This window comes from Mesorhizobium amorphae CCNWGS0123, from assembly GCF_001686985.1.
GTDB classification, from domain to species: domain Bacteria; phylum Pseudomonadota; class Alphaproteobacteria; order Rhizobiales; family Rhizobiaceae; genus Mesorhizobium; species Mesorhizobium amorphae.
On sequence record NZ_CP015319.1, the window covers coordinates 1 to 56,768 of the forward strand.

A 56,768-nucleotide genomic window follows, 5' to 3' on the forward strand; every position below is an offset into this window, starting at 1 on the left:
ACGTTTTTGACACGGAGCCGCCTTCGGCAAGGGATCCGCTTATCTCTCATCAGCGCGTCCTTGCGACCCCTCACATCGCCGCGTGGACCGAAGAAATGCGCGTACGTCACACTCGCAGCATTGTGCAAAATCTGCAGCGGCTCCTGGCCGGCAAACCCGGCAATCTGTCGAACCCAGAAATTCTCACGATGGCGGGGAGGATCGTGCCTTGAAAATCACCGATGTCGCCTCACGACTCTATCACATCCCGCCAACGGTCTCCTGGGAGGACGCCACACACCGCGTCGCGAACCTCGAATTCATCATCACGCGCGTGACCACAGACGCTGGAATCGTTGGTGAGGGTTTTGCTTACACGACGGGGATCGGCGGAAGCGCCATCCTCGCCCTGATCGATGATTATTGCCGAACGATGCTCGTCGGACAAGATCCGCGACAGATCGAACGACTTTGGTCGTTCCTCTATGGCCAATTGCATCGTAGCGGCACCGGGGGCATCAACACCCTCGCATTGGGCGCGATCGACATCGCGCTCTGGGATATTGCGGCCAAGTGGTACGACGTTCCACTATTCCGTCTGCTCGGCGCGCGGCGTGACAATATCCCCACCTATGGCAGTGGCATAGACCTCTTGCTCGACAGTGACGCTCTACTCAACCAGGTCGAAGGATTCCTGGCAGCGGGCCACAAGGCGGTGAAGATCAAAATCGGTCGGGAAAACGCGGAAGAAGATCTCGATCGTATTACAGCCGTGAAGAAACTGATCGGCTGCACGCGACGACTGTTCGTCGATGCCAACCAGCGCTGGAATGTTGCTGACTGCATGAACCGACTGCAGCAACTCGCGGCGTTCGATCTCGGTTGGATCGAAGAGCCTCTCCACGCCGAAGATGTTCGCGGGCACGCCGACCTACGCGGCTTCGTGGCGCTGCCCATTGCGGTCGGCGAGAGCCTATATACGCGGCATCAGTTTGCCGAATATCTTCAGGCCAACGCCGTCGACGTCGTCCAGGCGGATGTGTGCCGCGTCGGAGGTATCAGCGAGTGGCTGAAGATCGCCAATCTGTCCGCGTCCTTCCACCGCACCATGGCCCCCCACTACATGTCCGAACTGTCCGTCGCGGTGATGTGTGCGATCGACAACGCGGACATCCTCGAATGCGTGCACGGCGGAAGCTTCTCCGAGATGGGCGTGCTTCAGACGGCGCTTCGCCTCGAGAACGGAGTGGCCTTCCCATTTGAGGCACCCGGACATGGGGTGGTGTTCGATCACGAAAAGCTCGAACCCTTCGCTGTCGATCCTGCCGAACTGCGGAAGCGGAATCTGCAGAGTGCAAAGTGAATGCGGCTTCATCACGCGCACACGGTGTTCGATTGCAACAACCAGCTTGGCGAAGGATGCAGTTGGAGCGCATCGGACCAGAGCCTATGGTGGACTGATATCGAAGCAAAGAGCGTATTCCGCTGGGATGACAAACGGAGGGTTGCAGCAGTGCGGCAACTTCCCAATCGTGCTGCGTTCGTCTTTCCACGCGCGCGTGGCGGCTTCGTGCTCGGCTTTCCTAAATCTATTGTTATCACGGATCCTACCTTCACCGACTTCTCACAAGTGGCCGAGATTGAGCCGCATCTCGCGCAAACCCGCGTCAACGACGCCGCGATCGATCCCTACGGAGGGATCGTCCTGGGCACATATAATGAACGCAGCCGTGAGCCAGTCGGAAGCGTCTATCGCCTCGCGCCCGATGGCGAGGTCGTCACGCTCTTCGGTGGCGTAGCCGCGGCCAACGGACTGGCTTTTTCGCCCGATGGTCGGATCATGTACTTCACCGACACCACGGATGGCACCATCCGGCGTTTCGACTTGGCCCCGCAATTTGCGAGTCTTACGGAGATAGGCCCACTGGCAGGCGCGAACGTCGCCCCGGGATCTCCTGATGGCGCCATCGTGGACATTGAAGGGGGCTACTGGAGCGCCAGGCTTCGAGGCGGCTGTGTCGTTCGTATCGATCGAAACGGTCACCTCACGGATCGTGTCGACATGCCGAGTATGGCGCCTACCTGTGTGGCACTTGGCGGCGAAGATCTGAGAACGCTGTTCATAACTTCACGACGAATCAGGCAACCGCCTGGTGAGCTTCTTCGATTTCCCGAGTCCGGCAACCTCTTCCGCGTTGAGGTTGATCAGGCTGGCCGACTGCCTTTCGATTGCAGAGTCTAGTTCTGGGCTGGTTGCAGTCGAGTGTTCGACTGCCGCGCAACGACTCCAAGAAGCGGTGTGTCCTTGCACGGATCTAGTCGCGTGGCCCTCAATGCGCCATCATGCATGAAACCTCCGGCACTGCCGCCGCACGCGGAATGAAACGGGCTTCGTAGCGGTGAAGGGAGGGACAATGTCATGCGCGCCGAGAGATCGTCGGTGGCGGACATCGAGCTTCGAGGCCACCTAGCGAAAGCTGCCTTGTTCTAAGACCGCCAAGACGCAGCGAACATTTCGAAGATTTAGCCCTACCCTAGTACGACACTCGTGATTGAGCTGGAGTTTGACTTTGCGGTTCCCCAAGTCACTGGGAGGTTCGCCGCCCACCAGCTTCCTGTCTGCGCCGCAACGCAGCCAGGATGACACGTGGTGATAGCGCCGATCGTTCGCTTCGAGGCAACGGCAAGAGAGGCAGCTACCTGAGCGGTGGAAACGCTTCGAGTTGCGAGGGGCAAACAATGTTTCGACTTTGGACTACTGAATATTCCCCAGTAGCGTAGTCATTGCGGCAGTCATGGCGCTAGCATAGCTATCGGGATCCTTCACCTCGAACAGGAAGCGATTTGACTCCGCACCGGCGTTCGTCCACGTCGTCACGCCGTTCGCATCGCACTTGATGTCGACGGGGCGGAAGCCAAAAACCGCATCGTCTGCATTGGACCCCGCGATAATCTTGCCCACCTTGTCCACGGCTTGGGACACTACGTGGAAGAAGCCGGCGGTGCACCACATGGCGCGATTGGCATGGAGGGTGTAGTAGCTCAACATATCACCCCGCGGCGCCAACAGCGGTTGCAGATAGCGCGAATCCGTTCTCGCCTCGAGGGAGTAGGTGAAGTAGCTTTGCAGGACGGACGACAACTTCGGCAGAACTTCGCTCTGCTTGAAACTGTAATAGGTGCCAAACCGCTGGCCCTTTTCCTCGAGTGGGTCATCCAATACCGTTTCGTGACACGGCATCCAGTAGATCGGGCATGGGATGTCGAAGGTGGCGGCGTAAGCGGCCGCATTGAGCATAACGTTGTACTCCATATCTCCCTGCTTCGCGGTATCGGGATGGCCCGTGCCCGCGTTGAGGTAGATCCCGGCACACTTGTTACGGAAAAGATCCGGATCAAGCTTGGCCGCAATGGCGAGATCGCGGCAGGAGCCGACGATACTGATGTAGGCTGGCCCTTCGCTATCGCGGAGATAGTCGAGGAGGAACTCCGCGCCCGCGCGGTCGCGCCTGGGTAGGGCAGCAAGCGATGCTCGGTCATGTGTGTAGGGAACAGAAGAGCCGACCGCCATGTGGGTCGGCAACCCCGTAAGATAGCTTAGCTGCGCAATGCCGGTGATATCCGGACTACGGCCCGGACGGTTATCGGGCGGGAAGTCGACTAGCACGCCGCCGAGTTCGAGTTGGCCCGATGCGGCAAGAGCATAGACGCAAGCAAGGTCCCAGTGATCATCCGGATCGAGATAGGGACGAAACAGGTCGGTCTGGTGAAGCAATCTTATGGTCATGGGCTCCTCGTGTTTGTTCAGTAGCACCCGACATTGCGACCATGTCGGCTAGCAGCAAAGGCACACTGAAGCATTTCTTGCAAGAATGCAATAATCTAATATTGCCAGCCTACGCTCCCATATGATACGGCTTGAGGAGGCAGTAAGGTTTCGTCGACAAAGCGCTGGCGCGCGAAGCGCGCGTCGAACGCCGATGTTGTCCACGCTGTGTTCCGTGGTCTCTTAAGTCCACTTGAAGCGGAGCCGCTAACCGGGCGCTCGTTCGAAATCGAAGATTCGGGATGAAATCGTCGCATCTGCCCCGAGGTCAAGATGCAGACTGCTTTGCTGCAGTAGAGGAGATACCAGTTGGCTCAGGTCACCATCACGAACATCGTTAAGCGCTATGGAACCGCCCAGGTCGTCCATGGCGTGAATGTCGATATCGCTGACGGCGAGTTCGTCATCCTCGTCGGCCCGTCCGGGTGTGGCAAATCCACCTTGTTGCGCATGATCGCCGGTCTTGAAGCGATCTCGGGCGGCGAGATCAGCATTGGCGACCGGGTGGTCAACGACATTCTGCCAAAAGATCGTGACATAGCGATGGTGTTCCAGAACTATGCGCTTTATCCGCACAAGAACGTTGCCGACAATATGGGCTTCTCGCTCAAGATCAGGGGCAGGCCGAAGGCCGAGATCGACGCCAAGGTGAAGAAGGCGGCCGAGATTCTCGATCTGAGCAAGCTGCTCGACCGGTTTCCGAAACAGCTGTCTGGCGGGCAGCGCCAGCGCGTGGCCATGGGGCGCGCCATCGTACGAGACCCGCAGGTCTTCCTGTTCGATGAGCCTTTATCGAACCTGGACGCCAAACTGCGTGTTGCGATGCGCGTCGAGATCAAGGAATTGCATCTGCGCCTCGGCACGACGATCGTCTATGTCACGCATGACCAGATCGAGGCGATGACCATGGCCGACAAGATCGTGGTGATGCGGGACGGCAAGGTGGAACAGATTGGAGCACCGCTCGATCTCTACGACAATCCGGGCAATGTCTTCGTCGCCGGTTTCATCGGCTCGCCGGCCATGAACTTCATCAAGGGCAAGATCGAATCGAAGGAAGGCAGGCAGATCTTTGTTTCGGACACCGGATCCGTGTTGCCGGTCGAGGGGGGCAAGGCGCAGGACGGGCAGCCGGTTATCTACGGCATACGTCCCGAACATATCGATATTGCGCCCGACGGCCTGCCGGCAATTGTTTCCGTGCTGGAGCCGACCGGTTCCGAGACGCAGATCTTCGCCAGGCTTGGCGAAGACGCCATTGACGCCGTCGTCAAGGACAGGCTCACCATACATCCCGGTGGAGAAGTAAGGCTGAGGATTGATAAGCGCCGTGTCCACATCTTCGACAGGCAAAGCGGCGCACGCGTTTGACGGTTACAGATCAACCCCAAACTGGTCAGTCCGGTCGGACGCGCGAACGGGCGGTATGTTGTCGGGCGAAGGATTCCGGCACAACAGCGGAATGTCGAATGATTATGCCTAGCGGCCCGCGCCGCCTCAAGCTCGTTCAATCGGACTTCGAAAACGTTGAGGTGCACGTGGAAGAAGCAGCACGCGAGACGCTCGGTATGGATGTCAAGCGATCCGAGCGTCGCCGCCATCGGCTGCAACTACCCTCGACTAATCGCGTTCGCCTGCAGGGCGGCGAGCAGGCCGAGGGGGGCACTGCCCCTCGCTCGCGTGGGGACGCCGGGCCACGACACCATTTTCGAAACTCGCGTCGAACACCGGTCTGTCATTTTTGCGTCACTGATCGATTTCCACCCGTATCTTCTGGTTTGGAACTCAAAACCTGGACCCGTCGGATGCTGACACTCGAACTGAAAGACTCCCTACCCGACGATCTTTACGCCGGTGCCCTCTTGGGCCGTGTCTGGCGGCCCGATCAGAACGGACCTGCAGTCGTCGCTGTCCGCAGCGATGGCGTGTTCGACATTACGAAGCGCTTTCCCACGTCGTCGTCGCTCTGTCAGGAGGAAAACCCTGCCAGGGCGCTGCGAGAATCCGAAGGACCGCGCCTCGCATCGGTCGAAGAATTGCTGGCGAATACAGGAGAGGAAGGGCGGGACACATACCGGCCCTGGCTGCTTGCGCCGATCGACATTCAGGCGATAAAGGCGGCCGGGGTAACTTTCGCTGTCTCTATGCTGGAACGCGTAATCGAGGAGAAGGCCCACGGCGACGCCCTCGCCGCCGTCGCGATCCGCAGCGAAATCACAAAGCTCGTCGGAGCCGATTTTTCCAAGCTCAGGCCCGGGTCGCCGGAAGCTATGCATCTCAGGGAGATCCTGTTGGCACAAGGGGTCTGGTCCCAATATCTCGAAGTGGGCATAGGCCACGACGCCGAAATTTTCACGAAGGCGCCAATCATGTCGGCCGTTGGCAGCGGAGCGGACGCCGGCATCCACGCCAAATCCACATGGAATAACCCTGAGCCCGAGGTGGTTCTAGCAGTGGCGTCCGACGGCCGAATCGTCGGCGCGACGCTCGGCAACGACGTGAACCTCCGCGATGTCGAGGGGCGGTCGGCGCTGCTACTTGGCAAGGCGAAAGACAACAATGCAAGCTGCGCGATCGGTCCCTTCATTCGCCTCTTCGACGACGATTTCACGCTCGACGATGTGCGCAACATGGAACTCACGCTGACCGTGGAAGGTCCCGACGGATATCAGCTCAAGGGGTCAAGCTCGATGAGCAGAATCAGCCGAGACCCGGCCGATCTGGTCTCGCAGATGATCGGACCGCATCATCAATATCCCGATGGCGCGGTTCTTTTCCTTGGGACGCTGTTTGCGCCGGTCGAAGACAGGGACGAGCCGGGCAAGGGCTTTACCCACAAGGTGGGGGACATCGTCACCGTGGCTTCGCCGCGTCTCGGCCGTCTGGTCAACCGAATGCGCCACAGCCAGGACTGTGCACCTTGGACATTCGGAGTCGCGCGCCTGATGAACCATCTTGCCATCCTCGGCAACCAAGAGAGGCCCGCATAGGTTACGCGTCCGATCGCCAGCAGGATCGCTTTCAAGTCTGTTAGCGGCTGTTTTCCGCGCCACCGAGACCACTTGCTGGGGTTTCGGAGCGGGCGCGAAGACTATCGTTTTGAAGCGCTCGATCTCTTAGTGTCCGATACTTTTCGAGCAAACATTAATTACCACCACACCGCAAATGATGAGTAGGATGCCAAGAATTGCCGGAAGGTCGAAGGGTGACCGATAAAGGAAGACGCTCACCGTCGCTGTCAACACCATGCCGATACCGCACCAGATCGCGTACGTTAGGCCAAGGGGTATCAATCTGAGGGCATGGGAGAGGAAGAACAACGCGATGATGAAGCTAGCGATGGCAGCGGCAGTCGGTCCAAGCTTCGTAAATTGCTGTGTTTTGGGCAACAGGGATGAACCGATGACTTCTGAGACAATGCCCAAAACCAGGGCCCCGTAAGCTGTGATCAGAGGGCTCATGGGTTCACTTTCTGGGAAGTCTGAAAACCCTGTGAAAAAATCCTCGCAGCCATGGCCTAAGGCATTTATTCGGCAACAACGAGGTCCATTCGGTTGAAGATCGCCAAGGGAAACCCATGATCGTGGTCCTGATCTAATCGCTGCTGTGATTCCGTCCTGTCGCCGCCGTGGGTACGAGCGCCTTCAAAACGTCAGTCATCTTAAGAATGCCCACCCGGGTCCCGTCCGAGTGCACCGCAAATGACTTGTCGGCGGCACCGTGGGATCGCAGGATCGCTCGCTCCAGGGTTTCGTCCCCGTCGAGAACTTCATAGCCATCGTCCTCGACGATAGTCTTTTCCATTACTGATCGGACGCGAAGCACCCGGGCGCGGTTGATATCGCTGACGAAGTCTTCGATGTAAGGGTCGGCCGGGTTGAGGAGGATGTATTGTGGTTCCCCTTGCTGCACGATTTCGCCATCCTTCAGGATCACCAAATGGTCGGCGAGCTTGAGGGCCTCATCTAGGTCATGCGTGATGAAGACGACGGTCTTCTGGAGATCCTTCTGTAATTCCAGGAGGAGGTCCTGCATGCTTGAGCGGATAAGCGGGTCAAGCGCCGAATAGGCTTCATCCATGAGCATGAGCTCGGAGTTTGAAGTTAGCGCCCGCGCAAGGCCGACGCGCTGCTGCATGCCTCCCGACAGCTGGTGAGGATACAGCCCCTCCGAGCCCGCGAGGCCGACTCTGCTGAGCCATTTGCGGGCCGTCTCGTCGGTTTTGGCCCGCCCGTCCCCGCGCACAGAGCATGGCATGCCGGCGTTGCGGAGGACCGTTTCATGCGGCAGCAGCGCAAACTTTTGAAAAACCATAGACATCTGGGTCCGGCGTAACTGCTGCAGCCTCGCCCGATCGAGTTTCATGATGTCCGTCCCGTTGACTATGACCTCACCCGCCGTGGGGTCGACGAGGCGGTTGAGGTGTCGAATAAGGGTCGATTTTCCGGAGCCCGAAAGGCCCATGATCACCGTGATCTCGCCTTGTTTGATCTCCACATTGATGTCGCGCAGCCCAAGTACATGGCCATGGGCCTGCAGCATGTCCTTCTTGTGCATCCCGGCCTTCGCGTAGGACACCATGGCCGGCGCGTTGTTGCCGAAGATCTTGTACAGGTTGCGGATGGATACGAAGCTCTCGGTCATGCTCATGTCCGCGACTGATGCATCTTATTGACGCGCTGGAGGGCTGCCCGGCTGACTCGGTCGAGAACAATGGCCAGGAGCACGATGCCGAGCCCCGCGACAAGGCCGACGCCGAGTTCGAGTTTGTTGATGCCGCGAAGGACAAGGGTTCCAAGGCCAGGCGCGGAGACCAGTGAAGCGATCACGACCATAGATAACGACAACATGATTGTCTGGTTGATACCGGCCATGATGTTCGGCAGCGCGAGGGGCAGCTGGACGCGATAGAGCTTTTGCCAGGAGGTCATGCCAAACGCCTCTCCGGCCTCGAGAACGTCTTTGTCCACTAGCCGTATGCCGAGGTTCGTTAGCCTGATCGACGGCACGATCGCATAGAGAATGATCGCGATGCCGTACAGCTTCGGCTCCGTGACGCTGAACAGGAAGATCAGCGGGATGAGATAGACAAAAGTGGGCAACGTCTGCAGCAGGTCGAGAAAAGGCGTCAGCCACCGCTCCAACCGGTTGCTGCGTGACATCGCGATTCCGATCGGCACGCCGAACAGGACACAGATGAATGTGCAGACCATGATGATGGCGAGGGTCTGCATGGCGTAACCAAAATGGTCGATGAACGCCAAGACTAGGAACACCACCAGCACGAAGATCGTCACGCCGGTGCGACGTCCGGCGAAATGAGCGATGGCGACCAGGATCAGGATAGCCGCCCACCAAGGAAGTGACTGCATCAGATCGATGGCGTTGCGCAACGCCCAGCTCAAGGGCTGCGTCACCGGGTCCAGAACGACTTTGACGGGGTCTTTCACGTCCAGGAACAGACGTTCCAATCCGGCCGTCATGTCCCGGGTCCGTGGGAAGGCGCCGCAGGCCTTGTGAAGGACGTCCAAGGACGGAAACGGGAAAAATTCGGTTTGGTCGGTCCCCGCCGCGCCGGCCTTGGCGAGTAGATCGTCCATCGACATAGGACCGCCGATGGCGCCGGCGTCGCACCAGGACCGCAGTCCTAAGGAGTCAAAAGCTTTTTCGTAAGCTGACATTTCGAGCCTTAAATCGCCGCGATCCGGCAGCCACGCCCGTCAAGGCGCGGCCACCGGAATTGACCGAGAGGTGCTTGTCGATGTGCCTGAGGTGCCGCCAAGCATTTTGCCAAGTCAATCACTAGACCCACACATTCCTTGGGTGGTGGGCCCGGTGACCGCTGGTTGATCTCACTTCAGGACTGCCGCGAGTTTTTCCCGGGCTTCAGGGCTGAGCCAGTCCGCCCACACTGTCTTGTACGTGGTGAGGAAGTGGACCGCCGATTCGTCAGCCGAAGCCTTCTTGCTATCCTGCCACGCCAGCGTCTCGCTCATCTGCTCATTTGTGAAGGTCACCTTAGACATGAGCGCTGCAATCTCAGGCTCGCGCTTCTCGAAATCCGTTGTCGCTGCCGTCACCACCTCTGCCGGCGGATAGGCCGACTTACCGGGTGTCTTGCACGTTTCCACAGCGTTGCAGGCGTGGATCTCGGGGACATACGGGCCAATGTCGACCTTGGCCATCTTGTACTTGCCAAGAACGGATGTTGGACCCCAGTAGTAACCGAACCAAGGTTGCTTGTTCTCGTTGGCGGCGGCGATCGCCGCTGCCAACGTCTCTCCGGAGCCGTGATTGAAAACTTCGATGCCGTGGCCTTTCAGATCGAAAGCCTCAGCCAAATGGTCGTTCGTGATTTTACAACCCCAGCCTTCGGGGCAATTATGAAACTTGCCGCCGACCCAGTCGGGATGGGCCAGAATGCCGTCGATCTTCGCAAGTTCCGGATGTTCGTCAACGAGGTATTGTGGGACCCACCATGCATCAATGCCGCCGGGGGTCAGGACATGGCCCAACGTCTTAACTTTGCCGGCGGCCACCAATGCTGGATAAGCTGGCGCGCCGTTAAGCCAGAGTTCGGTGACGATGTCGGGACGGCCGGTCTCTGCAACCGATGTCACCGCAGTAGCAGTAGCCGAAGGAACAACCGTGACCTTGCAGCCGTAGCCCTGTTCCATCAGGAACTTGGAGACGGCGGTGACGATCGAGCCCGAGGCCCAGTTCATCTCCGTGATGGTGACGTCACCGCATTTGGCTTCGGCCGCAGTCGCGGCGATGGTAGCGATAAAGGCTGCGGCGGTGAGTTTAAGGGCGTGTGAGAGCATTACTTTCTCCTGTTGGTATTCCATTCCAGGCGATGTCCCCGGCAGTCGGAGCTGCCGGGACGGTTCCCCACTTTCGGAATTATAGGAATATCGAACATTTAACTAACGAATATAATTCGACCCTGACATCGACTTTTTCGATGTTCGGACTGTTCGTCAGTCGATAGCCAAGCGCGTCACAGCAGCCTCATCAAAGGTAAAACCAGTGCCCGGACGGGTAGGTATGAGAATGTTGCCATCCACGATCTCCATCTCTTCACGGAAAAGCGGGGCATACCACGGCATGTGTTCCACGGAGATGCAATTGGCGGCAGATCCGGCGATACACAGGCTGTGTTCGGTGAAAATATGGGTGGAAATGGGCAGGCAGTACGCTTCCGCCAAAGCCGCCACCCGGCGCATTTCGGTGAGCCCGCCAATCCTCTGGAGATCCGGCATCAACACATCGGCGGCGCGGGCCTCGATCGTGTTGCGGATGCCGAAGCGTGTCCACTCCGTCTCACCCGAAGCAATCGCCATGTCGAGCGAATTACGAACTTCGGCCTGGCCCACGAGGTCATGGACAGATACCGGCTCCTCGAGCCAGCCGATGTCGAGCTCCTCAAGCATCCTGCCAAGACGGATCGCCTGCTTTGGGGTGAGCGCCTGGTTGGCGTCCGCGAGGATTTCGATGGAGGGTCCGACTGCCTCTCGGACTGCCTTGACGCGCTCGAGGTCCTTTCGAGGGTCTTTATTGCCGACGCGCACCTTCATCGCCCGGAAACCCTGGTTAAGAAAGATCGCCGCCTCATCAACCAGTTCGTCGATGCTCTGGGAAAGCCAAAGTCCGCCGCTGGCGTATGTGCGGATGCGATCTCGGCACGCTCCGAAAAGGTGATGCAGTGGCCGATCCGCGCTTTTGCCGACCAGATCCCAACAGGCCGTGTCGAGCGCGGAAAGCGCCGAGACTGTGACGCCTGCATAGCCAGTTGGATTGATTTCAGACCAGATGGCCGAATTGATCGCCGTCACATAGTGAGGGTCCTGGCCCACAATGCGATGCGAAAAGCCGCGGACCATCTCGTCGAAGGCTTTGAGCCGCACGGCATTCAACGTGAAGATATAACTCTGGCCCACGAGCCCGACATCGGTTTCCAGATACACAAGCAGGCATCCGACCGAACGCATATTGTGAATGGCAGTGGTAATCGGCTTGGCAAAAGGAACGTCTGTCAGTCGGGTCTTCAATGCGGTGATTTTCATGGGATTCTTCAGCAGGTTGAGGGTTCACGCGATCGCCTCGCGCAAGGCCTTCAAAGCGGTTTCGATAAATTCCGGTGCAATGACGTCAATACGAACGGCTACGAAGACTGTTCGTTGGAAGCGCGGCGCACCCTCGACCACATTCAGGTGGCCGGACTTGACGTGCGGTGCCACGGACTCGGCCAGGAAATAGCCCGAACCACCGCTAGCCAGGATGTGATCCATGGCCACCGCGGCGCTGCGGATCGTGAGTTTGTGGCTAAAGACTCCCGGAAAATGCATACTGTGCTGTGCTCGGAACGTGTCCCCCCAATCCACGAAGACGTAGCCGGGAACTACCCCGCTCTCGACCGCACGTGGCTTTGTCGAGACCATCACGAGTTCTTCGCTGATCAGCGGCTCGATCCGTGCTTCCGCGCAATGACGCGGATCATATAGAACGGCAATGTCGAGCAGGCCGGCCCGCAGTTTCTCCATCAGCACATCCGAGCGATCGCTGATGGCGCTTGCGACACCGTCCGGCAGGGCTTTAGCCATGCGTTCCAGCCAGCCGGGCACGACGCGGGGCCAATGGTTGTCCTCAACCCCCAATGTCACAAACGCATTCAGGCCTTCCGGCAACGTGGCGACCTGCTGCCCGCGCTCCCAGGCCCGCACGATGTTGATCGCGCTTGAGTGGAACTGGTGCCCCCCCGTCGTGAGCGCAACTCCGTTGCGCTTGCGATGAAACAGCTGGCGGTTAAGGCGACGTTCTAGTGCCTTGATCCGCGCGCTAATCGTCGACTGAGTGACATTCAACTGGTCAGCAGCATGTTGGAAGCTGCCGGTCGAGCCGACCTCCAGAAATGCCCTGATATGCTCGATGTTCACTTAAAAGCGCCCTTAAATCGAATTCTTCGATATGACTCGATAATTATATTCGTTTGCCACGTCAATGCGGGTGAGAAAGAGTGGCCTTGCGGTTCCAGTCACGACAGCGCCAGCTGGAGCTACGCAAGTCGGCACGTCAGGTCGACGCACAGCTGCCACTGAACGGAGACATCTATGCGGATTGCATTTATCGGGTTGGGCAACATGGGCGGGCCAATGGCCAGCAACCTGGCGCGCGGCGGCTACAAGCTTTCCCTTTTCGACCTAGATACCAACAAGGTCGATGCCGTCCGTTCGACAGGGGCGGCGGCGGGCAATCAGACAATCTCCAGGGCCGCGACCGCGGCTGAGGCGGCCTCCGGTGTCGATATCGCATTCACCTCCCTGCCAAACCCGAAAATCATCGAGTCTGTGGCGCTCGGCGAACAAGGCATTGTTGCCGCCTTGCCAAAAGGTGCGGCGTGGATAGATCTCTCAACGAACAACCTTGAATGCGAGCGCCACATCCGCGCGGCTGCTGAGGCACGGGGGATCGACTTCCTCGATGCTCCTGTCTCCGGCGGCATTGAAGGTGCTGCCGCAGGGACGCTGATGATCATGGTCGGCGGCGACGCCCAAGTCTTTGAACGCTGTAAACCGGTTCTGGATAAGATTGGCAACCGGGTCATGCACCTCGGGCCTCACGGAGCCGGCTACGTCGCCAAGATTGCGCAAGTGGTACTTTGTTACCTCAACTCCGTGGCCCTCAGCGAGGCTCTCATGCTGGGGGTAAAAGGTGGCGTTCCCGCAGATACGATGCTTGGGATCATCCAAGGTAGCACCGGGGCGAGCTATGTTGCTGACCGGTATGGGCCGGCAATTTTGGACGGCAGCTACGACCCGGGCTTTGCTCTCGGACTAGCCCACAAAGACATGGCCCTGACCCTGGAGCTCGCAGGATCAGTCGGAGCCACGCTACCGATGTGCGAGCAGGTCGAGGCGGTCTACAAGAAAGCCGTCGGCAAATACGGTTTCGATCAAAACCACCTAATGGCCGTCAAGCTCCTGGAGGAGCAAAACGGCACATTCCTGCGTTCCACCTGACAACGTGCAAGCGAAAGGACTACCAATGGCAAAAGAGATGAAATCCGAGGACTTCAGCGTCCAGGGTGGCCATGCCAACATTTCCAAGGACGAATGGGAAGCGCGTGTCGACCTCGCTGCCCTGTATCGCCTCGCCAACATGTACGGTTATGACGATCTGATCTGGAACCACATCACGATGCGTGTCCCGGGGACCGACCATCAGTTCCTGCTGAACCGGTTTGGCTTGCTTTACAATGAGGTGACGGCTTCCAACCTGATCAAGGTCGACGAACAGGGCAAGGTCCTGTACGGCCCGCCGGACGTCAACACCGCAGGCTTCGTCATCCATTCGGCAATCCACAACACCCATCACGATATGAAGGTCGTGTTCCACAGCCACGCGCCGGCGGGCCTCGCCATCACCGCGCTGCAGGATGGCCTCGAGTTCCTGACGCAGGACGGCTCGATGCTGTGGGGCGACATCGGCTACCACGACTGGGAAGGCCTGTCGCTGACCCTTGAGGAGCGGGATCGCCTCGCCAAGAATATTGAAGGCAAGAAATGCCTGATCATGAAGAACCATGGGTTTCTCGCGGTCGGCGCCAACGCGGGCGAAGCTTTTATGAACCTGTATTACACAGTCCGCGCGTGCCGGGTATTGATCGATGCCTATTCCACCGGCCTTAAGCTCGATAAGAGCCGCGAAGACATATGGCGGCTGGCGCATCGCCAGTATGACGATTTCCCGCTCGGCAAATATGAATGGCCAGCCCTGTTGCGCCAGTGCGACCGGGTTGATCCTTCGTATCGCTATTAATATGTCAGCTTGAACCTCGGCGGACCCTGCCGGGGCTTCAGCGCCCATTCATGTTCAAAGCCTGCACGGAGGTCCACCGGCCAGCCGTCCCTTCCGTTCGGGCCGCTTTTCCTTTCCAACGGGGGCACCCCATCCGATGACCATCCTGTTGAACAACCATGGCTATGACAATGAAACCTGGCGAAGGGAAATCAGCCGCCAGCTTCCTGAATTGCCCGTGAAAGTGTTCGGTGAGCCCATCGACCCCAAAGAAGTCGTGTATGCGATGGTCTGGAACCACCCTGCCGGCGATCTCAATCGCTATCCGAATCTCAAGGCAATTTTCTCGCTCGGTGCCGGTGCCGAGCATTTCGCCGCTGATACAAGCTTGCCCGACGTCCCGGTGATTCTGCTCGCCGATCCCGCAGTCGCCCGCGACATGGCGGCCCATGCCCTCTACTGGGTGCTGACATTCCACAGGCGCTACGCGGACTACCGATCCCAGCAGAAAGACCGGATCTGGCATCGTAAGCAGATCGTTCCCACGAGAGAGTTTCGCGTGGGAGTGATCGGTCTGGGTCGCATCGGCACCGAAGTCGTCAGCCGAATCCGGGATTTTGGATACGCGGTCAGCGGCTGGGACCGCACCATGCGACAGATCGAAGGAATCGCGTGCTATTCCGGAGCAGATTCCCTCCCCGAGTTCTTGAACCGCAACGACGTGGTTATCAACGCCCTCCCCCTTTCCCCAAAAACGCGGCACTTCATGGACGGCAAAATCTTCTCCGCAATGCCCCCGGGCGCGTTCTTCATTAACATCAGCCGCGGCGCGGTCGTACATGACGAGTCCCTGCTGGATGTTCTCGACCGCGGCCATCTCGCCGGCGCCGCTTTAGACGCATTCGCCCAAGAACCGCTTCCTGCTGACCATCGCTTCTGGTCCCACCCCCACGTCTTCGTAACGCCGCATATGTCTGGCGCAACATTTGCGGCGAGCGCAGCGGCTGTAATTGCCAACAACGTGCGCCGTCTGGAGCGCGGGCTTGACGTCTTTCCGGTGTTCGACCGTGCAGCCGGCTATTGAGACCACCAGCATGACGCTATGCAAGCGATCGAGGGGAGCAGGTGTCTGAGGGTGTGTCACCAATGGTCGGCTTTGGCGTTGACGCTCCGAGAAACCTCCCTGCCGGCAAGCTCCGTGCTTCATGAGGCGCTATCTGATGGGCCTCGCGGAAGCACCTCGAAAAGCGGGAGGCGGATACGAAACCGCACGAAACGGCAATTTCAAGGACCGGCATCGCTGACTGGGCAAGGAGGAGTTTCGCGTGTTCCAACCGCAATTCCCGAAAGTAGCGGCAGGGCGAACGGCCGAGATCATTGCGGAACAGACGTTCAACCTGGCGTCGCGACAGCCTTGCAGCCGCTGCGAGGTCAGCCATGGTAAGCGGGGAGGCCAGGTTTCTCTGCATCAACTCGATGAGTTTCACGACAGTGGGATTGAGTCTGCCATGCTGACGCAGCAGCGGCAGCCGCTGACGTTCATCGCCAGTTCGGACACGCCCAGCTACGGCAAGCTCCCCAACATTGACTGCGACAGGCTCACCGCAATGCCGTTTTACAAGCTCCACCAACATATCGAAGGCGGCCGTGCCGCCGGCACAGGTCCAGATATCGTTGTCGACCTCATAGATCGTCGCCGCCGCCTCGACGCGCATGAAGCGCTCCTTGAAGGCCGGCAATGCCTCCCAATGGACGGCGCACTTTCGGTCATTGAGCAAACCCGCTTTCGCCAAAGCAGCGACACCACTCCCGAATGCGCCCGTGTCGATGCGGCGCTGCCGGCATTCGCGCAACCATGCGCTCAACACCTTGGTTTCACGACCATCATCAGGCTCATCGCCGCAGACAAGAGCCAGTGCGGGTCGTTCAGGCTGGTGCAAATATCTGCGTTCTTGGGTCAGGTCGCCGTCAACCGCGACAACAATACCGCAACTGGACCGCACGGCTTCGCCCAAGTGGGAAACCGTACGCCAGCGAAACGCTATCCGTCCGGCCGCCTTGTTGGCGAGGCGAAAGACGTCCAGGGCGGACGACAGAGCGAGGAGTTCGAACCCGTGCGCCACGTAAAGGGCGACGGTAACCGGCTCATTGGCGGAGACGGAAGCCCAAGCGTCGCGGGACCAGTGGTGGACCATGTCAGACTCTCCGCCGTGTTCTCTCAGCGACACGGGATAACCGGGCCGCGCCCTATTTGAGCGACGGGCAAATTTCGTGAAAGGACGTTTGCGTCGGCATGACAGTAGATTTGCGACAAGGTGCTGGTTCACCAGCGAATCGGGCGATGAAGGCTGTTCGCGCCCCTGCCCCGCTCTCAGTCGGTTTTATCCTGCTCCATCGATTTACCCTGGGGGCGTTTGCCAATTTCGTTGACGTCCTGCGCCTGGCCGCCGACGAAGGGGACCGCAGCCGCCCGATCCACTGTCAGTGGCGGGTTCTCTCGCCTGACATGTCGCCGATCCTGTCCAGCTGCGGCGTTGCTATCTCTCCCCATGAACGGATCGGAGACCTTCGCCGCTTCGATTACCTGGTGGTTGTCGGCGGGGTTCTCGAAGAGGAAAGCCTCCTGGTCGACGCGCGGTTCGACGACCATCTTCGACACGCCGCCGAGGCTGGCATACCACTCGTAGGGCTGTGTACGGGCTCATTCGTTTTGCACCGCGCCGGCCTGATGAATGGCTACAAGTGTTGTGTCAGTTGGTTCCACGGTTCAGATTTCCTGAGGCTTTTCGACGGGCTCCAAGCCGTTTCCGATCAGATTTTTGTTGTCGATCGAGACCGACTGACCTGTTCGGGCGGCGCGAGCGCTGCCCATCTCGCCGCCTTTCTCGTCGACCGTCATCTCGGTAAAGCCCTGGCCGCCAAGAGCTTGCGGATCATGATGTTCAACGAGGCGGTGAAGGGGGAGACGGCCCAGCCAACTGGAAGCCTACAGGTTGTCGTCCGGGACGAAATTGTGAAACGAGCCATGCTGATGATGCAACATCACCTTGAAGTCCCACTCACTATCGGCCGCTTAGCCGACAAGCTCGGCACAAGCAAACGACTGGTTGAACGCCACTTTCGGTCGGAACTCCGTAGCTCACCTCAAGCCGTCTACACGCAGATCAGGCTCGATCATTCGCGCCATCTTTTGCTGAGAACGGACAAGTCTATTTCCGAGATTGCGCTGGAGTGCGGATTTTGCGACGGTTCGCATCTTAGCCGCGTTTTTCGTACCCATTACCTGCAGGCGCCTCAGCACTACCGGTCGCAAGGTCCAGGTTTGCTACGCCGGCAGCCTAAGCCCGTGGCATGGGGAAGCAAGGTCGAGGCCAAAAGATCGACAGGATCCACGCCATCGTACGAAACTAAGCTCGCAAATTCGTGGCTCGGCCAATAGCAGCTGCAATTTTGACCTTTGTGTCATCGTAGGCGATGGTGATGTTATCAGCGTAGGTCGGGTACGCGGCGACGGTCTCACCGGCGTCGCCCGCGAGCGGCTAGATGTTGCCCCACGGGGCCAAGCTTGGCGTGCGCGTGACCAAGAATGTGTGGGGCGGTGGTGACCGTATATCGCTGCCTAACGCCACTGACCGGATCCCTGTCCGAAAGTAGGCGCCCTGGACGGCAGATTGACTATGGACAAGTCGGCCGCAAAGCCCATTGGCCTAGCGTCGCCCCGAGCTATTCCTCCATATCGACTCCGGCATCCTCGAGCGCCTCAAAATCGGGCAGGTCGCGCAGCGTGTCGAGCCCGAATCCTGCAGAAATTGTTTGGTCGTGACGTAGGTGTAGGGCGCGCACGGCGTCGGGCTGCGTGGGCCGGAGGCGAGCATGCCGGCGCCGCGCAGAACCCAGGTCGAGAAATCTCCTTGCCGAAGACGGCCGAGAGCTCGGCAACGGGTAATCGGCTGGAAATAGCCGATGCATATCATCAGCAGCAGCACGTCCGACTGCTAAAGGTTCTTTTGCCCCTGCTCGTTCGTATCTGACGCCGTTCGAATGGCATCGCCGTAAGGGATCGATCGCGACGAGCACTGAAACCAGAATCGCAAGAGCCAGTATTTCAAAAACCGCATCGGAGAGGGTCATAGCCAGCAGCAGGCATGCTTACCGGGTGGGGTGCCTTTTGGCCTATTCCGTCAACATTCCTGTCGCACTACCGTTCAGGGACGTTTTGCGGACACCGGTCAATTCTCACCTCGCACTAGAAACGCATTCTCGAAGTTCGAGGCAGAGGATCCGGAACCACCGGCTGGGGAGACACAAATGCAAGATCGCGACGCCGTTGTTATCGGGGCGGGCTTCGCCGGCATGTACATGCTCCACAGCTTGCGGCAACTTGGCCTAGACGCGACTGTGATTGAGCGCGGCAGCGGAGTCGGCGGTGTCTGGCACTGGAACCGTTATCCTGGTGCGCGTTGCGACGTGGAAAGCATGAGTTACTCGTATTCCTTCTCGGAGGAACTCGAGCAGGAATGGGTCTGGCCTCACCGCTATGCCATGCAACCTGACATTCTGCGCTATGCCAATCACGTGGCCGATCGTTTCGACCTGCGCCGCGATATTGTTTTCAACGAGACAGTTGTCAAAGCCGAGTATGACGAAACCGAGCGCCGCTGGCTCGTCAGCACAGGCGCCGGCGAGACCTTCCGATGCCGCTATCTTGTGATGGCGACAGGCTGTCTGTCCGTTCCCAAGGTGCCCGACCTGCCCGGGCTTGAACGCTTCAGAGGGCGCGTGCTTCACACTGCGGATTGGCCAACGGAGGGACATGACTTCTCCGGTCAGACGGTGGGGCTCATCGGAACTGGTTCGTCCGGTATCCAGTCCATGCCCATCATCGCTAGCCAGGCGAAGCAACTTACGGTGTTTCAGCGCACTGCAAACTACTCGATCCCGGCTTGGAACGGCCCCCTCCCCGCCGAGCACGAAGCGGAGTTGAAACGTAGGTATCGGGCACTGCGACAGAAGGCGCGTGAATCATATGCCGGCGACTATGCCGATGAGTATTATGCCTCGGTCCTCGATCTGTCGCCCGCGGAACGCGAAGTTCAGTTTGAGAAGCGCTGGCAGGAAGGCGGCTTCAACTACCAATATGCCTTTGCCGACGTGATGGCGGACGAAAGAGCCAATGATCTTGCGGCCGAGTTCGTGCGCAACAAGATTCGTGCCACGGTCAAGGACCCAAGAGTGGCGGAGATCCTCTGCCCAAAGGACCATCCCTTCGGTTCGAAACGGCTCTGTGTTGATACTGAATATTTCGAGACCTACAACCGTGATAACGTCACGATTGTCGACATCAAGGCCGACCCGATCGTCGAGATGACGGAAAGCGGTCTGTGCACGAGCGACGGCGAGTATCGGTTTGACACGCTGGTTCTGGCGACCGGCTTCGATGCCATGACCGGCGCACTGAACGCCATCGACATCCGCGGTCGTGGGGGCGCGTTGCTCAAGGAACAGTGGCGCGACGGCCCGCGGTCCTATCTGGGCGTGGCTGTGGCGGGCTTTCCCAACATGTTCACGATCACCGGCCCCGGCAGCCCCTCAGTGCTCGCCAACATGATCCTTGCCGGCGAACAGCATGTGGAGTGGATTGCTGGTTTCATCGCCCATGCTGAAGCGAACGGGTTTAGGGAGATAGAGGCAGAAAGCGAAGCACAGGAACAGTGGGCGCGTGCGGTGACCGAAAGCGCCGCCAAGACACTCTATGTGAGGGCAAACTCCTGGTACCTCGGCTCCAACGTACCCGGCAAGGCACGCGTCTTTATGCCGTATGTCAATGGTTTCCAGGTTTATGCTCACGCCTGCGAAGACGTCGCGAAAAGCGGCTATCGCGGCTTCCGCATGAGCTAATGGGGCCGGCGGTCGACCAGCATCCTTTTATCCTTGCAAGCAGCAGAATAGCGTCCAGATGAACCACGCCGAGTTTTCCTCCGACGACGTCGTTACGCATTTTATTCGCGGTCCGGTCGACCAGCTACCTGGCCCACATCTCCTTCACGAAGAGGCAGAAGGGTCCGAAACGATCATGAATGAGCCACCAACTGTTGCGAAGCCACGGTCGCGGGGAAACAGATTGAGTTCAGCGTCCCCAGTCGTCATTGTAGCCGGCGGCAGCTCAGGTATTGGGCTCGCCTGCTGCCGGCGCTTCGCCGCCGATGGCGCAACCGTAATCTCAGGTGATCTTAGGCAGTCTGCTGCGGGTCAGGGAGCAGGGGAATGGATCGAGCTCGACGTCACCGATCCCGACCGCTGGCGAGCTATCGTCGACAGCGTGCGGACGCGGTATGGCCGGCTCGATGCGTTGGTCAACTCCGCCGGCATTCTGTTCGAAGGAACGGTTGAGAGCACATCATTGGAACTGTGGCGGAAAGTCATGGCTGTGAACCTCTACGGGACATTCTTCGGCTGTCAGGCCGTGCTGCCCCTGATGCGGCAAAGCGGCGGCGGCGCAATTGTCAACGTGTCATCGGTCTCTGGGATCAAAGCTGACGCTGAGCTTGCTGCCTATGATGCAAGCAAGGGCGCCGTACGTCTTCTCAGCAAGGAGGTGGCACTCTTCTGTGCTCGGCGCGGCGATCCCATCCGCTGCAATTCAGTACATCCCGGCGTGGTCGATACTCCCATGCTGACGGGTTTCTTCGCCGAAGCCACCCTATCGTCTGAGCAGCAATGGAATAACGCCCAGCCTATCGGCCGGCGCATCGTCCCCGATGAGGTCGCCAGTCTCATAGTCTGGCTGTGCTCGTCGGAAGCCTCATTCCTTACCGGCGCCGAGTATGTGATCGACGGGGGGGCAACCGCATGAAACTCGCCGGCAAAGTAGCCATCGTGACAGGTGCTGCCTCGGGCATAGGCGCTGCCATTGCAGAGCGGCTCCGTTCGGAAGGCGCAGTGATCATCTCGGCTGACCTTGAAGCCATTTCCGGACCGGAGTCACTGCAAATGGATGTCTCGGTCGAGGAAGACTGGGTGTCACTGATCCGTGGGGTTCTCGCCCAGCACCGCCGCATCGACGTTCTCGTCAACGCGGCCGGCATTTCGCTGCACGGAGATACGGTTGAGGCCTGCACGCCCGAAACCCTCGCGAGAACCTTCGCGGTTAATCTGGATGGTATGTTTCTCGGCTGTAAGCATGTGATTGCGCCTATGCGGCAGCAAGGAAACGGATCCATTATCAACATCGGCTCAATCCTCGGCCGCGTTGCTGACGGCGCCTCTGCTGCCTATACGGCGAGCAAAGGAGGCGTGGGCATGCTGACCAAGTCGACAGCGCTTCACCTCGCCAGGACGGCGCTCGGTGTGCGCTGCAACCAGGTCTCACCGACCTACACACTCACTCCCATGATGGAGCGCTGGCTGGCCGAGCTTCCGGCCGGAAATCGCCAAGCGCTTGAAAGTGCTCATCCTCTCGGTCGGCTAGGTCGGCCACACGAGGTTGCTGCGGCTGCGCTGTTTCTGGCGAGCGATGAATCGCAGGCCATCACTGGCGCGGACTTCCTCGTGGATGGCGGCTACACGGCGCAGTGAATTCAGTGGCTTCCTGCGGTTCAGCGGCGGGGCGCACCATTTCGGGAGGACCACGGCTCGGGCATTACGGGCAATAGCGGTAGTCGCTTTTCGGCACCAAGTTCCTCCAACGAGGCTCGAACGTTCAGCTATCCCTTGTTCTTGAATGGCTGCCTAGATGCTCTAGGAGCAGAAGGAAAAGTTCGCGCTCTGTCGTTATGTCGAGTTTCTCGTAAATACAATTACGATGATTTTTGACAGTGCCACGACTGATGCCCAACTTCTTCGCGATCAACACGGTAGGATAGCCAGCCAGAATGAGCTTCACGACCTCGCCCTCGCGGGGGGTAAGCTCACTCATGCTGAACGAATTCACGCCACCATCTATGTCCGGCCCGTCTGTCTGAACGGGTGCCTCCCTCAGGATGTAAATCCATCCGTCGTCAAGTGCAGGCAAACCCAACTGGAGAGGTTGGATCGCGAGGGTGTGTCGATCGTCAATGCACAGTGACGTGTGGTTGCCCTTCAGGGATGCACTCAGGCTCGACGCCAATCCTGGAAGGGCTATTTCCGCTTGATTCCACCCGACGCTCGCGAAGAGACGTTCGCCGCGAGCACCGATGATGAGTACGGCTTGCGACCCATGCAAGGCGGCAGCCATAGCGGCTTTCACTTCGAGCGTCTTACCTATGCAAGAGAGATGCGCCTCCTGCAAGCCGAGGATGAGCGGATAGAGGTTCCGCAGCAACCGGATGCTTTCCACCGAGTATTGACCGTGTGTACGTTCGAGGAATAACCCCAGCGTCGATCCGCAAAACCAGGGCAGGAGAATGCCAACTTCATCCGAGATGCCGATCATCGGGTTGAAGACCTTGATAAAGGTCCCGTCATAGTCCAACGAAGCCACATCATGAAGCGTAACCACACCGCACTGCCGGCTTCCCGCCCAGTACCGCAGAAACGGATCAAACTGGTAGTAGCTCGACAGATACAAGTCCCGACAGTCGTCCGGCACGCCCTCGCTAAAGAAAAATTCTGGGCTCACACCATCGAAATACCCGATAGCTATGCGGCGATCCCAGTGCAAGAGCATCGCAAGGAGACGCAGGAGACGATCATGAAAAGCGGCGCTCCCTACCGCGCGTGCCGTTTCCCCTAAAGTGATGGCCAGTGGCGGGACGCTTACGTCAACAATTCCAAGCATAGCTGCCTTGCTCTTTGCTGATCATCGTCTTTCTGCACTTATAATATATGACGTTTCCCATATATCGAGAGAGCGCCTAGAGAATCGTAGATTACCGTTTTATCAATGATCGAATCGAAACCTTCTGAATATAGCTTTCTTTCGAAAAATATGAGAAATCTTCATCAAGCGTGTTCTTCGAAGGCTTTTAGAGCATCGCCGCCGCCATCTTTTTGACTGTTCTCCTACGTTTTGCCTGCAAAAACAGGTCATCCCTGCTTACGACTAAGCTACTCCCTCGTTTTGGGGCGCCCGAGGCAGCAACTTCCAAGGTTGGCCTTTAGAAATACTCCATCAGTGGGTTGCAGCCTCAGAGAACACCTGCATGACGACCACGCCACTAATAATCATGGCGATACCAATGATTGCTGCCGTATCCAACACCTGTCGGAAGATGACTACGCTGATTGCCGCAGTCAACACGATGCCGAGACCTGACCATATGGCATAGGCAACGCCTAGTGGCATGCTTTTCAGTGCTTGCGACAGGAACCAGAACGATACCCCATATAAGGCGATGAAAGTCAGCGTAGGCGCCATTTTTGTAAACTGTTGGGACTTCTGCAGAAATGTAGAGCCCGTGACCTCGAATAGGATCGCGAGGCCGAGGCAGGCGTAGGCGATAAGAGCGCTTCTCACTGCCATGTCGATTCTTGATTGTCGGAAGCCCCGGAACTACCCCTCACCTGGGATGGTGTTTGGCCGTGCACTCTTTTGAAGCTTCTCGTGAAGTGGGAAGCGTTCTTCAGGCCAACCTCCAGCGCGACTTCAATGTTCGAAGCCCTCGTCTTTGAGATCATTCGTTTGGCGTAATCCATACGAATCTGTTTGAAGGCTCGTGCCGGGGAGAGCCCTGTTGTTTCGATGAAGACCCGCTCGAGCTGCCGCCGCGAGACACCTATCCTTGCTGCCAGATCTTCAATCGTCATCCCGTCCAGATTCTGCTCCATGGTCATGAGCGCAACCTTGACGTGGATGTTGCTGAAGTCCTTAAACAGCGGCCGCCGAGGCTGGATGTGCACTGCAGGTCTGGCCTGGTCGATCTGAAGAACCTCGAGCGCGTTTCGCTCGGCCCGACCGCTGATGTGGCGTCGCACCAGCGTGGCCGCCATATCCGCAGCACTGGTTCCACCGACGCAAGAACCGCGCCTCCGATCGAGATTGAAAATGCAGTCCGCTCGGACGGGATTGTGCGGAAATCGTTCGCGGAACTCCTTTATATGCAGCCAGCTTACACAGGTCTGATGATACCGCATCAATCCTGCTTCGGCCAAGATGAACGATCCCGTACAGACGCCGATGAGCGACACCTTGGCGGCTGCCGCTCGTTTGAGAAAATCGATGGTCTCGCGATCGACCGGATTGTCATCATTGAGAAGACCTCCGACCACGACGATGTACTGAAACCGGCTCGGGTCGCCAAACGCGGACGTGGGAGCGACGCTGATACCGCAACTCGAGGTAATAAGGTTTCGGCTGCTGCTCATGACTTGCCAGTCTGCGGTTACACGGCCTGAATGGTCCAGTTCATCGCTAGCGAGGCGGATTGTGTCCACAAACAGCGAGAACGCCGAAAGCGTGAATGCGCGGCCGAGGATAAATCCAATTGTGAGCTTTTGGGGTGAGGCGTTCATGTTGCGACCTACGTGATGACTAAGTGCCGGGCGCCCGGGTAATCAGGAATGCAGAAGCGATTTGAGGTCGATATCTAGGTCGGCGACGACCTTGGGGTCGGGCGATCTCCCGCCTTCAATCAGACGTTTGGAGACCATGAATGCAGCGGGCTGGTTGATGGCATCGACCGCTAGGAGCTCGTCGCCCTGATAGTGCCAAATGGAGAGAGCGTTTTCGGAGATCTTTCTCATGACTGCTGAATCATGCCCTGCGGCCAATCCAACAATCTGTAACTTGATGTCGAACTGATCCGACCAAAACCAAGGCTTTGCGGTGTAGTACTCAGAAGCGCCCGTGATCGTTTTTGCGACGGCCTCGCCCTGATCGATGCCGTTTCCAACGCTTTCGAGTCTTATACGCCGTCCCTTCCATGGGAAGGACGCGCAATCGCCGGCGGCGAAAATGGTCGGATCAGAGGTCCGGCATTGGGCGTCAACTTTGATACCGTTGTCGATTTCCAATCCGGCCGCCTGAGCCAATTCGAGATTCGGGTGAATCCCGATGCCGACGATTACAAAATCCACGTCGTACGTGCGCCCGTCTTTCATGTGAGCCTGCGCCACACGGCCATTGCGGCCGGTCAGCATGGCCAACTCGACCCCCTCGCAAATCTCCACATCGTGGCTTCGGTGGAGCTGTTGAAAGAATGATGCCGTTTGAACCGAAGCCACGCGCTGCAAAATCCGCGGCGCACTTTCGATCAGGGTGACCCTTAATCCAAGCTTTGACGAGACGGCAGCGGCTTCGAGGCCTATATATCCGCCACCGACAACCAGGACATGGCGCCCCGCCTTGAACTCCGGCGCCATTTTCTTGGTGTCCGCGATGGACCTGACATAGTAGACCCCTTCGAGGTCTCCGCCTTGTTCCTGATTCAAGACCCGAGGCCGAGACCCGGTCGCAAGAACGAGATGGCTGTATGGCAGAACGGACCGATCGCTCAGCAATACGTTCTGGCGCTGTCTGTCGATTTCTTCAGCCTGGACCCCGAGACGGAGCTGTATCGCTTTCTGCTCATAAAAGGCGAGCGGCCTTAGGAACAATCGGTCTTCAGTGATATCGCCCAGCAGATACCCTTTGGAGAGCGGCGGCCGCTGATATGGTGGCTGTGCCTCGTTACCAACCAATGTGATCGGCCCGGTATGCCCAAGGTCCCGCAACTTCGCACAGACGGAAAACCCTGCCTGGCCGGCTCCAACAACGACGACTGAGCCGTTCTTATCGATCGTCTCGTTGGTCATGCCAAAGGCCCTCAGTTGGCGCGCAGGGGCGCTATCGCCTTCAGCATTGCGGTGATGAGGCCGTCGCGATGCGCTGACAAATCTGCAGGGGTCTGGCCGTCAGCTGCTTCCGCGATGCCAGAAACCAGCTGCTTCGCAAGCTCCGGGTCCAGATGAAGGACCCCAAGATCATCCCACCAGCGATTGAAGCTGTCCGTATAGCGCTCGCAAAATGCGGCTAAGCCACCTTCCCCCGCACCGAGATGGAACAGCATTGTTGGACCCATGGCGGCCCAACGGAGGCCCGGTCCGGCCCACATCGCCTTGTCGACGTCTTCGACGCTTGCCACGCCTGTCTTCACGAGATGAATTGCCTCGCGCCACACGGCGGCTTGCAGGCGATTAGCCACGTGGCCTGGCACTTCGCGGTTGACGCGGATAGTGACCTTGCCGGCGCTGGCATAGAAGCGTTCGACGGTTTCAATGACGCCGTGCCCCGTCCGCTCATTGCCCATTACCTCAACCAAAGGAATGAGGTGTGGAGGATTGAAGGGATGCCCAAGAACGAAACGAGAAGGGTCCTTCCACCCGGCTTGCATTTCGCTGAGGGTCAGCCCCGAAGCGGATGTCGCCACAACGGCTTCGGGCGCTATCGCAGGCTCGATAGTGGCGTAGAGCTCATGCTTGATAGGAAGCCTCTCGGGAACGCTTTCCTGGATGAACTGGGCGCCATCGACAGCCTTGGTCGCCGACTTATGAAAACTGAGCCGGTCCGGGTTGCCGTTCTTGGCGAGGCCGAGGTCTTCCAGCACCGGCCAGGCTTTCTCGACGTACTTCCTGACCTGGGTTTCAGCGGAGTCCGAAACGTCAAAAACCGAGACGCTGTAGCCCGAAGCCAGGAACAACGCCGTCCAGCTCGCGCCAATGACGCCCGCGCCAAGTACTGCCGTGTGCTTGAGATCAGACATTTAAAATAATCCAGGTTGCAAGGGAGATGCTGCGGTGAGCCCGCCGTCGATGATGAAACATTGGCCGGTCACAAACGATGCCTGGTCGGAAACCAACCAGGCCACGGCATTGGCAATATCTTCTGGCTCGCCGAGCCTGCCGACTGCATGCCTGGCGACCGCATCTGCCTCAGCTCGCTCGGGATCGCGGGCCAAAGCAAAACCTTCTGACACCATAGCGGTCCTGATCCACCCGGGGCTTACGGAGTTGCAGCGTACCCAGGGCCCGTGATCGACTGCGATGGAACGGGTCAAGCCGTGAACGAACGCCTTTGAGGCGTTGTAGACGGCCATCCGGGGATCCGAAACGTTGCCGGAAATAGATCCTAGATTGACGATGCTGCCACCGTGTTCGGACATTTGCGGCAACATCTCGCGGCACATATTGAAGGTACCCTTGCAATTGGTGCCGACCACCAAGTCCCAGTCGTCGTCGCTGGTCTCAATGACGGTTTTTTCAACCTGAACGCCGGCATTGTTGACCAGGATGGCCGCATTGCCGAAGTTCTCGCCTGCCGCCCCAACCACCGCCGCTGCGTGGTTCCTGTCGGCAATGTCAGCCTGAACCCAGACTACGGAGCTTGACAGATCCTGAGGGCGGCTTCCGCGACCGCAGGTCACGACGCTCGCGCCATCTGCAAGCAGGCGATCGACGATGGCACGGCCGATTCCCCGTCCGCCTCCTGTCACGATGGCCACCTTGCCGTCCAATCCGGTTTTGCTTGCCATCTTACTTGCCCTCGCTTAGCTCATGCATGTGAGACCATGACGTGGCGAACAGCTGTGTACGCATTAAGGGCGTAGACAGACATGTCGCTGCCGGTGCCGGATCCCCTCATGGCCGCCCATGGCATCTCGGGCGTGGCCACGCCGTGCGCGTTGACCCAAGTGAAACCGTAGCGGAGCCGTTTTGTTACCGACATGGCCACTCCGACGTCACGCGTCCAAACGGAAGACGCCAGTCCGTAGCGCCCCGAATTTGCTATCCGTATGGCATCCGAGACGTCTGAAAATCTGGATAGTGTGACGACCGGTCCAAAGACCTCACTCTGCGCAATCTCAGCATCATTGTCGACGTTGGCGATCACCGTAGGCTTGTAAAAATAGCCGGGTCCATCGCCAACGGCGCCACCAAGCACGATCTCGGCTGTTCCACGGGCCCGTTCCACGAACCCGGCGACCCGATCCCTGTGTGCGGCCGATACGAGCGGCCCCATTTCGGTCCCTGGGGCCCTCTGCGCTCCGACCTTGATCTCCGCGACCTCCGAGACAAGAGCGGCGACGAGGGCGTCATAGATGCTGTCGTGCGCCAGAACCCGGCAGGGTTGGGCGCAATCCTGTCCCGCGTTGAAAAAGCTGGCCCCTCGCAGCGTTTTCGCAACGCTTGGAATGTCAGCGTCGTCGAACACGATGACCGGGGCTTTTCCACCCAGTTCGAGGTGAACGTGTTTGAGCGTCTGCGCTGCGGCACGCATGGCCGCCATGCCGGTCGCCGGCGATCCTGTAATGGCGATCACCTCGATCTCGGAGGCATGGATCAACCGATCTCCGACCGTGCCCCCTCGACCGTGAATTACGTTGAGAACACCCTTGGGCAGGAGCGACGCCAGGAACTCCGCCAGATAAAGGGTGGACAACGGGGTAATTTCCGAAGGTTTGAGCACGACGGTGCAACCCGCTGCCAACGCTGCGGCAATCTTCCACGCCGCCATCATCAGTGGATAGTTCCAGGGGGTAATCGCCGCCACCGGCCCCAAAGGATCCCGCCGGATCATGCTCGTGTGGCCTGCAACATATTCCCCCGCTGCGATTCCCGTCATCGTGCGAACGGCACCTGCAAAAAAGCGAAAGGTGTCAACGATGAGGGGCAGCTCATCATTGTAGGCCGACGGCCAAGGCTTCCCGACGTCCAGGCTTTCCAACTCGGCCAATTGCTGGCCGTTTGCCTCGATGAGATCGGCAATGCTCAGGAGAAGGCTTGATCGATGCGCGGGCGAAGTCAGGGAAAAATGCTCGAAGGCCTCGGCAGCCGCTCGCACCGCTGCATCAACCTGTTCAAAACTCGCCTCCCGGACCTGAGAGATTTCCAGGGCCGTTGCGGGATCTATGATCGCATGGCTATCGCCGTCGCCTTCAATCAGTTCGCCATTGATGAGAAGCCTGGTCGACATGTTAGAACGCAACCTGGTCGGCACCTTTCAGGTGCAACCGCTTGCGGACCTCTTCCGGGGTGGCGACGGTGCGCCCCAGATTTTCAACGATCGAGCGAATTTTACGGACTTGTTCCGCACTCGATTTGGCTTTCTCGCCAGGCCCGATGTAGAGACTGTCCTCCATTCCAACACGCAAATTGCCGCCGAGCAGGGCAGCCTGGGTCGTGAATGGGATCTGATGGCGGCCGGCCGCCAGAACAGACCACTCGTAGTCGTCACCAAATAGCTTTTCGGCGATGGTGTGCATGTGGACCAGATTGTCGAGATCGGCGCCCACGCCTCCCAGGATTCCGAATACCATTTGGACAAAGAAGGGCGGCTTGATCCAGCCTTGGTCGACGACCCAAGCGAGGTTGTAGAGGTGGCCCAGATCGTAGCACTCGAATTCGAAGCGGGTACCATGCCCGTCCCCGAGCTCACGCAGTGAATATTCGATGTCGCCGAACGTATTGCGAAAGATGAAGTCTTTGGTCATGGCCAGGAATTCAGGCTCCCACGCATGCTTCCAGTTCTTGTATTTGTCGAGCATCGGAAAGATGCCGAAATTCATGGAACCCATATTCATGGAGGCCATTTCCGGGCTGGTTCTCAAAGCCGCCTGAAGCCGCTGCTCACGGGTCATACCAAGGCCGCCGCCCGTCGTGATATTGAGGACTGCGTCACAGGATTGCTTGATGCGTGGCAAAAATTCCTGAAACAGTTCGGGCCTGGCATCCGGCTTGCCCGTTTCTGGATTGCGGGCATGCAGATGGATAATGGCAGCGCCTGCTTCAGCAGCTTCAATGCTGGCTTGCGCAATCTCGGTAGGGGTTATCGGCAGGTATTCCGACATTGTCGGCGTATGGATTCCGCCGGTCGGGGCGCAGGTAATGATTACTGGTTTAGCCATTTTCAAAGTCTCATCTGCTGGACTTGGGCCGACAGCCCACCGTCAAGGATCCACAATTGACCGCTCGCGTAGCGGGCCTCGTCTCCCGCCAACCAATTCACCAGGTTGGCGACATCGGCAGGGGTGCCGTAATTCCGGATCGGGTGTACGTTTCGCACTGCGTCGCGGAGGGTTTCGACGGTGCCGCCGCCACCACCCGATCCTGCCCCGGCAAAGAAAGCCTGGAGCATGGGGGTGTCTATGTATCCGGGGCAGATTGCGTTGACCCGGATGCCTTCAGGGCCATGGTCGCAAGCCATGGCACGCGTAAGCGCATGGACGGCGCCCTTGCTCGCGCAATATGCCGCCAGACCGGGATCGGCGATGAACCCGTCATAGCTGCCGAAGTTGATGATTGAAGCCGTGGTCCCGTGGCTAACAGCCTTTCGCATCAGGGGCAGGGCGTATTTGCATGTCAGGAAAGTGCCGGTGACATTGACGGCGAAGCAGCGGTTCCACTCGCTGAGCGACGTATGCTCGATCGTTTTTTCGATCTCGATCCCGGCGGCGTTCACCAGAATATCCAGCTTGCCGCTTTCGCGGTCGATCAGGTCCAGCGCGTCGGCGACGTTGCTCTCCAGCGTCACGTCCAGACGGACGTAGCGGGTTTCACCCTCCGGCGTATCGCCCAATGATCCGGACTGGGACAGGTCTGCGGCATAGACGGTCGCACCTTCCTTGACGAGGCGCGCGCCGATCGCCCGGCCGATCCCACCACGACCGCCAGTCACGAGCGCCACTTTACCTGAGAGAGTCCCGCCCACGATTCACCGCCTGTTGTTGGATCTGCGCACTTTTTCGGCAGACGCGATGAAGCGCGCAGCCTGTATGAGCTCCCCGGTTAGGGAGCAGCTCGCGCGTAGGCGTCGAGAACCAGTCCGTGGAAATGATGCAGGGCGTGCTCTGACTGTCCTGACCCATTGGGATCATTCACGATGCGGCCTTGTGTGAAAGCCGGTGTGTTCATGCCCTTTTGCACGCTTTCGACCAGACCAATGTCCTCGGTCTGAAGCACCTCGTCGAGGTATCTGATCGTCTGCAGTTCGGTTGCATCCGGTTCCTTGCTTTCAAGGAAAAAGTCGTAGGTCTCGAATGTGCGGTCTGGGCCTGCCGGTATGATGCTCAGCACGATCATCGACGACCGGCCCGGATAGCGCATCAGGCACGTATTGGGCCACAGCCACCAGACAGCATGGGTCCGCACCGTAGCGTTCGAAACGTCATAGGCTGTATTGGCCGACTTGCCCGCATCGGCCATATGACTGGAATAGATGCCGTGGGTGGTCACCTTGTAGGTGTCCATGTCTACGAGCGAACAGAAGTCCTTATGTGCCGTGGGGCAGTGGTAGCATTCAAGGAAATTGTCGACGATGTTCTTCCAGTTCGACTTGATGTCGTAGGTCAGCCGGTGAGCGAAGGTGAGCTTGTCGATGTCCGGCGCCCAGTGACGAATCTCCGTTTCCAGATCGCCGGTCTGCGATTTGAGCGAGGGCGCAGAAGGATCCAGGTTGACGTAGATAAAGCCGCAGAATTCCTCAACCTGGACCTGGTCCAGGCAGATTTCCTTGGTCGAGAAGTTCTCGAGCGTTTCGGTGTGCGGGGCGCGGACCAATTGGCCATCGAGGCGGTAAGTCCAGGCATGGTAGGGGCACATGATCTTATTTGAATTGCCTTCGCCTGAAAGTAGCGCGTGGGCACGATGCTTACATACGTTGTAGAAAGCACGCAGAACACCCTCCCGGTCTCTGACCACGGCCACGGGCTGTCCCGCAATCCCCACGGCCACGTAGTCGCCGGGGTTCCTAACCTTTTCGACATGGCACACCCACTGCCAAGTCTTGGCAAGGATCGCGCTCACATCGACGTCGTACCAGCGGGGGTCTGTGTAGGCGTCGCTTTTCAGGGAAAACGAGGCGGACGGATTGGGGGAGTAACCCTCCCTGATTGAGGTGAAATCGTTTTTGGAAGGGAGCAGCGTCATCGGAGCACCTTTCGTTTCGCGGACAGCGTGGCCGGCAACAGTGCTTAAGCTTGGGGCCGCCGCCGAGAACAATCTATGCGTCGTTCGCCACAAGTTTAGCATTTTTCGACAGAGGTCTCCTGAGCGCGGCTACCCGATGTCCTGGGCCTTGCGGTGCATCGGCCATGCCCTGAACTCGAACGGAATACGGCCTTCGACTCGGTCCGAACGTGGTGAGAGACCAAACCGCTCCCGATAAGCGCGGCTGAAATGCACCTGGCTTGAAAAACCTGAGGCAATGGCGATCTCTGACATAAGCATGTCTGTCTGGGTGATGAGGCCGCGGGCCCGATCCAAACGTATATCGCGATAGTAGAGTGCAGGCGACTTACCGACATATTGTTTGAAGAGCCGGTCGAGTTGCCTTTGCGAAACATCCGCCTTGTTGCAAAGCTCCGGGATTGAGAGCGTCTGCTCGAGATGCAGCTCCATGATCGAAATGACGTGCCTAACAACCTTAGGTGTCGTTCTCCCCAAGGGCTCTGCACCGACCGGGTTTTGCGAGGTGCCGGCAGGCCTCAGAATGGGGTGGAAGATGTACCTTGCGGCAGCATTCGCCAAAGCGTCTCCCGCGCTCGCCCGAATGAGATGCAGGGCAATGTCGGACGAAGCGATACCGCCGCTGCAGGTGAAACGCTTTCCGTCGTGAATGAATATGTCTTCGGAGACTTCGATATCCGGGTAAAGTTCCTTGAACGAATCGATGTGCTCGTAATGCACGGTGGCACGTCTCCCGCTCAGCAACCCGGCGTCGGCGAGGATAAAGGCCCCTGTGTCGAGCCCTCCCATAATGCAACCGGTACGAGCCCATTTCCGGAGCAAAGCGAGGAGGTGAGGAGTGCTTACCGTCTCTGGCGTCCAACTCGCTGAAACCACGACGATTTCGAATACATCTTCCTGGATGCCATTCAGCTTTTCGGTCTGAACGGCAACGCCGTTGCTTGCGAGACACGGCCCTCCTCCTAAAGACGCCACGACCCATTGAAAACGGGTCAGGCCTTCGAGGTAATTCGCCGCCCGAAATGGGTCGACGAATGCCATCGTTGCCGCCAAGTTGAAGTTAGGCGTCACGAGGAGAAGAATTTTCATTGACCGTCCGTACGTCCACATTTGTCCAAAAAGGACAAATTGCCGTCCGGTAATGTTAAATTGGCTGTCGGGATTGTGCAACACTTCAATCGGAAATGCCGCCCAGCAGCGACAAAGACCTAACGACAAAGGGGAACAACATGCTGAAACGTCCAGTTTGGAATGTTGCAGGCATTGCGCTTGCGCTCGTCTTGGCCGCGAATGCGCCGGCCGGATCAGCCGGTCTTGGTGCCAAGGATGAGCCTATCAAGCTCCCCATGCTGGAATGGACCGGCCAACACGTCTCGACGCACATCGCCGGCCAGTTGCTGCAGAAGCTTGGCTACAAGGTCGAATACGTCACCGCCGGCATTTTCCCCCAGTTTTCAGGCCTGGCCGACGGCACGATAAGTGCCTCGGTTGAAGTCTGGCTCAACAATACTGGCGACATCTACCCAAAGGCTCTAGCAGCCAAGCAGATCGAGGATATCGGCAGTCTTGACCTCGCAACGAGAGAAGGGTGGATCTATCCGAAATTTATGGAGCAAGTGTGTCCGGGCCTGCCGGATTGGACGGCCCTGAATAAGCCGGAATGCGTTCAGGCTCTGTCGACGCCGGAAACCGCGCCGAACGGCCGTTTCCTGGACTACCCGTCTGAATGGGGTTCCCGCTCCGCGACAATCTTGGCGGACAACAATATGCCGTATACGGCCGTGCCGTCGGGTTCGGAAGGGGCTCTGGTGGCAGAACTTGAGGCGGCAGAAGCGGCCAAAACTCCTCTGTTGATGATGTTCTGGGGTCCGCATTATGCCTTGGCGGAGAATGACGTCGGCTGGGTGAGAATGCCGCCTTGCAAGGAGCAGACCAGCGAACACTGCATCACGCCACCAGACGTGAACAAGGTCGTGTGGTCTGGTTTCGGCGCCAAGTGGCCCGCTGCATATATTTTGCTGAAGGAATTCAAGGTTAACGCGCAGGAGCAGCAAAAGATGATGCTGGCCATCGATAAGAAAGGTCAGGATCTCGACGCCGTGGTGAAGGAATGGGTCGATGGCCACGAGTCCATCTGGCAACCTTGGATCGACGCCGCCAAGAAGTAACGCCCGGAGGTTTAGCCCTTTAACGCACCGGAAGCCGCACCAATGGCGCGGCCTTTGGGTAACTTTATCGTAGCACATGGGCCAAATGTCATGACGCAAGAGCGACCGATCAAGATTGCCTGCCGCAACGTTTGGAAAGCTTACGGACGTCGACCGGCCTTCTATTTTGACTCAAGGGGCTACAAGATCGATCCTGACGCGCTGGCGGATCGCTTGCGGGCCGAAGGCCATTTGCCAGCAGTGGTTGACGCGTCGTTCGAGGTGGCCACTGGCGAAATCTTTGTGATCATGGGTTTGTCGGGCTCAGGCAAATCAACCCTCGTGCGTTGCCTGTCGAGGCTTGTGGAACCCAGTGCAGGCGAAATCTTGCTCGACGGCCGGAATCTGTTGAAGGCATCCCCCAAGGAACTGATCGAGCTCCGTCGACACGATATGGGCATGGTGTTCCAGAATTTCGGCCTTTTGCCACATCTTACGGTGCTCGAGAATGTGGCTTTCCCTCTCAAGATCCAGAGAAAAGGCCAGAAGGAGCGGGAGGAACGGGCCCGTGAGATGATTGCGCTGGTGGGGCTGGATGGCCGCGAGAAGTCGTTTCCGAACCAGCTATCTGGTGGCCAGCAGCAGCGCGTCGGCATCGCGCGCTCGCTTGCAGTTGGCCCCGCCCTTTGGTTTCTCGATGAGCCGTTCTCGGCACTCGATCCGCTAATCCGCCGGCAAATGCAGGATGAGTTCTTGCGGTTGCAGAAGTTGCTCAAGAAGACCATCATCTTCATCACGCACGACATCGCCGAGGCCTTCCGTCTGGCCGATCGTCTCGCGATCATGCGTGCAGGCAAGATTGTACAGATCGGTCGACCGGTCGATATCGTCCTCAGTCCTGCTGATGACTATGTTGGCCAATTCACCGAGGATATGCCACTACTCCGCGTCATCAAGGCTGGTGATCTGGCAACAGCGATCAATGGGACAACGGTCGACCATGACATTGAGGCTGGCGCTAGCATCGAGGAGTTGATCCCCCGCATCGCAGGTGGCGCGAAGGCTTTTGGCGTGGTGCAGGCCGATGCCCCGCGCCGGATGATTGCCGCTGCCGACGTCTTGGAAGTTCTGGAACGTGATTCCCGTAGGCAGCGGTCATGACTGCTGTGAGTGGCACTCAGCGCCTTCCCCAGAGTGTCGCGGTTGACGCCGGCTTTACTGCTTGGGCCGCGCTGATCGTTCTCACCCTAGTTTGCATCGTATTGCAGGACAGCCTGCCTTGGGTCGTGACCTTTCCCACAGCTTGGCAGGTGCCAATTGCGGCAGCGATCAACGTTATGAGCGACGGGGTGGTGCCGGTTATCCAGCCGCTTTTCAGGAGCATCTCAGCACTGCTAGATGTTCCAATGCGTGGTATGCAAGCCTGCCTTTCTTGGCTCCCTTGGCCTGCAACGATGGCGATCGTCGTAGTCCTATCGCTGAAGTCAGGGGGATACAGGCTTGCGCTTTTTTCCGTCATTGCCCTCGGCTACATGATAATTGCCGGTTATTGGCCACAGAGCATGAACACGTTGGGGCTGGTGCTTCTGGCCGTTCCGATTGCCGTCGGGCTAGGGTTTGCGCTTGGTCTGCTCGGCTATCGGTTTCCAAGGTTCCGACCAGGGTTACTGGCCTTCCTAGACCTCATGCAGACTGTTCCCGCATTTGCATACCTGATCCCACTCCTCCTGTTGTTCGGCTTCGGGCCGGTCGTTGGTCTCATTGCCAGCGCCATCTATGCCACGCCCCCCATGGTGCGGAACACAATGCTTGGCCTCGATCGCGTGCCGAGCGATATCACCGAAGCCGGGCTCATGAGCGGCTGCACGCGGCGGCAGCAATTCTGGCATGTGGAAGTCCCCACGGCACTGCCGCAGATCCTTGTCGGCTTCAATCAGAGCACGATGGCCGCCCTTTCCATGGTCATCGTTGCCGCGATTATTGGCGGGTTTGAAGACATTGGCTGGGAGGTTTTGTCATCGATGCGCAAAGCCGAATTCGGGCAAAGCATCCTATCCGGGTTGGTCATCGCTCTCCTGGCAATCTTGATAGACCGGCTGACGTTAGGGTTCGCCAAGGAACGCCCGAACGGTCCGACGCCCATAATGGCCTGGATGAGTTGGCGGCGACTTGCGGCCATCGTTGTCATCGCTCTGGTTGCGGCCGCCGCACAGAGGTTTTTCTTGCCCGACGCGTGGGCGCTCCCTTCGACGACACTGCGTGAACAGATTGGAATAGTAAATGTCGCGCTGACGAGCGTCGTTCGCGACTACGCGGGGTTTTTCAACGGTGCGCGCAATGTCGTCCTGTACAGTCTCCTGCTGCCGTTGCGGTTGGGCATCGTTGGTGCTGCGACCCCCGCGCTTTGGGGGTTCGCGGTAACGCCGCCGATGATCGCCGTATATGTGGCGCTCTGGCTCGCAATCGCGGGGTTGGCTATGAAAGCCTACGGCTGGCAGCTCGCAGTGGCCACATGCATGGCAGGACTTCTTTTGTTTCAAGGGTTCGCAGGTTTCCCCTGGCCGGCGCTCGTTCTTGGAATTGGGCTGTTGGCATTTAGGCTTGCCGGCATAGGGCTTGCGTGTTTCGCCATGCTTGGCTTTGGGTTCATCCTAGTATCGGGGCTGTCGGCGCCCCTCAGCCAGTCAATGTATCTGACCCTGCTCGCTGTGATCTTGTGCTTGATTCTCGGTGGATCGCTGGGTGTCTGGGCCGCGCACAGTGAGCGAGTCTCCAAAATCCTGCGGCCAATTTGCGACGGGCTTCAGACGGTCCCGCAGTTCGTTTTCCTCATCCCGGCTCTCATGTTCTTCAAGGTCGGCGAGTTCACCGCCCTTATTGCAATCATGCTCTACGCGATCGTGCCGCCGATCCGGTATGTGGAGCATGGCCTCCGCAATGTCCGCGCTGACGTGGTCGAAGCTGTTCGGCAGATGGGCGCGACGCCTTCTCAGGTCCTCATGCATGCCAAATTCCCCCTTGCGCTTCCCGTGATTATGCTAGGGATCAACCAGACTATCATGGCCGCCCTGTCGATGCTGGCGATTGCTGCCCTTGTCGGCACCCGTGACCTTGGCCAGCAAGTCTACATAGCGCTGGGCAAAGCCGATGCAGGGCTGGGAATTGTGGCGGGTCTTTCGATCGCCTTCCTCGCGATACTGGCAGATCGGCTAACCCAAGCAGGAGCTCGACAGGCGGGCTCCATCGAATCACACTGGAAAAGCTGACGTTCTTCGTGAAGGGGGAGCATGAGGAAGTGTGGGGCGGTTACCGGAGCGGCGAAGATAGTGGACGAGCCGATCGTGCTCGTCATCAGCATTGATACGGCGCACGTTCGTGGCGCTGATCAATATTCGGCGCCAAATTTCGAGCTCGTCGTGGCCAGATGTGGGCGCGGGGGACGGGGCGAAAGGGCGGTCGCTATTTCGTCACCGGCAGCACCGACCAGCAGGCAATCCGCGATCGTGCTCTTCACTCTCTCCAGGAAGTCGGATATCGCGGCTTTGGGGATGTGACGGTGATCTCGGACGGGGCCGAAATCCTAAAACGGCTGCCCCGCGCAATGCCGAAACCGACGACCCACATCATCGACTGGTTTCATATTGCCATGAAGATCCAGCCCATGCAGCAGATCGCCGATCACATCGTACGATCCCGATCAGGCCCCTTTGAAGCGCTTCCAACCATCGACAGGGACATCGGAGGCGTAAAGTGGCGTCTGTGGCATGGGCGGGTCGGCCGCGCGATCCGCGACCTGGAGCAACTCCTAGTAAGAGTGAAGGAAGGCGAGTTCTCGACCGCACGGCTTCACAGCCTCGCGGAGCAGCTCCTGATCTATGTCCGTTCGAACCGCGGCGCGATCGTCAACTATGGAAGGCGCTACCGGGCTGGACTTCGGGTCGCCACCACTCTCGCCGAGTCGGCGGTGAACCCAGTCGTCGGGAAACGTATGGTCAAGAAGCAGCAGATGCGCTGGTCGCTTCACGGTGCGCATATTCTCATGCAAGTCCGGGCGGCGGAGATCAATGGCGAACTTAGCAACCGGCTACGGGCGCCTTTCCGACAGCCAGAACTGAACGTGCCTACAATATTCAAGCCCAAAACGCCTCTTCTACGCGCCGCCTGACCCCAGAGAAATTACCGGTCTCTGACGTCTCGCTCCTAGACGGCGGGCGTCTCGTCGCGACCAGATCTGGTTCACCGAAAAGGATCCGGAGCAGGTCTCGCATCTTTATCCGCTCATTGACTTCTCTCCGCGTAAAACAGAAGCGCTCGAGCGGGGTTACCTCGTTACCTCGGCGGCAGGAATTCGTCTTCATCGGCCTCGACCCAATGTGCGAAGCCGCCATCCGCCGCGACTCGACGCGTGCCCCGTCCCTGCCAAGAGCTTCCATCCAGAAAACTGAGCCCGCCTGCCGGACCCTTTTCCAGCCCGGACCTAGCGCATGCTTGAGCTGATGTGCGATGTCTTGGTTGCAGACAACGAAGGATAGGGCCCGGCGAAGTGCAGATATCTCAAAGAAGCGCGTTCTAGGTGCACCAAGGCCAAGTGGCAGCTGTTATGCCAGCCACCTGGAGCTCCGGCCCTAGGCGGCTGGCCGGTCGCGGTAGTGTTGCAAGGAGTCGCTCACTCGATCCACGGTGTCACAGAGGCGAAGAGAGACGAGGGCATCCTGCCCCGTTACGGCAATTGGGTCGTCATTCGCAATCGAACCGATAAAGGAATTTACGACACCTTCGGTGCCTGCGCGGACTTCGTCTTCGTCGCGGGGCAGGTCGATCCATGCGCCGAGCCCATCGCGGGTCGCCTTGTGGCCAACGGCCATGCCCTCAGTGCCAATGAGACGGAAGCCGTCATCGATTTCGCCGACCTCGTCCCAGCGTGCTTCGTATGTCACCAGGGTCTGGCCAATGGCTCCGCCCTCGAACTGGAATATGGCCGAGATGGTCTTTGGCTTGGGAAAGGCCAACGTGCCCAAGTTGTTTGACAAGGCATTCACCTCGAGCACCGGCCGATCGATTAGGAACCGCAGGAAATCGATCTCGTGGATGCCTGTACCAATGGTCGCAGTTCGGCCCGCTTCGGCCGAGGCATACCACGGCGATTCCGCGAACTGCTTGCGCTTGTCATGGATGGCGTCCATGCGAATGTGGATGATGTCGCCGAAAAAGCCCTCTTGCACCATCTGCTTGAGGGCGCGGCTGCGCGAACGGTAGCGGGCTTCATGCGCTATCATCAGTTTGACGCCGCGCCGCTCGGCCAGGCCGACGATGGTCTCGGCATCCCTGAGATTGCAGGCGATCGGCTTGGTTAGCAGAAGATTCCGGCCAGCCTCGATCACCGCGGTCGCATGCTCGAGGTGGAACTGGTCCGGCGTCGCCACACTGACGCCGTCAAGTGCCTCGCTGGCCAGCATCTCGGCGATGTCGTAGTAGACCGATGTTACCTTTGGATTGGCCGACCTGATTGACTCCAACCGGGGCGGGTCCTTATCGACCAGTACGATTTCAGCCACGTGTTCGGATGCGGCATAAGTGGCAACGTGGTGCCTGCCCAGGCCCATTCCGACCACACCAACTCTAACCTTGTTCATTGACTTCTTCTTCCGAAAATTCCTCTGCCAATATGCAGCTAGTCTGTACCCATCCGGTGAAGACCGCAGGCGTGCGTATCCGGCGGCCATGAGCACCTGAGCACCGCGGTGCTGGGGTCAAGCTTTCGATGGGGAGACGCGATGATATTCTTCGAGGAGGAGTTTGACTTCCTCGATGCCCTCATCGGTGAAGGCCAAGATCCCGTCGTCATCGTTGGCGCCGTACACCCAGATGACGCCGTCCTCGGGCTCGAGACCGAGGGTCAGGTCCTGGATGAGCGCTTCGCTGACGCCGAGGTCCCTGGCGACAATTCGACGGTGTAGACGTGATGCACCTTATTGCGCTGCATGATCAGGCCGCCGCTGGTTGGGTCCGCAGTTTTGCGGATCTCCAATTCCACGGCAGCAAATCATCGATCCGCTGTGCTGGGTGGGCTGCGATGCGCGCCAGGATATCGGCGAGCCAGGCCTGAGGGTCGACGTCATTCAACTTGGCGCTGACGATCAGGCTGTAGAGAACGGCAGCGCGCTGTCCGCCGCGATCGGAACCGCAGAACAGCCAGGACTTTCTTCCGAGAGCGACGCCGCGCAGGGCTCGCTCGGCTGCATTGTTCGATAGGCAGATCCGCCCATCGTCGAGGAACCGGGTGAAGGATGACCAGCGGCGCAGCATGTAGTTGAAGGCCTTGGTCAGATCGTGTCCGCGCGAGAGCTTGTCGCGCGTCTCGATCATCCAGCGCTCGAGCTCGGTGACCAGCGGCGCGCTCCGCTCTTGGCGCACGGCGTGGCGTTGGCCTGGCGACAGGCCGTTGATCTCGCGTTCGATATCGAACAGGGCATCGATGCGCTTCACGGCTTCAACCGCTAGCGGATAGACCAGGTTGGGCTTCTCGCCGTGCGCCTTCTTGCGCGCCGCCGCTTCGATATCGGCCAGCTCGAACACTTTGCGCCGGCTGTGGGCCCAGCAGCTGGCTTCCAGAATAGGCGCCGGCTGACGGCCCGCCGCATAGAGATCGCCATAACCGCCATAGGCATCGGCCTGCAGAATGCCGCTCCAGCCGGCGAGATGCGCCGCGGGATGTTCGCCTCGGCGATCGCGGGAATAGTAGAACACCACCGCCGGCGGATCGGCGCCGCCGAACGGTCGGTCATCGCGCACATAGGTCCATAATCGGCCGGTATCGGTCTTGCCCTTGGCCAGGACCGGAACCGTCGTATCGTCGCCGTGCAGACGTGAAGCGGACAGCACATGGGCTTCGAGCCGCTTGAATAGCGGCATCAGCACCGCGGCGCCGGCGCCGACCTGGTCGGCGAGCGTCGACAGGCTGAGCGGCACGCCTTCGCGGGCATAGCGTTCAGCCTGGCGGTTGAGCGGCTGATGCTGGCCGAACTTCTCGAACAGGATCATCGCCAGCAGGCCGGGACCGGCCCAGCCGCGCGGGGTGGCGTGGAACGGCGCCGGAGCCTGGCTGATCGCCTCGCAGTCGCGGCAGGTGAACTTCTCCCGCACGTGTTGGATCACCTTCCATTGCCGCGGCACCACCTCCAGCGTCTCGGTGATATCCTCACCTAGCCTGCGCAGCCGATGACCGCCGCAGCAATGGCAAGCGGTCGGCGCCGGCTCGACCACGCGTTCGCGCGGCAGATGCTCTGGAAATGGCTGGCGCGCCGGTCGTTTGCGCACATAAGGTGCCACCTCGGTGGTCCGGGCCGCCGCCTGTTCGGCGGCGATCTCATCTTCCGTTGCCGTGCTCTCGAGTTCCTCGAAGGTGAGCTCCATCTGGTCGTGCAGGCGGGCTGAGCGTTCAGAACTCTGACCATGCAGCGCCCGCTGCAGCTTCCGGATCGTCAGATCCTGATGTGCGATCAGCGCCGCATCATCCGATGCCTTGGCCCTGGCGACCGCCAGTTCGGCCTCGACCAACGCAGCGCGCGCGGCCTCGTCTTCGGCTCTGGCCAGTGCCGCGGTCAGCGCTGCTCTCAGCGCACCGATATCGTCCGGAACAGCATCCAGGGCGGTGGCAACCATGCTCTGGAGTGAATCATAAAACGCGTCCGCTGACACGCGGAAAATGGCGCAACTCAAAGAAAAACTCAGCCCGCGCGCTGGGGGCGGAACGTGTGACGCGGGTTGCGCCAATCGATCCCGTCGAGCATGTAGGCGAGCTGCGCCGGTGATATGGAAACCGTACCATCCGCCGGCGACGGCCATAGAAACCGGCCCTTCTCGAGCCGTTTTGCATACAGCGACATGCCGAGCCCATCATGCCAGATAATCTTGATCAGATTGCCGCTGCGGCCGCGGAAGACATAAAGATCGCCGGCATGCGGATCGCGGCCCAACGTCTCCTGAACCTGCAGAGCGAGGCCTTGCATTCCGCGACGCATATCGGTCCGGCCGACCGCCAACCAGATCCGCACCTGGCTCGGAACCGGGATCATGAAACGCCCAGCGCCTTCACCATCGCCGCCGCCAGTGTCGGCGGTGTGGTCAGCGGAATCCGCAGCCGCACCTTGCCGGCGATCTCCAGCTCGATCACCGCTGGGGGCGCCGCCGGCACCGAAGCGGCGACAGGCTCATCGGGAACCACGACAACTTCGGCAAAGCCTGTCTCGCGGGCTCTCAGCGTGCGGCGCCACTTATAGATCAGACTGGTCGCGACATCGTACTGACGCGCCACCGCCGCCACTGTGGCCCCGGGCGCGAATGCCGCGGCCAGTATCCGGCACTGATCCTCTTCACGCCAACGACGACGACGCTCCGGTCCGGTCAATAACGTCACATGGCTCATGCTGTGCTGCTAACTACGCTCGTAAGGGCGACCTTAAGAGCGCAACTTCGCTACCGTGCCATGCTCCCGCAAGGCGGCCTTCGCCGGAGGCGTACGCTAGTCTGTGAACTAAAAATGCGAAGAGGCGATAACCTGCCGGCCCGAGTGGCTTCTGTCGAGTTAACTCCCCGCCGCGCTCTGGGCGCCATCTGTTTGATACAACTTGAGAGAGCCTTGCTGGAGGCTCTTTGGCCGCAGCGCCGACAATGGCTCCCTTCAGTTGCTCCTACTTACGATTCGGAGCAACCGAAGGAGGGCCTTTCCAAATTTCAAACTCCAATCCGCGCGGCGATACCAGTCAATTTGCGGTCCAGCATTCTGCCAAAGCGTAGCCATTCATTAGGTCGCCGGCTGGGTGCGCTTTGAAGCCCAATACTGTTGGGCCTGTCGCATCGATGAAGTCGGCGAAGAACGGGCAAATCATGCCGCCTTCGTCGCGAACGACTACTGCAATGTCATGATACATCTGCTTGCGCTTGGTTTGGTCTAGCTCACCCCGGGCAGCGAAGATCATCTTGTCGACATCGGGGCGGAGGAAGCGCGTGTCGTTCCAGTCGGCCGTCGACAGGTAGGCAAGCGAATACATCTGATCCTGCGTAGCTCTCCCAAGCCAATAGGATAGAGAGAAAGGCTGTTTGTTCCAAACTTGCGACCAATAGCCATCTCCGGGTTCGCGGATGATTTCAATTTTGATCCCCGCCTTCGCGCAGCTCTGCTGGTACAGTTGTGCCGCATCCACAGCGCCGGGAAATGCAACTTCCGATGTGCGAAGTGTAATAGCGCCTGAGTGACCGGATTTCTTGTAAAGGGCTGCGGCCTTCTCAGGATCAAAAGTTCTCTGCTCGATATCATCCGGGAACAGCGGATACGAGGAGTTGATCGGGAAGTCATTACCGATCTTACCATAGCCGCGAAGAATTTTATCGAGAAGTTCTGGGCGATCCATGGCCAATTTCAAGGCCATGCGCAGATCATTATTGTCGAACGGCGATGTATTGCAAAACATATTGAATGGGTAATGCCCTGCACCTGACGCTGTCTGGATTTTAACACCAGACACGCGCTTGAGAAGGTCAACAATTTTCGGCTCTACCCGGTTTATCATATTGACACTGCCGTTCTGAAGCGCGGCGGTACGGGCGGTGGAATCGTTTATTACGATGATTTCCACCTGGTCTGCGTGACCCATAACATCACGTTGCCAAAAGTTCTTAAATCGTTGGCCGGCCAGGCGAACCCCCGGCTGATTCTCGCTGACCGTATAGGGGCCAGCGCTGATGCCAGCATCGGGACGGTCCTTGCCTCCGTTTGGCTGGATCACGAGATGATCGGCAACCATAGCATAGGGCAGATCGGCGTTTGGCTCCTTGAGAGTTAGAACCACCTCTTTTCCATTGGCCTTGATCGTGTCGATACCCTGTAAAAGGCCCCATGCACCAGACTTGGAATTTTTGTCATGGTGTCGTTCTAATGTTGCGACGACGTCCTCCGGTGTCACCGTCTTCCCATCATGAAACTCAACGCCATCGCGGATTTTCATAGTCCACGTCTGTCCCCGATTTGAAGGCACAATTTCTTCAGCAATTCGGTGATCGAGACTGCCATCGTGATTTCGACGCACAAGATATTCACCCCACAGCTTGTTAAAGTTGTTCTGAACCGCATTGGCAGCCAACGCCGGGTCCAAGGTGTCGGTAGACGCCCCGCTGGTCATTCCTGCGCGCAACAGACCTCCCTTTACCGGCCCCTCTGCTCTAGCTGCTCGGGTCAGCAAGCCCTCGGCTGCTAACACCGTAACCCCGAGCGCTGCAGCGCGTCCCAAGAAGTCGCGCCGGTTCATTTTCCCGCTTGCGACTGCGCGGCTCATAAATTCCAGTTCGTTCGACATCGATGTTCCCTTTCTTAGTTTTAGTTTTGCGGTTGATTCGACGGCAGCATGTGCGTCGGTAGGACGCCACAATTCAGAATGAGAGGTTTGTAAACTCCAGGGTTCGTTCTGTAAGTGCAGTTTCCGTGGGCAGACGTTCCATCGAACTCGCGCCATAGAAGCCGTGACACGTCGAACACGTCCTCAGCATAAACTCTGCATCTTGAGGCGTCGCTACCGGCCCTCCATGGCATAGGACGATGATGTCCTTGTTCACTCGCAGTGCCGCCGATGCCCACTCATCAACGAGCGCGGGGCAATCATTGAGCGTCAGCGCGGTGTCAGCACCGATCGTGCCACCAACAGTCAGGCCAAGATGAGCGACGATAATATCTGCGCCAGCTTCCGCCATGGCAGCCGCGTCACCCGCTGAGAAAACATAGGGTGTAGTCAAAAGATCGAGATCGTGCGCGGCCTTAATCGTATCGACCTCATGGCCGAAGCCCATGCCGGTTTCTTCAAGATTCTTCCGAAATGTGCCGTCGATGAGCCCGACTGTCGGAAAATTCTGCACGCCGGCGAAGCCGAGGTCCTTGAGGTTTCGCAGAAAGTGCTCCCGATTCATGAACGGGTCTGTGCCATTCACGCCGGCAATGACAGGCGTCCTGTGGACGACGGGCAGCACTTCTCGCGACATCTCGATGACGATATCGTTCGCATTGCCGTAGGCGAGAAGTCCAGCCAGCGAGCCTCGTCCGGCCATGCGATAACGGCCTGAATTGTAAATGATTATCAGATCAACTCCGCCCGCCTCCTGGCATTTTGCAGAGAGGCCGGTCCCTGCTCCGCCGCCGACGATTGGACGGCGCTGCGCGATTTTCTCCCGCAATGCCTGGAGGATGATCCGCCGCTCAAACCGTGCCACTGCTTGGCTCCCTTGTGATGTCTTTGAATGCGCTGATAGCCGCTGCAGAGAATTCCGGATCGTTGATAGCGAATGGGACGCGGATTAGCCGGCGGCTTTCCGTCGTTTGAAACCCTGCCTCAATTGCGTCGAACAATGCGGCGTCCGCTTCGGGATCGTAGAAGGGTTGACCCGGAACGTCGATGAGTGAGACGCCCCCCTCTGGGAGGAGGAAACGAACTTGTCCCTCACATTCGTTCAATTTGCTGGCGAGCCATGCACCGATCTGGCTGTTTTCGTCCGCAGTCGTGCGCATCAGCGTCACCTGTGGGTTGTGGACATGCAGCTTTCTTGCGCGAAATTTCTCCGGGACAGTGTCAATCCCGCCAAAGTTGACCATATCAAGCGCACCACAAGAGCCCACATAAGGAACACGCCTCCGCGCAACGGCACCAAGCCGATCGCGGCTTGCCGCAAATACCCCGCCGACCAGAAGGTCGGCGACCTCAGTTGTTGTGGTGTCTATGATCGCAGAGAGAAGTCCGGAATCGACAAGCTTCTCCATCGACATGCCGCCTGTTCCCGTAGCATGGAACACCAGGCAGTCATGATGTTCAGAAAGTGCATCCACAATGGCTCGAACGCAGGGTGTGGTTACCCCGAACATGGTCAGCCCTACCGCAGGCTTGTCCTGGCCTTGAGCTGGAGGGATGACGCTTTGCATCATGCCGGCCAGTGAGTGCGCCGCGTTTCCGAGCACTCGGCGGGAGATGCTGTTGATCCCTTGCACGTCGGTTACGGAATACACCATGGAGATGTCTGCCGGCCCAACATAGGGTGCCACGTTGCCACTCGCGACGGTGGAGACGAGCACCTTCGGGACGCCAACCGGCAGAGATCGGAAGGCCGGAGCGACAAGTGCGGTATTGCCGGTGCCGCCGGCGGCGATAATTCCGCCTATGTCGCCGCGCAGAGAAATGAAGCGCTCCAACGCGACGGCCATCGCCGCAACCGCCTGCCCGCGATCAGTGTTGGAGAGAACAGCTTCGGGACCGGCGGGATGCGCGGCGGCCACCTCACGAGCCGATATCTCAGTCTGCGCGGCCGTTGGCTTGGTGGAAACGTCGATCCTGGAAGTCGGAACACCTGCAGCCTTTAAGAGGCCGGCGATATAGTCCAGCTCGGCGCCCTTGGTGTCCCACGTCCCTACGACATACGCTGTCTTCATCGTTTTGTCTCCTTCGACGGCTCCTGTTACGGCAGGAGGCCGTCAAGCCACACTGCCGTCCTCGTGGTTGTCTGTCCGGCGGTCGGGCGACGAAAAGGAAATGACTGCGCGAAGGGGCTCTTCACTAGTGCAATGCGCCCAGTGTCTAACGCCACGGGGAATGCGGATGACCGAGCCCGGCGATAGGGGGATGACCTCATCACCCAACAGGTGGTCGCATTCGCCGGACATCACGAAGAGAAGCTCTTCGCAATTCGGATGCGAGTGGAGAGCATTTCGCTTACCGGGGTAGATCGTAACCACACCGAACGTCTGTTCGGACCCAGGCATTTCCTGTTCCCCAACGAGCCATGTGAGGTGTCCCCAGTCCGCGGTGAAATCTGGACCGTCCTTCGTGCTGGCCACACTCGCTGATCCGTTCTTCTCAACAGCGCTCATCTCAACTCCTTGGCGACCACCAACTTGCGGCAAATCCATTGCACGGCGGTCCCATTAAACGTCGCCCGCCGTGGCCGCAGCATCTGAGAAACAGTAGAGGCAGAAAATTCATTCGTCAACGATTGAATACAATTTTCTATTTTGCATTTTTTTGGTTGCGTTTCTGTGATTGGTGGCTAAGGTGGATATCGAACCGATAATGAGGCCGAGCGGATATGTCGTTGAATGAGCATCTCACGGTGCGGGAACGGACTTACCAAGCCGTCCTTCAGATGATTCTGTCGGGAGAGCTTGCTCCTGGGGCAGCCATTGACGAACGAGCGCTGATCAACCGCCTGGATGTGAGCCGCACGCCCATCCGTGAGGCTATCGGAGTGCTTGCCAAGGAGGGGTTGGTCGAGATCGAGCCTTACCGCGGCTTCCGTGTTCGCCGTTTTACGCTGAAGGAAGTTAGCGACCTTTACGAACTAAGACGGGCACTGGAGAGCTTCGCGATCCGGCTCGCGGTAGAGCATATCTCGAATGCCCATATTGCAAAATTGCAGACGATCCTGAACGCCGGTGTGGACGCGCTGGAGGCTGGTCAAATGCAAGCCTATGGCGCCCACGATCAGGATTTTCACGAATTGATCGCAGAGCTTTCCGGCAACATCGCTTTGATCGACACGCTGGGTCGACTGTCACGCCAAATTCAAATCTGCAGAATGATCGCGAACAAGAGCCCAGAATTTCCGAAGCGAGCAGCCATCGAGAGAGACGAGATTCTTGATGCGCTTATGGCCCGCGATGCGGACCGCGCGGCAAAATTGATGGACGCTCATATTCTCGACGTCCAGCAAACCTTGCTTCAGCAGCTTTCAGGGAACCTGAATGTGGCCAACGACGGAGCCCCACGCAAGTCTGCTCCACGGAAAAAGCAGCGGGACTAAAGCTGCGAATTATTCATTATCAGATTCATTGGGAACCCGGCCACGAAAGGGATGCGGGCAGGATTGAAGGATTCGGCACAAGATGAGCGCACGGCTCACAATTCTAAATTCAATGGCGGGGGACGATTTTGCCTCTGCACTGGACCAGCATCTGGCTTGGGGGCTGTCTGACCTCGACCTGCGGGATGGCATTTACGGCCATTGGCTCGCTTCGCTCCCGAAAAGTGACGCCATGAAGGCCGAAGCGCAAATTCGCGAGCGGGGTCTGTCCGTGCACTGCTTGTCCACCTCGATCTTTTACGGCGAGATCGGAAATGGCAGAGACGCTTTCTGCGCGGAACATGTTGCCGAGCTTGAACACATTATCCCGCTCATCGATGTGTTTCAGCCAAAGTTCGTGAGATTGCTAGCGCCGCAGCTGTCGGCACGACCCAGCGACGATACAGCGATCGAGGTTATGAAGAACAAATATCCATGGGTCTTTGATCTCTTCCGCGATGCTATTGGTCGCATTAGGGCGGCGGGTGCCAGCGCAACGATCGAAAACGAAGCTTGGCATTGCGTTCTGTCCCGCCCTCGCGAGTTCACGCAATTCTTTGATGAACTTGGTCTTGGCGATGCGGTTAAGCTGACCTGGGATGTTCAGAATCAGTGGGCGACAGGCGTTTTCCCAAGTCTGGAAACACTTAACCTGATTGAGCCGCTGGTCGCCTACTACCACGTCAAGGGCGGGCAGCATGCCGATGAGTCGCGTCGCCTCAGTTGGAATGTCGCGCTTGAGGATGCAAGTTGGCCAATAGGCCAGATCACTCAAGAAGTCGTCGCTCGTGGCCTTTCACCGGTGATCTGTATCAATCCCGCACAACATGGCGAGGACAAGCCGGGCTACGACTACCAAGGCATAGTCGAGCGTGACATCGCTTTCATGCGCACAATCAAGGGAATCGCATAATGGGGTATCAGAGGGGATACGAGGACCGCATTAAGGTCGGCATGGTGGGGATCGGCTCGCACTCATATCGTAACATCCTTCCCGCATTAACCTATTTGCCAGTCGAGCTTGTGGCCATCTGCGATCTGGATCCGGCGCTGGCGGCAAAGACCGCTCGCCAGTACGGCGTCGCTGCGACCTATTCCGACATGGATGAAATGCTCAATTCAGGGACAATCGAGGCAGTTCTACTGTGCGTCTCTCCGAAAATGCATCCAGTGTTGGCCGCTAAGGCATTGGCTTCGGGCCATCATGTGTGGATGGAAAAGCCTGCGGCCACATCGTCAGCCGACGTTCGGAGCATGCTTGATGCGCGCGGAGATCGCGTCTGCGTTGTGGGCTACAAGAAAGCTTTTATGCCAGCAACGCGGAAGGCCGTCGAACTGATTTCGCTGCCCGAAACAGGAAAGGTGTTGAGCATCTTGGCCACGTATTCCATGTCGATTCCAATCGGAGACGATGCACGGGATTCACGATGGGTGATCGACGGATGCCACCCCCTCGCCGTGATGCTGGAGCTCGGCGGCGCCGTGGAGGCCGTCACGACTCATCGCGGAGCCAGAGGCGGAGGCAGCCTCATACTCCACTACGCATCAGGCGCGATCGGCAATTTTCACCTCGCAGAAGGCGCTCCGGTCTACCAGCCGTCGGAGCGGTACGTTGTCTACTCCGAGAACGCTTCGGTGACGATCGACAATGGCGCCACCGTTGCGTTCCAGAGAGGCATCCCCTTTGATTACGAGACCGGAACCAGCTTCGCCCCGCCGGGAACTGACTCCGGAGCGGTGGTGTGGCAAGCACAGAACATGATGAGCACGCTAGAGAACAGAGGGGAGTTCTTGCAAGGAATCTACGGCGAGTTGTTCCACTTCCTGCAGTCCATCCAACGCCGCACGCGCGCGACGGTGGGTACCCTAGAGCAGGCTCTTCAGATTAGCCGTATCTATGAGGCAGCGCTAATCTCAGATGGGACGCGCGTGCAGATAGCGAACTGATCTTGGACGGATTTTTGCCTTGAAGCGGCCTTGTTCAACGTCCCGATGGACAGCTGGGTCCGGGGTCATCTCAACGAGCCGCCTCAGCAGCGCCTTGCGATCCCGTAAGAGCCGGGGGCATTCCGATCGCTTCATTGAAAAAAGGCGATCGACCGCGAGGTATCACCTCGGCGTGCAAATAGCCCGGGCCGTCCTTGTCGGACGCTCGGCCCATTTTCAGTCTCTTCCTTATAGTTAGCCAAGAAAGTGCGGATCATTGGGTATCCTGGCAATTATTCACGCGTCGATATCATCCGCGCGCTCCGCAGGGAAACCAGGCGCCCTAATACGAATGACGGCATTCTTGGAAGCAAAGTAATGCAACAGGCCGCCTTTGCTGATGCCGGCTTCCTTGGCAACGTCCGCCAAATTCATGCGCACCACGCCATCCTCCATGACGATCTTGTTCGCCGCACTGATCAGGGGCGTAGCGAACCAATGAGTAAATCCCGTCAGGCTACCTTTTATAGCCACCTATACCAACCGGTTGGTCTGGCCGAAGCCCTGCTGCGCGACGAGGGCGGTTTAATCGTGCCGTTCTTCAACAAGTTCATAGAAGCAACGTGGCGGATGTGAAAGATTTAATGACGCATCCAGCGCGGGATATCTGCAATAGCTACGCGTTAGTCCAGTATTGGCTCCAAGCCTGAAAAGTATGCTTATGTCCTCCCCCATCCTGAAGCTAATTGCCCAGCGCATTGCGCTGGGCATCCTCCTTTTGCTGGCCATTTCGGTCCTGATTTTCGCCGGCACGCAAATACTGCCCGGCGACGTCGCGCAAGCCATTCTGGGACAATCGGCAACGCCCCAGTCGCTTGCCAATCTGCGCGAACAGCTCGGGCTGAACGACCCGGCCTATATCAGGTATTTCCATTGGCTCGGCGGCGTGCTGACCGGCGACCTTGGCACCGCCATGTCGAGCGGGCAGGATATCGCCACCTCGATCAAGGGACGGCTGTGGAACACGCTGTTCCTCGCGTTCTGGGCGGCGATCGTCGCCGTGCCGCTGGCGATCATCCTCGGCCTGATCGCGGTGCGTTACCGCAATGGCTGGATCGACAAGCTGATCTCCGGACTGGCGCTCGCCTCGACCTCCTTCCCGGAGTTCTTCGTCGGCTATGTGCTGGTCTATTTCTTCGCCGTGAAATGGCAGATCTTCCCCGCCATCTCGACCGTCTATGACGGCATGCCTTTCGGCGAGCGGATGCAGGCGATCGCCTTGCCGGCGGCGGCACTGACGCTGGTGGTGCTGGCTCACATGATGCGGATGACACGCGCGGCGATCCTCAACGTCATGCAGTCAGCCTATGTCGAGACGGCCGAACTGAAAGGCCTATCGGCGTTCAACGTCATCCGCAGGCACGCCTTCCCCAATGCGATCGCGCCGATCATCAACGTCGTGATGCTCAACCTCGCCTATCTGATCGTCGGCGTCGTCGTGGTCGAGGTGATCTTCGTCTACCCGGGCATGGGGCAGTATCTCGTCGACCACGTCACCAAGCGCGACGTGCCGGTGGTGCAGGCGGTCGGCCTGATCTTCGCCGCCGTCTACATCAGCCTGAACATCATTGCGGACATAGGGGCCATCGTCGCCAATCCGCGCCTCAGACATCCGAAATAGGGGGCGGGTATGCTCGATATCAAACGCATCCCGATCCCCGCGCTGATCGGCATCGTGCTGACGACACTGTTCGTTCTGGCGGCGATCTTCGCGCCCTTCATCGCGCCACACGGTAATGGCGAGATCGTCGGCGACGTCTGGGAACCGATGTCGGCCGGACACTGGCTCGGCACCGACAATCTCGGCCGTGACCTGCTGTCGCGCATGATCTACGGCGCCCGCATCACCCTGTTTATCGCCGTGCTGGCCACCGCGCTGTCGTTCTCGCTCGGCGCCATTCTCGGCTTCTCGGCGGCGGTTTTCGGCGGCTGGTACGACACTCTGCTGTCGCGGCTTGTCGATCTCCTGATGTCGATTCCGACGCTGATCATGGGCCTCGTCGTGCTTTCGGTGCTGCCGACCAACCTGGTGACGCTGATCCTGGTCATGGGCATTCTCGACTCGACCCGCGTTTATCGCCTGTCGCGAGCGGTGGCCGTCGACATCAACGTCATGGACTATGTCGAGGCCGCCAAATTGCGCGGCGAAGGCAGCGGCTGGATCATCTTCCGCGAGATCCTGCCCAATGCGCTGTCGCCGCTGGTTTCGGAACTCGGCCTGCGCTTCATCTACGCGGTGCTGTTCCTCTCGACGCTGTCGTTCCTCGGCCTTGGCGTACAGCCGCCCGACGCCGACTGGGGCGGCATGGTCAAGGAAAACAAGGACGGCATCGTCTTCGGCATCGGGGCGGCCCTAATCCCCGCCGCGGCAATCGCCGCGCTGGCAATCTCGGTCAACCTTGTCGCCGACTGGATCCTCAATCGCACGACAAGCCTGAAGGGAGGACGCGGGTGATGGCCGACACAAAAGCAAAGCCCGGCCTGCTGCTCGACATCCGCAATCTGCGTATCGAGGCGACGGTGTTCCCGCCAGGCGAGCCGCCGAAGAACATCGTGCTCGTCCATGACGTGTCGCTGACGCTCGAAAAGGGCAAGGTGCTCGGCCTGATCGGCGAGTCCGGCGCCGGCAAGTCGACCATAGGCCTGTCATCCATGGGCTATGGCCGAGGCGGCGTGCGCATTACCGGCGGTGAGGTCATCCTCAACGGCCGCGATATCCTCAAGGGCGGCAAGGAAGGTTTTCGCAAATTGCGCGGCCGCGAGGTCTGCTATGTCGCGCAATCGGCTGCAGCGGCCTTCAACCCGGCGCACAAGCTCATGGACCAGGTGGTGGAAGCCACGCTGCTGCATGGCACGGCGACACGGGCCGAGGCCGAAAAACGCGCCGTCGCGCTGTTCAAGAAGCTCAGCCTGCCAAACCCCGAAACCATCGGCGAGCGCTTCCCGCACCAGGTCTCCGGCGGCCAGTTGCAGCGCGTAATGACGGCGATGGCGCTCTGCTCGGAGCCCGACCTGATCGTCTTCGACGAGCCGACCACGGCGCTCGACGTGACGACGCAGATCGACGTGCTGGCGGCAATCAAGGACGCCATACGCGATACCCATGTGGCGGCTTTGTACATCACCCACGACCTCGCCGTGGTTGCCCAGGTGTCGGACGAGATCATGGTGCTGCGGGACGGTAAGAGTGTGGAACACGGCGAAACCCATCAGATCATCAAGGCGCCACGCATGGACTACACGAAGGCGTTGGTGTCGGTGCGCTCGATCGAACATGGGGAGAAGAAGCCGACGCCGAAGCCACTATTGTCGGTGAGGAATGCTACAGCCGCTTATGGAGGCGGAGTGGTGAAGGTTTTGCAGAACGTCTCGGTTGACGTCCATCCCGGCCAGACACTCGCTGTGGTGGGAGAGTCGGGCTCTGGCAAATCCACTCTGGCCCGCGTCGTGACAGGGCTGCTGCCGCCCATCGCTGGAAGCATTACCTTTGCCGGCCGTACGCTGGCACCCAGGCTCGCCGAGCGATCCAAGGATGATCTTCGCGAATTGCAGATGATCTATCAGATGGCCGATGTGGCGATGAACCCGCGCCAGACGGTCGGCACCATCATCGGCCGGCCGCTGGAGTTCTATTTTGGCATGCGCGGCCGCGAGCGCGACAAGCGCGTCGCCGAACTGCTCGACGAGATCGAGATGGGCAAGGGTTTTGTCGACCGCTATCCGGCGGAACTTTCGGGCGGCCAGAAGCAGCGCGTCTGCATCGCCCGCTCGCTTGCCGCCAAGCCGAAGCTGATCATCTGCGACGAGGTGACATCGGCGCTCGATCCGCTTGTAGCCGATGGCATCCTCAAGCTGTTGCTCCGCCTGCAGGAGATCGAAGAGGTGGCGTATCTGTTCATCACGCACGATCTCGCGACTGTGAAGTCGATCGCCGATTCCATCGCCGTCATGTACCGCGGCGAGGTGGTGCGCTATGGGCCGAAGAGCCAGGTACTGATTCGGCCGTTTGATGCATATACCGACCTCCTGCTGTCGTCGGTTCCAGAAATGGAGGTTGGTTGGCTGGAAAAGGCGATCAAGGGACGCCGTATCGGGAGCGGGGGACACTGAGCTTCACTCGGACGCCGGGATTAGGCTCCATGCTGCCTAGTAGTTTCACGCATCGTACCAATATTGCCGACCGGTTGCAAAATAAGTAGGCACTCCAGCGCTCCAGGGAGTTAGGCAGAAATTTGTTGCCGGCTCCGTATTGGCAAGGTCCAGAAGAGTTCGTGGATCACGTTGCTTGGTGCCGCGAAATATGACGACAAGCCTGAAATGATTGCCGCTCACTCGTCAGCTGTGATGATCGATGTGGCATCAAACAGAAGGTGAAATCAGTTGAACTGGTTGGCACCGATGGCAGGCAGCAGCGCTACTTATCTTAAAGCTGATGAAGGGCAGGGTCGATCTCCTGCCGTTCTTGACGCCTGCGGTAATCGAAAGGCCGGGCAAAATACGACGAGATGTGAGTTGCGCTCGGCCGTCCTCTGGTTAAGCGCCTGGGAAGAAGGCAACGACAGTGTATCGGAGGACGACGAGATAAACGAAGAGAGACCCGTCTTCAGCAGCCAGCAGCTCTAAAACAACAAGACGGTCGTGCCGTCTTACCGGCTCTCGGACGTGGCGAACCATCTTCGTGGCCTGGGTTCAACGCAGAGGGTGCGCCAGCGGAGGGCTGATGCGAGGTGCTCGAGCTGACGCCAGCGGTCAGAGCTTTGGGGATTGGGGGGCAACTTCGTACTGCCAACAATTTCGGAATGGTTGGCCCCGCCTCAAGGCGGGGCCTGTTCGGGATCAGTGCCGGTCCGGACGGACCATATCAGCTGCCCTAGAAACGGCGTGCTGAGTAACGACGCTCCAATCTGATCTTATCCCACATCCACGTAGATCACGCCATCCTCGATTTTCGTGGCATACGTCTTGAGGTTGATACACGCAGGCGGGTTAAGTGCTTCGCCCGTCCTGAAATCAAAGCTGCCTGCATGGCGTGGACATTCTATAGTATGATTCATGACGAAGCCGTCGGACATGCGCGCATGCTCATGTGTGCAGGTGTCATCCGTCGCATAACACCGATCCTCAGCAGTTCGGAAAATGGCAAAACTTTTTGTACCGTAGTCCCACCGCTTAACATCGTTCTTTGGAACATCCGTCACGCTCAATGCTTTGATCCAATTTGAATTATTGGACACTATCTAGATCCTTTCACGTTCTGCAGGATGAATGACAACGCTGGCGCGGCGCCATTTACTGAAGTTCGGCTCAAAATACCACCACGCCGCGGATGCTCGCGCCCTTGTGCATCAGGTCGAAGCCCTTGTTGATGTCTTCGAGCGGCATCGTGTGAGTGATCATTGGGTCGATCTGGATCTTGCCTTGCATGTACCAGTCGACGATTTTCGGCACGTCGGTGCGGCCACGCGCGCCGCCGAAGGCTGTGCCCATCCAGTTGCGGCCGGTGACCAGCTGAAACGGGCGCGTCGAAATTTCCTGGCCGGCGCCTGCAACGCCGATGATGACCGACTTGCCCCAGCCGCGATGCGAGGATTCAAGCGCCTGACGCATGACCTTCGTGTTGCCGGTGCAGTCGAACGTGTAATCGGCGCCACCGATTAAGTCGCCGTTCCGCTTCGTCAGATTGACGAGGTAGGATACGATGTCCTCACCGAATTCCTTCGGATTGACGAAGTGCGTCATGCCGAACTTTTCACCCCATTCCTTGCGGTTGGGATTGATATCGACGCCGATGATCATGTCGGCGCCGGCAAGGCGAAGTCCCTGCAGCACGTTAAGACCAATACCACCGAGACCGAAAACGATCGCGGTGGAACCGATCTCTACCTTGGCGGTGTTGATGACGGCACCAATGCCCGTGGTGACGCCGCAGCCGATATAGCAGATCTTGTCGAAGGGTGCGTCCGGACTGACCTTGGCGAGGGCGATCTCCGGCAGAACGGTGAAGTTCGAGAAGGTCGAGCAGCCCATATAATGGTGGATCATGTCCTTGCCAATCGAGAAGCGCGAGGTGCCATCCGGCATCACGCCCTGGCCCTGAGTGGCGCGGATCGACGTACAGAGGTTGGTTTTGCGGCTCAGGCAGGAATAGCACTCACGGCACTCAGGCGTGTAGAGCGGAATGACGTGATCGCCCTTGTTCACGGAGGTGACGCCGGGGCCAACGTCGATTACGATGCCGGCGCCCTCATGGCCGAGGATAGTCGGGAAGAGCCCTTCCGGGTCTGCACCTGAGAGCGTGAAGTCGT

53 protein-coding genes and 3 pseudogenes (1 of these 56 running past the window's edge) are annotated in these 56,768 nt (G+C 58.8%); 25 read left to right on the forward strand and 31 right to left on the reverse strand.

Going from position 1 to position 56,768, the window contains the following annotated elements:
• From A6B35_RS36465 to A6B35_RS29510, 3 genes and pseudogenes are all read left to right on the forward strand, one after another.
• A pseudogene (locus A6B35_RS36465) lies at positions 1-212 on the forward strand (hypothetical protein); the annotation flags it as partial.
• Entirely contained in the window at positions 209-1,342 is a 1,134-nt protein-coding gene (locus A6B35_RS29505; RefSeq protein ID WP_006201727.1) for a mandelate racemase/muconate lactonizing enzyme family protein, read from the forward strand. The pseudogene A6B35_RS36465 and the gene A6B35_RS29505, both read left to right, overlap by 4 nt.
• Positions 1,343-2,221: an SMP-30/gluconolactonase/LRE family protein gene (locus tag A6B35_RS29510; RefSeq protein ID WP_006201728.1), complete on the forward strand. Its 879-nt coding sequence runs from the start codon at positions 1,343-1,345 to the stop codon at positions 2,219-2,221.
• A 513-nt stretch (positions 2,222-2,734) separates the two neighbouring features.
• Here A6B35_RS29510 and A6B35_RS29515 read toward each other — a convergent pair.
• Positions 2,735-3,766: a hypothetical protein gene (locus tag A6B35_RS29515; RefSeq protein ID WP_006201729.1), complete on the reverse strand. Its 1,032-nt coding sequence runs from the start codon at positions 3,764-3,766 to the stop codon at positions 2,735-2,737.
• A gap of 348 nt (positions 3,767-4,114) precedes the next feature.
• On the opposite strand from A6B35_RS29515, the gene A6B35_RS29520 reads away from it, so the two are divergent.
• Both A6B35_RS29520 and A6B35_RS29525 read left to right on the forward strand, forming a co-directional pair.
• Positions 4,115-5,176, forward strand: a complete 1,062-nt coding sequence (locus A6B35_RS29520) for an ABC transporter ATP-binding protein (protein ID WP_006201730.1) — start codon at positions 4,115-4,117, stop codon at positions 5,174-5,176.
• Positions 5,177-5,610: 434 nt separating this feature from the next.
• Complete coding sequence (locus A6B35_RS29525; protein WP_006201731.1) at positions 5,611-6,795, forward strand: fumarylacetoacetate hydrolase family protein; 1,185 nt, start codon at positions 5,611-5,613, stop codon at positions 6,793-6,795.
• A 126-nt stretch (positions 6,796-6,921) separates the two neighbouring features.
• Here A6B35_RS29525 and A6B35_RS29530 read toward each other — a convergent pair whose 3' ends face one another.
• The 6 genes from A6B35_RS29530 to A6B35_RS29555 form a co-directional block, all read right to left on the reverse strand.
• Complete coding sequence (locus tag A6B35_RS29530) at positions 6,922-7,266, reverse strand: DMT family transporter (protein ID WP_006201732.1); 345 nt, start codon at positions 7,264-7,266, stop codon at positions 6,922-6,924.
• A 133-nt stretch (positions 7,267-7,399) separates the two neighbouring features.
• Positions 7,400-8,455 carry a quaternary amine ABC transporter ATP-binding protein gene (locus tag A6B35_RS29535; protein WP_006201733.1) on the reverse strand — a complete coding sequence of 352 codons (1,056 nt, stop codon included), beginning with the start codon at positions 8,453-8,455 and terminating at the stop codon, positions 7,400-7,402.
• Positions 8,452-9,486, reverse strand: a complete 1,035-nt coding sequence (locus tag A6B35_RS29540; protein WP_040582618.1) for an ABC transporter permease — start codon at positions 9,484-9,486, stop codon at positions 8,452-8,454. Before A6B35_RS29540 ends, A6B35_RS29535 begins: the two co-directional genes overlap by 4 nt.
• A gap of 171 nt (positions 9,487-9,657) precedes the next feature.
• Positions 9,658-10,629: an ABC transporter substrate-binding protein gene (locus tag A6B35_RS29545; RefSeq protein WP_006201735.1), complete on the reverse strand. Its 972-nt coding sequence runs from the start codon at positions 10,627-10,629 to the stop codon at positions 9,658-9,660.
• Positions 10,630-10,785: 156 nt separating this feature from the next.
• Positions 10,786-11,871 (reverse strand): mandelate racemase/muconate lactonizing enzyme family protein, encoded by a 1,086-nt coding sequence (locus A6B35_RS29550; RefSeq protein ID WP_006201736.1) that lies wholly within the window; start codon positions 11,869-11,871, stop codon positions 10,786-10,788.
• A gap of 24 nt (positions 11,872-11,895) precedes the next feature.
• Positions 11,896-12,741 (reverse strand): LysR family transcriptional regulator, encoded by an 846-nt coding sequence (locus A6B35_RS29555; RefSeq protein ID WP_006201737.1) that lies wholly within the window; start codon positions 12,739-12,741, stop codon positions 11,896-11,898.
• 174 nt (positions 12,742-12,915) lie between these two features.
• On the opposite strand from A6B35_RS29555, the gene A6B35_RS29560 reads away from it, so the two are divergent.
• The 3 genes from A6B35_RS29560 to A6B35_RS29570 all read left to right on the forward strand — a co-directional run bounded on the left by A6B35_RS29560 (position 12,916) and on the right by A6B35_RS29570 (position 15,686).
• Positions 12,916-13,824, forward strand: coding sequence for an NAD(P)-dependent oxidoreductase (locus A6B35_RS29560; RefSeq protein ID WP_006201738.1), 909 nt, complete (start codon positions 12,916-12,918; stop codon positions 13,822-13,824).
• 25 nt (positions 13,825-13,849) lie between these two features.
• The gene (locus A6B35_RS29565) at positions 13,850-14,623 is read left to right on the forward strand and encodes a class II aldolase/adducin family protein (protein ID WP_006201739.1); all 774 of its coding nucleotides are present in this window, start codon (positions 13,850-13,852) and stop codon (positions 14,621-14,623) included.
• 136 nt (positions 14,624-14,759) lie between these two features.
• Positions 14,760-15,686, forward strand: coding sequence for a 2-hydroxyacid dehydrogenase (locus A6B35_RS29570; protein ID WP_006201740.1), 927 nt, complete (start codon positions 14,760-14,762; stop codon positions 15,684-15,686).
• A 16-nt stretch (positions 15,687-15,702) separates the two neighbouring features.
• Here A6B35_RS29570 and A6B35_RS34810 read toward each other — a convergent pair whose 3' ends face one another.
• Positions 15,703-16,797 (reverse strand): GlxA family transcriptional regulator, encoded by a 1,095-nt coding sequence (locus A6B35_RS34810; protein ID WP_006201741.1) that lies wholly within the window; start codon positions 16,795-16,797, stop codon positions 15,703-15,705.
• A gap of 98 nt (positions 16,798-16,895) precedes the next feature.
• On the opposite strand from A6B35_RS34810, the gene A6B35_RS29580 reads away from it, so the two are divergent.
• Positions 16,896-18,041, forward strand: coding sequence for a GlxA family transcriptional regulator (locus A6B35_RS29580; RefSeq protein WP_167361632.1), 1,146 nt, complete (start codon positions 16,896-16,898; stop codon positions 18,039-18,041).
• A 284-nt stretch (positions 18,042-18,325) separates the two neighbouring features.
• Here A6B35_RS29580 and scpB read toward each other — a convergent pair.
• Positions 18,326-18,657 (reverse strand): annotated as a pseudogene (gene scpB, locus A6B35_RS34815) (SMC-Scp complex subunit ScpB); the annotation flags it as partial.
• 253 nt (positions 18,658-18,910) lie between these two features.
• On the opposite strand from scpB, the gene A6B35_RS29585 reads away from it, so the two are divergent.
• The 3 genes from A6B35_RS29585 to A6B35_RS29595 are packed head-to-tail and all read left to right on the forward strand — an operon-like array spanning position 18,911 to position 22,177.
• Positions 18,911-20,500: a flavin-containing monooxygenase gene (locus A6B35_RS29585; RefSeq protein WP_006201743.1), complete on the forward strand. Its 1,590-nt coding sequence runs from the start codon at positions 18,911-18,913 to the stop codon at positions 20,498-20,500.
• A gap of 58 nt (positions 20,501-20,558) precedes the next feature.
• Positions 20,559-21,455, forward strand: coding sequence for an SDR family oxidoreductase (locus tag A6B35_RS29590; protein ID WP_006201744.1), 897 nt, complete (start codon positions 20,559-20,561; stop codon positions 21,453-21,455).
• The gene (locus A6B35_RS29595; RefSeq protein ID WP_006201745.1) at positions 21,452-22,177 is read left to right on the forward strand and encodes an SDR family oxidoreductase; all 726 of its coding nucleotides are present in this window, start codon (positions 21,452-21,454) and stop codon (positions 22,175-22,177) included. Before A6B35_RS29590 ends, A6B35_RS29595 begins: the two co-directional genes overlap by 4 nt.
• Before the next feature lie 124 nt (positions 22,178-22,301).
• Here A6B35_RS29595 and A6B35_RS29600 read toward each other — a convergent pair whose 3' ends face one another.
• The 11 genes from A6B35_RS29600 to A6B35_RS29650 all read right to left on the reverse strand — a co-directional run bounded on the left by A6B35_RS29600 (position 22,302) and on the right by A6B35_RS29650 (position 33,550).
• Positions 22,302-23,360, reverse strand: coding sequence for a helix-turn-helix transcriptional regulator (locus A6B35_RS29600; protein WP_006201746.1), 1,059 nt, complete (start codon positions 23,358-23,360; stop codon positions 22,302-22,304).
• Between the two features lie 333 nt (positions 23,361-23,693).
• The gene (locus A6B35_RS29605) at positions 23,694-24,044 is read right to left on the reverse strand and encodes a DMT family transporter (protein ID WP_006201747.1); all 351 of its coding nucleotides are present in this window, start codon (positions 24,042-24,044) and stop codon (positions 23,694-23,696) included.
• Positions 24,035-25,033, reverse strand: coding sequence for a GlxA family transcriptional regulator (locus tag A6B35_RS29610; RefSeq protein ID WP_006201748.1), 999 nt, complete (start codon positions 25,031-25,033; stop codon positions 24,035-24,037). The genes A6B35_RS29605 and A6B35_RS29610 overlap by 10 nt, the downstream gene beginning before the upstream one ends.
• A 42-nt stretch (positions 25,034-25,075) precedes the next feature.
• Positions 25,076-26,314, reverse strand: coding sequence for an NAD(P)/FAD-dependent oxidoreductase (locus A6B35_RS29615; protein WP_006201749.1), 1,239 nt, complete (start codon positions 26,312-26,314; stop codon positions 25,076-25,078).
• A gap of 11 nt (positions 26,315-26,325) precedes the next feature.
• Positions 26,326-27,261: a 3-hydroxyacyl-CoA dehydrogenase NAD-binding domain-containing protein gene (locus A6B35_RS29620; protein ID WP_006201750.1), complete on the reverse strand. Its 936-nt coding sequence runs from the start codon at positions 27,259-27,261 to the stop codon at positions 26,326-26,328.
• Positions 27,262-28,029: an SDR family NAD(P)-dependent oxidoreductase gene (locus A6B35_RS29625; protein ID WP_006201751.1), complete on the reverse strand. Its 768-nt coding sequence runs from the start codon at positions 28,027-28,029 to the stop codon at positions 27,262-27,264.
• Between the two features lie 20 nt (positions 28,030-28,049).
• Positions 28,050-29,471: an aminobutyraldehyde dehydrogenase gene (locus tag A6B35_RS29630; RefSeq protein ID WP_006201752.1), complete on the reverse strand. Its 1,422-nt coding sequence runs from the start codon at positions 29,469-29,471 to the stop codon at positions 28,050-28,052.
• Between the two features lies 1 nt (position 29,472).
• Positions 29,473-30,402 carry a 3,5-dioxohexanoate:acetyl-CoA acetone transferase gene (kce, locus tag A6B35_RS29635; RefSeq protein WP_040582621.1) on the reverse strand — a complete coding sequence of 310 codons (930 nt, stop codon included), beginning with the start codon at positions 30,400-30,402 and terminating at the stop codon, positions 29,473-29,475.
• Positions 30,403-30,404: 2 nt separating this feature from the next.
• Positions 30,405-31,205, reverse strand: coding sequence for an SDR family NAD(P)-dependent oxidoreductase (locus tag A6B35_RS29640; RefSeq protein WP_040582623.1), 801 nt, complete (start codon positions 31,203-31,205; stop codon positions 30,405-30,407).
• A 77-nt stretch (positions 31,206-31,282) separates the two neighbouring features.
• Complete coding sequence (locus A6B35_RS29645; RefSeq protein WP_040582624.1) at positions 31,283-32,422, reverse strand: aromatic ring-hydroxylating oxygenase subunit alpha; 1,140 nt, start codon at positions 32,420-32,422, stop codon at positions 31,283-31,285.
• Between the two features lie 129 nt (positions 32,423-32,551).
• Complete coding sequence (locus A6B35_RS29650) at positions 32,552-33,550, reverse strand: GlxA family transcriptional regulator (RefSeq protein ID WP_006201756.1); 999 nt, start codon at positions 33,548-33,550, stop codon at positions 32,552-32,554.
• A 140-nt stretch (positions 33,551-33,690) separates the two neighbouring features.
• On the opposite strand from A6B35_RS29650, the gene A6B35_RS29655 reads away from it, so the two are divergent.
• The 5 genes and pseudogenes from A6B35_RS29655 to A6B35_RS36775 form a co-directional block, all read left to right on the forward strand.
• Entirely contained in the window at positions 33,691-34,629 is a 939-nt protein-coding gene (locus A6B35_RS29655; RefSeq protein WP_006201757.1) for an ABC transporter substrate-binding protein, read from the forward strand.
• A gap of 90 nt (positions 34,630-34,719) precedes the next feature.
• A complete protein-coding gene (locus A6B35_RS29660) occupies positions 34,720-35,769 on the forward strand; it encodes a quaternary amine ABC transporter ATP-binding protein (RefSeq protein ID WP_006201758.1) in 1,050 nt (349 codons plus the stop codon).
• Positions 35,766-37,874 (forward strand): ABC transporter permease, encoded by a 2,109-nt coding sequence (locus A6B35_RS29665; RefSeq protein WP_006201759.1) that lies wholly within the window; start codon positions 35,766-35,768, stop codon positions 37,872-37,874. Before A6B35_RS29660 ends, A6B35_RS29665 begins: the two co-directional genes overlap by 4 nt.
• Before the next feature lie 158 nt (positions 37,875-38,032).
• The gene (locus A6B35_RS29670) at positions 38,033-38,773 is read left to right on the forward strand and encodes a hypothetical protein (RefSeq protein WP_006201760.1); all 741 of its coding nucleotides are present in this window, start codon (positions 38,033-38,035) and stop codon (positions 38,771-38,773) included.
• Positions 38,774-38,825: 52 nt separating this feature from the next.
• Positions 38,826-39,053, forward strand: a pseudogene (locus A6B35_RS36775) (hypothetical protein); the annotation flags it as partial.
• Between the two features lie 180 nt (positions 39,054-39,233).
• Here A6B35_RS36775 and A6B35_RS29675 read toward each other — a convergent pair.
• Complete coding sequence (locus tag A6B35_RS29675) at positions 39,234-40,241, reverse strand: Gfo/Idh/MocA family protein (RefSeq protein WP_006201761.1); 1,008 nt, start codon at positions 40,239-40,241, stop codon at positions 39,234-39,236.
• 141 nt (positions 40,242-40,382) lie between these two features.
• Here A6B35_RS29675 and A6B35_RS37410 point away from each other — a divergent pair, with 141 nt between their 5' ends.
• A complete protein-coding gene (locus tag A6B35_RS37410; protein WP_006201718.1) occupies positions 40,383-40,565 on the forward strand; it encodes a hypothetical protein in 183 nt (60 codons plus the stop codon).
• A 28-nt stretch (positions 40,566-40,593) separates the two neighbouring features.
• Here A6B35_RS37410 and tnpC read toward each other — a convergent pair whose 3' ends face one another.
• The 7 genes from tnpC to A6B35_RS29715 all read right to left on the reverse strand — a co-directional run bounded on the left by tnpC (position 40,594) and on the right by A6B35_RS29715 (position 47,509).
• Entirely contained in the window at positions 40,594-42,270 is a 1,677-nt protein-coding gene (gene tnpC, locus A6B35_RS29685) for an IS66 family transposase (RefSeq protein ID WP_006201719.1), read from the reverse strand.
• Between the two features lie 65 nt (positions 42,271-42,335).
• Positions 42,336-42,683, reverse strand: a complete 348-nt coding sequence (gene tnpB, locus A6B35_RS29690) for an IS66 family insertion sequence element accessory protein TnpB (RefSeq protein WP_006201720.1) — start codon at positions 42,681-42,683, stop codon at positions 42,336-42,338.
• Positions 42,680-43,033, reverse strand: a complete 354-nt coding sequence (tnpA, locus tag A6B35_RS29695; RefSeq protein ID WP_040582614.1) for an IS66-like element accessory protein TnpA — start codon at positions 43,031-43,033, stop codon at positions 42,680-42,682. The genes tnpB and tnpA overlap by 4 nt, the downstream gene beginning before the upstream one ends.
• Positions 43,034-43,370: 337 nt before the next feature.
• Complete coding sequence (locus tag A6B35_RS29700; RefSeq protein ID WP_006200715.1) at positions 43,371-44,960, reverse strand: ABC transporter substrate-binding protein; 1,590 nt, start codon at positions 44,958-44,960, stop codon at positions 43,371-43,373.
• A gap of 73 nt (positions 44,961-45,033) precedes the next feature.
• Positions 45,034-45,864 carry a phosphoenolpyruvate hydrolase family protein gene (locus tag A6B35_RS29705; RefSeq protein WP_006200716.1) on the reverse strand — a complete coding sequence of 277 codons (831 nt, stop codon included), beginning with the start codon at positions 45,862-45,864 and terminating at the stop codon, positions 45,034-45,036.
• Positions 45,851-47,071, reverse strand: coding sequence for a Tm-1-like ATP-binding domain-containing protein (locus A6B35_RS29710; protein WP_006200717.1), 1,221 nt, complete (start codon positions 47,069-47,071; stop codon positions 45,851-45,853). The genes A6B35_RS29705 and A6B35_RS29710 overlap by 14 nt, the downstream gene beginning before the upstream one ends.
• A gap of 42 nt (positions 47,072-47,113) precedes the next feature.
• Complete coding sequence (locus A6B35_RS29715) at positions 47,114-47,509, reverse strand: cupin domain-containing protein (RefSeq protein ID WP_006200718.1); 396 nt, start codon at positions 47,507-47,509, stop codon at positions 47,114-47,116.
• A 215-nt stretch (positions 47,510-47,724) separates the two neighbouring features.
• Here A6B35_RS29715 and A6B35_RS29720 point away from each other — a divergent pair, with 215 nt between their 5' ends.
• The 3 genes from A6B35_RS29720 to A6B35_RS29730 all read left to right on the forward strand — a co-directional run bounded on the left by A6B35_RS29720 (position 47,725) and on the right by A6B35_RS29730 (position 50,424).
• Positions 47,725-48,438: a GntR family transcriptional regulator gene (locus tag A6B35_RS29720; protein ID WP_006200719.1), complete on the forward strand. Its 714-nt coding sequence runs from the start codon at positions 47,725-47,727 to the stop codon at positions 48,436-48,438.
• A gap of 82 nt (positions 48,439-48,520) precedes the next feature.
• Positions 48,521-49,390, forward strand: a complete 870-nt coding sequence (locus tag A6B35_RS29725; RefSeq protein ID WP_006200720.1) for a TIM barrel protein — start codon at positions 48,521-48,523, stop codon at positions 49,388-49,390.
• Positions 49,390-50,424 carry a Gfo/Idh/MocA family oxidoreductase gene (locus A6B35_RS29730; RefSeq protein WP_006200721.1) on the forward strand — a complete coding sequence of 345 codons (1,035 nt, stop codon included), beginning with the start codon at positions 49,390-49,392 and terminating at the stop codon, positions 50,422-50,424. The genes A6B35_RS29725 and A6B35_RS29730 overlap by 1 nt, the downstream gene beginning before the upstream one ends.
• 276 nt (positions 50,425-50,700) lie before the next feature.
• On the opposite strand, the gene A6B35_RS37590 is transcribed toward A6B35_RS29730, so the two are convergent.
• A complete protein-coding gene (locus A6B35_RS37590) occupies positions 50,701-50,838 on the reverse strand; it encodes a TetR family transcriptional regulator (protein ID WP_425277646.1) in 138 nt (45 codons plus the stop codon).
• On the opposite strand from A6B35_RS37590, the gene A6B35_RS36785 reads away from it, so the two are divergent.
• From A6B35_RS36785 to A6B35_RS29750, 4 genes are all read left to right on the forward strand, one after another.
• Positions 50,782-51,039, forward strand: a complete 258-nt coding sequence (locus A6B35_RS36785) for a hypothetical protein (protein WP_065518326.1) — start codon at positions 50,782-50,784, stop codon at positions 51,037-51,039. The two genes, A6B35_RS37590 and A6B35_RS36785, sit on opposite strands and share 57 nt — an antisense overlap.
• Positions 51,040-51,124: 85 nt before the next feature.
• A complete protein-coding gene (locus A6B35_RS29740; RefSeq protein WP_006200724.1) occupies positions 51,125-52,084 on the forward strand; it encodes an ABC transporter permease in 960 nt (319 codons plus the stop codon).
• Between the two features lie 9 nt (positions 52,085-52,093).
• Positions 52,094-52,918, forward strand: coding sequence for an ABC transporter permease (locus A6B35_RS29745; RefSeq protein WP_006200725.1), 825 nt, complete (start codon positions 52,094-52,096; stop codon positions 52,916-52,918).
• Positions 52,918-54,573, forward strand: a complete 1,656-nt coding sequence (locus tag A6B35_RS29750) for an ABC transporter ATP-binding protein (protein ID WP_006200726.1) — start codon at positions 52,918-52,920, stop codon at positions 54,571-54,573. The genes A6B35_RS29745 and A6B35_RS29750 overlap by 1 nt, the downstream gene beginning before the upstream one ends.
• A gap of 800 nt (positions 54,574-55,373) precedes the next feature.
• Here the strand turns inward: A6B35_RS29750 and A6B35_RS34830 are convergent.
• Both A6B35_RS34830 and A6B35_RS29760 read right to left on the reverse strand, forming a co-directional pair.
• On the reverse strand, positions 55,374-55,697 hold the full coding sequence (locus A6B35_RS34830) for a MocE family 2Fe-2S type ferredoxin (RefSeq protein WP_006200728.1): 324 nt from the start codon (positions 55,695-55,697) through the stop codon (positions 55,374-55,376).
• Positions 55,698-55,767: 70 nt separating this feature from the next.
• Positions 55,768-56,768, reverse strand: the 3' portion of a protein-coding gene (locus tag A6B35_RS29760; protein WP_006200729.1) for an S-(hydroxymethyl)glutathione dehydrogenase/class III alcohol dehydrogenase. Its footprint extends 127 nt past the window's final position; only the last 1,001 of its 1,128 coding nucleotides appear in the window; its start codon lies off the right edge, out of view — the gene reads right to left on this strand; it ends in the stop codon at positions 55,768-55,770.

Excerpts from the sequence above, each read along its gene's own strand:
- A6B35_RS29610 (WP_006201748.1), bottom strand. The coding sequence starts at position 25,033 with ATGAACGCCTCACCCCAAAAGCTCACAATTGGATTTATCCTCGGCCGC.
- tnpC (WP_006201719.1), bottom strand. The coding sequence starts at position 42,270 with ATGGTTGCCACCGCCCTGGATGCTGTTCCGGACGATATCGGTGCGCTG.
- A6B35_RS29545 (WP_006201735.1), bottom strand. The coding sequence starts at position 10,629 with ATGCTCTCACACGCCCTTAAACTCACCGCCGCAGCCTTTATCGCTACC.
- A6B35_RS29715 (WP_006200718.1), bottom strand. The coding sequence starts at position 47,509 with ATGAGCGCTGTTGAGAAGAACGGATCAGCGAGTGTGGCCAGCACGAAG.
- A6B35_RS29670 (WP_006201760.1), top strand. The coding sequence starts at position 38,033 with ATGTGGGCGCGGGGGACGGGGCGAAAGGGCGGTCGCTATTTCGTCACC.
- A6B35_RS29570 (WP_006201740.1), top strand. The coding sequence starts at position 14,760 with ATGACCATCCTGTTGAACAACCATGGCTATGACAATGAAACCTGGCGA.
- A6B35_RS37590 (WP_425277646.1), bottom strand. The coding sequence starts at position 50,838 with ATGAATTTGGCGGACGTTGCCAAGGAAGCCGGCATCAGCAAAGGCGGC.
- A6B35_RS29750 (WP_006200726.1), top strand. The coding sequence starts at position 52,918 with ATGGCCGACACAAAAGCAAAGCCCGGCCTGCTGCTCGACATCCGCAAT.
- A6B35_RS29565 (WP_006201739.1), top strand. The coding sequence starts at position 13,850 with ATGGCAAAAGAGATGAAATCCGAGGACTTCAGCGTCCAGGGTGGCCAT.
- A6B35_RS29585 (WP_006201743.1), top strand. The coding sequence starts at position 18,911 with ATGCAAGATCGCGACGCCGTTGTTATCGGGGCGGGCTTCGCCGGCATG.
- A6B35_RS29740 (WP_006200724.1), top strand. The coding sequence starts at position 51,125 with ATGTCCTCCCCCATCCTGAAGCTAATTGCCCAGCGCATTGCGCTGGGC.
- A6B35_RS29530 (WP_006201732.1), bottom strand. The coding sequence starts at position 7,266 with ATGAGCCCTCTGATCACAGCTTACGGGGCCCTGGTTTTGGGCATTGTC.
- A6B35_RS29615 (WP_006201749.1), bottom strand. The coding sequence starts at position 26,314 with ATGACCAACGAGACGATCGATAAGAACGGCTCAGTCGTCGTTGTTGGA.
- A6B35_RS29725 (WP_006200720.1), top strand. The coding sequence starts at position 48,521 with ATGAGCGCACGGCTCACAATTCTAAATTCAATGGCGGGGGACGATTTT.
- A6B35_RS29645 (WP_040582624.1), bottom strand. The coding sequence starts at position 32,422 with ATGACGCTGCTCCCTTCCAAAAACGATTTCACCTCAATCAGGGAGGGT.
- A6B35_RS29560 (WP_006201738.1), top strand. The coding sequence starts at position 12,916 with ATGCGGATTGCATTTATCGGGTTGGGCAACATGGGCGGGCCAATGGCC.
- A6B35_RS29580 (WP_167361632.1), top strand. The coding sequence starts at position 16,896 with ATGACAGTAGATTTGCGACAAGGTGCTGGTTCACCAGCGAATCGGGCG.
- A6B35_RS29595 (WP_006201745.1), top strand. The coding sequence starts at position 21,452 with ATGAAACTCGCCGGCAAAGTAGCCATCGTGACAGGTGCTGCCTCGGGC.
- A6B35_RS29525 (WP_006201731.1), top strand. The coding sequence starts at position 5,611 with ATGCTGACACTCGAACTGAAAGACTCCCTACCCGACGATCTTTACGCC.
- A6B35_RS29590 (WP_006201744.1), top strand. The coding sequence starts at position 20,559 with ATGAACCACGCCGAGTTTTCCTCCGACGACGTCGTTACGCATTTTATT.
- A6B35_RS29655 (WP_006201757.1), top strand. The coding sequence starts at position 33,691 with ATGCTGAAACGTCCAGTTTGGAATGTTGCAGGCATTGCGCTTGCGCTC.
- A6B35_RS29710 (WP_006200717.1), bottom strand. The coding sequence starts at position 47,071 with ATGAAGACAGCGTATGTCGTAGGGACGTGGGACACCAAGGGCGCCGAG.
- tnpB (WP_006201720.1), bottom strand. The coding sequence starts at position 42,683 with ATGATCCCGGTTCCGAGCCAGGTGCGGATCTGGTTGGCGGTCGGCCGG.
- A6B35_RS29650 (WP_006201756.1), bottom strand. The coding sequence starts at position 33,550 with ATGAAAATTCTTCTCCTCGTGACGCCTAACTTCAACTTGGCGGCAACG.
- A6B35_RS29510 (WP_006201728.1), top strand. The coding sequence starts at position 1,343 with ATGCGGCTTCATCACGCGCACACGGTGTTCGATTGCAACAACCAGCTT.
- A6B35_RS29700 (WP_006200715.1), bottom strand. The coding sequence starts at position 44,960 with ATGTCGAACGAACTGGAATTTATGAGCCGCGCAGTCGCAAGCGGGAAA.
- A6B35_RS29540 (WP_040582618.1), bottom strand. The coding sequence starts at position 9,486 with ATGTCAGCTTACGAAAAAGCTTTTGACTCCTTAGGACTGCGGTCCTGG.
- A6B35_RS29515 (WP_006201729.1), bottom strand. The coding sequence starts at position 3,766 with ATGACCATAAGATTGCTTCACCAGACCGACCTGTTTCGTCCCTATCTC.
- A6B35_RS29620 (WP_006201750.1), bottom strand. The coding sequence starts at position 27,261 with ATGTCTGATCTCAAGCACACGGCAGTACTTGGCGCGGGCGTCATTGGC.
- kce (WP_040582621.1), bottom strand. The coding sequence starts at position 30,402 with ATGGCTAAACCAGTAATCATTACCTGCGCCCCGACCGGCGGAATCCAT.
- A6B35_RS29600 (WP_006201746.1), bottom strand. The coding sequence starts at position 23,360 with ATGCTTGGAATTGTTGACGTAAGCGTCCCGCCACTGGCCATCACTTTA.
- A6B35_RS29625 (WP_006201751.1), bottom strand. The coding sequence starts at position 28,029 with ATGGCAAGCAAAACCGGATTGGACGGCAAGGTGGCCATCGTGACAGGA.
- A6B35_RS29675 (WP_006201761.1), bottom strand. The coding sequence starts at position 40,241 with ATGAACAAGGTTAGAGTTGGTGTGGTCGGAATGGGCCTGGGCAGGCAC.
- A6B35_RS29720 (WP_006200719.1), top strand. The coding sequence starts at position 47,725 with ATGTCGTTGAATGAGCATCTCACGGTGCGGGAACGGACTTACCAAGCC.
- A6B35_RS29665 (WP_006201759.1), top strand. The coding sequence starts at position 35,766 with ATGACTGCTGTGAGTGGCACTCAGCGCCTTCCCCAGAGTGTCGCGGTT.
- A6B35_RS29630 (WP_006201752.1), bottom strand. The coding sequence starts at position 29,471 with ATGTCGACCAGGCTTCTCATCAATGGCGAACTGATTGAAGGCGACGGC.
- A6B35_RS29550 (WP_006201736.1), bottom strand. The coding sequence starts at position 11,871 with ATGAAAATCACCGCATTGAAGACCCGACTGACAGACGTTCCTTTTGCC.
- A6B35_RS29745 (WP_006200725.1), top strand. The coding sequence starts at position 52,094 with ATGCTCGATATCAAACGCATCCCGATCCCCGCGCTGATCGGCATCGTG.
- A6B35_RS29660 (WP_006201758.1), top strand. The coding sequence starts at position 34,720 with ATGACGCAAGAGCGACCGATCAAGATTGCCTGCCGCAACGTTTGGAAA.
- A6B35_RS36785 (WP_065518326.1), top strand. The coding sequence starts at position 50,782 with ATGCAACAGGCCGCCTTTGCTGATGCCGGCTTCCTTGGCAACGTCCGC.
- A6B35_RS29535 (WP_006201733.1), bottom strand. The coding sequence starts at position 8,455 with ATGAGCATGACCGAGAGCTTCGTATCCATCCGCAACCTGTACAAGATC.
- tnpA (WP_040582614.1), bottom strand. The coding sequence starts at position 43,033 with ATGAGCCATGTGACGTTATTGACCGGACCGGAGCGTCGTCGTCGTTGG.
- A6B35_RS29605 (WP_006201747.1), bottom strand. The coding sequence starts at position 24,044 with ATGGCAGTGAGAAGCGCTCTTATCGCCTACGCCTGCCTCGGCCTCGCG.
- A6B35_RS29730 (WP_006200721.1), top strand. The coding sequence starts at position 49,390 with ATGGGGTATCAGAGGGGATACGAGGACCGCATTAAGGTCGGCATGGTG.
- A6B35_RS37410 (WP_006201718.1), top strand. The coding sequence starts at position 40,383 with ATGATATTCTTCGAGGAGGAGTTTGACTTCCTCGATGCCCTCATCGGT.
- A6B35_RS34810 (WP_006201741.1), bottom strand. The coding sequence starts at position 16,797 with ATGGTCCACCACTGGTCCCGCGACGCTTGGGCTTCCGTCTCCGCCAAT.